Source organism: Limnohabitans sp. JirII-29 (assembly GCF_003063395.1).
GTDB lineage: Bacteria > Pseudomonadota > Gammaproteobacteria > Burkholderiales > Burkholderiaceae_C > Limnohabitans.
The window spans coordinates 1-54206 of sequence record NZ_NESB01000004.1 but is presented as its reverse complement, the minus strand read 5'-3'; the positions used below and the strand labels follow the sequence as shown (position 1 = coordinate 54206).

Below are 54206 nucleotides of genomic sequence, written 5' to 3'. Positions count from 1 at the left end.
CTGGTCAGTGGCTTCAACGTCTATCCCAATGAGGTGGAAGACGTGGTGGCCAGCTTGCCCGGCGTGTTGGAGTGTGCGGTCATCGGTGTGCCCGATGAACGCACGGGTGAGGCGGTGAAGTTGGTGGTGGTCAGAAGCGATCCTGATTTGACCGAGGCCGCGGTGCGTGACCACTGCAAACACAACCTTACCAACTACAAGCATCCTCGCTTGGTCGAGTTCCGTTCCGACCTGCCCAAAACGCCCGTGGGCAAAGTGCTGCGCCGCGAGCTGCGCGACCACCCATGAGCCGTGTGGCTCTGGTCAGCGCCATGCACGAAGAGCTGGCGGGCGTGCTGGCACGCATGCCCGACGAGCAAAAAATCGTGGTGGCTGGGCGCGAGTTCTGGGTTGGCCACTGGCATGGCCACGACGTGGTGGCGGTGCTCTCGCGCATTGGCAAGGTGGCCGCAGCGACCACGACGACGGTGTTGATTGAGCGCTTTGGCGTGACGCAAATCGTCTTTACCGGGGTTGCTGGCGGCTTGGCGCCTCAGGTGCGTGTGGGGGACGTGGTGGTTGCTGATGGCTTTGTTCAACACGACATGGATGCCTCGCCTTTGTTCCCCCGTCATGAAGTGCCATTGACAGGCATGACCCGTTTTGCGGCTGACCCAAACTTGCGTGATGCCTTGCGCATGGCGGCGCCTTTGGCTTTGCAGGATGTGATGCAAACCCTTCCGCGCGCTGATTGGCTCGATCTCGACTTTGAGCAGGCGCGTGTCCACCAGGGGTTGGTGGTCAGTGGCGATCGGTTTGTGTCACGCAGTGCAGAGAGCGCGGAGTTGCAGCAGCGTTTGCCAGAGGCACTGGCGGTCGAGATGGAGTGTGCGGCCATGGCCCAGGTGTGTCATGACTACGGCGTGCCCATGGCGGCGGTGCGCACCATCTCAGACCGTGCCGACGATGCTGCGCATGTGGACTTTCCCAACTTCATTCGCAACATCGCCAGCCGTTACAGCGTGGCGGTGTTGGACCGCTTGCTACGCCGCTGGCCTGTGCGGGCTGTTACTTGAGCCAACCGCGCTTGCGGAAGTACCACATGGGCACCAAGGCGCTGGCCACCATCAAGGCCAGGGCAAACGGATAGCCCCAGGTTTTGTTGAGCTCGGGCATGTACTGGAAGTTCATGCCGTAAATGCTCGCAATCAAGGTGGGCGGCAGCAGCGCCACACTGGCCACCGAGAAGATCTTGATGATCTTGTTCTGGTTGATGTTGATGAAACCCACCGTGGCGTCCATCAAGAAGTTGATCTTGTCGAACAAGAACGCGGTGTGGTTGTCCAGCGACTCGATGTCGCGCAAAATTTGCCGCGCCTCTTCAAATTGCTCGGCATTGAGCATGCGCGAACGCATCATGAAGCTCACCGCACGGCGGGTGTCCATCACGTTGCGACGGATACGACCATTCAAGTCTTCCTGGCGCGCAATCGCTCCCAGCACTTCGCCGGCCAACACGTCGGTCACGTCTTCTGCCAGCACCAGCTTGCCTGCTTTTTCGAGCTGGTCGTAAATGCCCTCTAGCGTATCGGCGGAGTACTCGGCATCGGCGTCAAACAATTTGAGCAACACCTCTTTGGCGTCTTCGATCAAACCGGGGGCGCGCCGTGCGCGCATGCGCAGCAGGCGAAACACGGGAACGTCTTCGTCGTGAATGGAAAACAGCACGCCACGGCTTTTCAAGGCGTTGTTGTTTTGGTTCAGGATGAACGCCACGCGCACCGTGCGTGGCTCGTCTTCGTCGGCGATCAGAAAGTCGCTGCGGATATGCAGCTCGCCGTTGTCTTCTTCGTAAAAACGGGCTGACTCTTCAATGTCCTCGTCCATCGCGTCTTCTGGAATGGACAGACCGTAGTACTGCTTGATCCAGCGCTTTTCTTCCAGCGTGGGTGCTTCAAGGTCCACCCAGATCGGTTGGAATTTAGAGAGTTCTTCCAGCGACTCGATCTCTTCCTGGAAGAGACGGCCGTTGGCCAGCGTGAAAATATTGAGCATGGCAGGCGTGGTGTGTGTGCACCGGAGTTCGAAGGTGTGAAATACAGCAGCTTTCGAATCTGGGCGGCACCAAAGGCCTTCAAAGACTCGAAAGCTACCAACTAGGGTAGGTTTCCAAGGAGATTGCTCCGCTGTTGAAGAGCTTCAATTATGGCATTGCTCACCAATGCCTAGGGTATTTACGGGGCATCTTTTCTTGCTTGGTTTGATCTAACCCCATTGCCTTTTTGCAGATGCAAGGGCATAGTGAAACTGCCAATTCACCAAAGGAGGCTCTTATGAATTTGACGATCAGCGGTCACCACCTTGAAATCACCCCTGCCTTGCGCAGTTACGTGACCGGCAAGCTCGATCGAATCACGCGACATTTCGACCAAGTCGTCGATGTGAAGGTGCTGTTGAGCATTGAGAACCAGAAAGAGAAAGAAGGCCGCCAGAAAGCCGAATGCAATATCCACGTCAAAGGCAACGACATGTTTGCCGAAAGCGCACACGAAGACCTCTATGCGGCCGTGGACGAATTGGTCGACAAGCTAGACCGGCAAGTCGTGCGCCACAAAGACCGCTTGCAGAGCCACCACCATGAGAGTCCTAAGCGCTTGATGTAAACGTTCTTAGGCTTAAAGCATTAAAAACCGCCACTTCATTGGCGGTTTTTTCATTTCCACCCAGGGTTTTCAGCAGGTGCATAATCTGCCGCTGAATCATGAATCGACTCGCCACCATCTTGCCTCCTGCACAAGTGCTTGTGAACATGGAGGTCACCAGCAAAAAGCGCGCTTTTGAAGAGGCCGGGCTTTTGTTTGAGGGTTTGCATGGCCTGAACCGCGCGTTGGTGGCGGACAGTCTGTTTGCCCGCGAGCGTTTGGGGTCGACCGGATTGGGCCACGGGGTGGCCATTCCGCATGGCCGTATCAAAGGCCTCAAATCTCCCATGGCGGCTGTGTTTCAGCTGGCTCAACCCATCGGTTTTGATGCACCCGATGAGCAGCCCGTGAGCTTGCTCATTTTTTTGTTGGTGCCCGAGGCGTCTACCCAAAAGCACCTGGAAATTTTGTCTGAGATCGCCGAGCTGCTGAGTGACACAGCCTTGCGCGAAACCATCAAATCCTGCAATGACGCGGTCGAATTGCACCGCATCATCTCTACCTGGAACGCGGTGTCGTTTTGAAACCAACCGTCATCAGTGCTGACGTTTTATTTGAAGAGTTTCGCGGCAAGTTGCGCTGGGAGTGGGTCGCTGGCCTGAGTGCTTCCGAGCGTCGGTTCGATGAAGTGGCGGTGCGTGCTGCCCGATCAGGCGCAGATCTGGTGGGGTATCTCAACTACATCCATCCCTACCGCGTGCAAATTCTGGGCGAGCGTGAAATCGCCTACATCACCAAAGGCTTGTCGGCTGATTGCGTGCGCCGAGTGTCACGCATCGTCACACTCGAACCGCCTTTTCTGGTGTTGGCCGATGGTCAGGCCGCCCCCGATGAGTTGGTGGCCATGTGCGAGCGGGCACAAATCCCCATGTTTTCTACCGGGGAGTCGGCGGCCTTTGTGATTGACGTGCTACGGGCCTATTTGTCCAAGCACTTCGCCGATCGCACGTCCATGCATGGCGTCTTCATGGACATCTTGGGCTTGGGCGTGATGATCACCGGAGAGTCTGGCCTGGGCAAAAGCGAACTCGGCTTGGAGCTGATTTCACGCGGCAATGGTCTGGTGGCCGATGACGCCGTGGATTTGTTTCGCATCAACCAAGCCACCATTGAAGGTCGTTGCCCCGAGTTGTTACAAAACTTGTTGGAAGTGCGTGGCATTGGCTTGCTCGACATCCGTGCCATTTTTGGTGAGACGGCGGTGCGTCGCAAAATGCGCCTCAAGCTCATCGTGCACTTGGTGCGCAAGGAAACCTTGGAGCGTGACTACGAGCGCTTACCTCACGAGCCCCTCACGCAGGATGTGCTCGGAGTGCCTGTGCGCAAAGTGGTGATTCAAGTGGTCGCTGGCCGCAACATCGCGGTGTTGGTCGAGGCAGCCGTGCGCAATTCGATTTTGCAATTGCGTGGCGTGGACACTTACCAGGAGTTCATTGCCCGCCACCGTCGTGCCATGGAGTCTTGAGCGATCAGCCCTTGATCGAATTTTTGTCAGCTGGGCGATGTGGACAGGCTTTTTTGCGGCAATGCGCGTACAAACTTAACGCGTGATCGGCAATCTCAAAACCTTGCTTCTTGGCCACTTTGACTTGCAAGGCCTCGATCTCGGGATCGTGAAACTCTTCCACCCGCCCACAGTCGAGGCACACCAAATGGTCATGGTGCTCGCCTTCGTTGAGCTCGTACACCGCACGCTCACTCTCAAAATGGCTGCGCTTGAGGATGCCGGCTTGTTCAAACTGCTGCAACACCCGGTAGACGGTGGCTAAACCAATGTCGATGTTTTGCGCCAGCATGTGGCGGTACACATCTTCGGCGGTCATGTGGCGTTGTGTGCCGCGTTGAAACAGTTCCAGAACTTTCAGTCGCGGTAGAGTGGCCTTGAGGCCAATGCTTTTGAGGTCGTCAGCGTGTGCCATGATGGGTTTCCAAGTCGTGTTCAATAGCTGCCCGCTACAATGAACTGATCATATCCTTACTGCCCATTTCGGCCTTTCACACCATGTTTGAGTCCTGTCGAAAAGCCCTCTCCCAGCGCATCAACTGCCGTGCAACATGGGCCGTTGTTGTTGTTCTCGTCGGCTTCGGGTTGTCTGCCTGTTCGAGTTGGGTCACGCCATACCGTCCAGAAGTGGTGCAGGGCAACTTTGTCTCGCGTGAACAAGTGCAAGCGCTGCGTATGGGCATGCCACGACAAGCCGTGCGCGACATCTTGGGAACGCCGTTGGTCTCCAGCCTCTTCCATGCCGACCGGTGGGACTACGCCTTCACCATCCGACGCCAAGGCGCCGAGTCACAACAACGCCGCCTCAGTGTGTTCTTCCGTGGTGATGTGCTCGACCGCATTGAAGGCGACCCTCTGCCTACCGAAGCAGAGTTTGCCGCCAAGGTAGACACCCGCCGACCGACGCCCAGGACGCCTGCTTTGATTGCCAGCGATGAAGCGTTGGCGAAATTCCCACCCAAGGCCGCCCCTGCGGCCGCCAATGCTGTGACACCCGCCAAAGGAATCGGCAGCTATCCCCCGCTTGAAAGTCAATAAACCATGGCTCATTCCAACCCATCCTTGAACATTGCCATTGCTGGAGCCAGTGGCCGCATGGGGCACATGTTGATCGAGGCCGTGCGTCAAGCCGACGACTTGCAGCTCAGTGGCGCCTTGGATGTGCCATCTAGCCCAGGCATTGGCAACGATGCCACGGGCTTTTTGGGTCAGGCCAGTGGCGTGACCATTCAAGCCGATGTGCGTGCAGGCTTGCAACACAGCCAGGTCTTGATCGACTTCACACGCCCAGAGGGCACTTTGGCGCACCTGGCCGTTTGCCGAGAATTAGGTGTGAAGTTGGTCATCGGCACCACAGGCTTCACCGACGCACAAAAAGCCGAAATCGCTGCCGCGGCACAAGACATTGCCATCGTGATGGCCCCCAACATGAGCGTGGGTGTGAACGTGACTTTGAAGCTGTTGCAAATGGCCGCACAGGCCATGCCCACTGGCTATGACATCGAGATCATCGAAGCGCACCATCGCCACAAAGTCGATGCACCTTCCGGCACCGCCCTGAAGATGGGCGAAGTCATTGCCGAGGCCTTGGGGCGTGATCTGAAAGACTGTGCTGTCTATGAGCGTTACGGCCACACCGGTGAACGTGATCCGTCCACCATTGGCTTTGCCACCATTCGCGGGGGTGACATCGTGGGCGACCACACCGTCTTGTTTGCCGGTACCGGCGAGCGCATCGAAGTGACACACAAGTCTTCGAGCCGCGCCACCTACGCCCAAGGCAGCCTGCGTGCCGCGCGCTTTTTGGCGAACCAAAGCAAAGGCCTCTTTGACATGTTCGACGTCTTGAACCTGCGGTGAGCGGCATGTCGTTGCCCTTGGACGGCGATGTCTTGAGTGTCACCTTGACGCTGCTGCTGCTGGCCATGTCGGTCGCGAGCTGGAGCGTCATTGTTTACAAAGCCTGGTTGTTGCGTTGTGTCAGCGTTGATGTGCCACTTGCCAAAGCCGCCTTTTGGCAAGCCCCCGATTTTTCACATGCTCTGGCGGCGCTCACGGCCTTAGATCGCCAGCGCGTGCTCCTGCCCCTGGCGCAAGCCCAGCAACAGCGCATGCCCGGCACCTTGGGCGCACAAGCCGAGGTGTCGGCACAACGCACCCGTGTGCTGCGCGATGCATTGCATCAGGTGCTGCACCGTCTGCAAACCGGCCAAGTGTTGCTGGCCAGTGTGGGGGCGACGGCACCCTTTGTGGGCTTGCTCGGGACTGTCTGGGGCATCTACCACGCCTTGGCTGGCATGGCGGTTGCCGCACAACTCACGATGGAAGGGGTGGCGGGCCCCGTGGGCGAAGCCCTCATCATGACGGCCGCTGGTTTGGCCGTTGCCTTGCCTGCGGTGTTGGCGTTCAACGTCATGGGTCGCGTGATCAACCGCGTGGAGCAAGAGCTGGAAGGCTTTGCCTACGACTTGCGGACGCTTTGAATGGCCTTCGGTCGCTTTGAACGCACACCCGGGCAAACGCCCATGAGTGAGATCAACGTCACCCCACTGGTCGATGTGATGATGGTGCTCTTGGTGATCTTCATCCTCACCGCGCCGCTGTTGGGGCGCGCCCTCAAGCTCGACTTGCCCCAAGCCGCTGGCGCATCGGCAGGCGCACCGGCACAGGTGGTGCGTTTGAGCATTGACGCACAGGCGCAGGTGTTTCTTGACGGTCAGCCAATCACGCTGGATGCGCTGGCCCAGGCCCTGACGGCCCGTGCATCGCAGTCCAGCGCAGCCGGTCAAGCGCAACTGCCCGAGGTGCAACTCCAGGCTGATGCCCAGGTGCCTTATGGCCGAGTGGTCGAGGTGATGGACCTGGCACAGCTGGCGGGCATGCATCGCATCGGCTTTGTTGCCGAGCGCAAGCCCGCCGCAGCCAAGCCCTAAAATCACACCATTCCCGCCTTTTCCCCAGGCGATGCGCCCCGTGCCCGTGCGGGGTTTTCAGACCGACTCCATGCAAGACAAATACAACCACACCGAGGTCGAACGCGCCGTTCAGACCGCTTGGACCCAACGTGATGCCTACCGCGTGACCGAAAACGCACGTGACGCACAAGGCCAGCTGAAAAAGAAGTTCTACGCCTGCTCCATGCTGCCCTACCCCAGCGGCAAGCTGCACATGGGCCATGTGCGCAACTACACCATCAACGACATGCTCACGCGCAGTCTGCGCATGAAGGGCTGGAACGTTTTGATGCCCATGGGCTGGGATGCGTTTGGCTTGCCCGCTGAAAACGCGGCTTTGAAAAACGGCGTGCCACCGGCCAAGTGGACTTACGAGAACATCGCCTACATGAAGCAGCAGATGCAGGCCATGGGCTTGGCCATCGATTGGTCGCGCGAGGTCGCCACCTGTGACCCGAGCTACTACAAGTGGAACCAGTGGCTGTTTTTGAAGATGCTGGAAAAAGGCATCGCCTACCGCAAGACCCAAGTGGTCAACTGGGACCCGGTAGACCAAACCGTGCTGGCCAACGAGCAGGTCATTGACGGCAAAGGCTGGCGTACCGGTGCGGTGGTCGAAAAGCGCGAAATCCCGGGCTACTACTTCAACATCACCCAGTACGCCCCCGAGCTGCTGGCGCATGTGCAAATTGGCAACGACAAAGCCACCCTCAACGGCTGGCCCGACAAAGTGCGCCTGATGCAGGAAAACTGGATTGGCAAATCCGAAGGCGTGCGCTTTGCATTCACCCACAGCATCCAAGGTGCGGATGGTGCCTTGATTGGCGATGGCCGCATGTACGTGTTCACCACCCGCGCCGACACCATCATGGGCGTGACGTTTTGTGCCGTGGCTGCCGAGCACCCGCTGGCGCTGCATGCGGCTGCATCTAACCCTGCCTTGGCCGCATTCCTTGAAGAATGCAAAACCGGTGGCACCACCGAAGCTGAACTGGCCACCCAAGAAAAGAAGGGCATGGCCACGGGCTTGTTCGTCACGCACCCCTTGACCGGCGCGCAAGTCGAAGTGTGGGTGGGCAACTATGTGCTCATGTCGTATGGCGACGGTGCCGTGATGGGCGTGCCCGCGCATGACGAGCGTGACTTTGCATTTGCCTTGAAATACGACTTGCCCATTCGGCAGGTGGTTGGCCTTGACGCGGCCGCACCCGCCGATGCCGCTTCCTTGGCGTTCGATGCCAAAACTTGGCAAGAGTGGTATGCCACCAAAGTCGGTGTGTGCGTGAACTCTGGCGAACTCGACGGCCTGCGATTCAAAGACGCGGTGACCAAAGTCGCCGAGTTGTTGGCCGCCATTGGCCTGGGCGAGAAAAAGACCACCTGGCGTTTGCGCGACTGGGGCGTGAGCCGCCAGCGCTACTGGGGCACCCCGATTCCCATCATCCACTGTGACGAACACGGTGCGGTGCCGGTGCCCGAAAAAGACCTGCCGGTGGTGTTGCCGCAAGACTGCATTCCTGACGGTTCTGGCAACCCCTTGCACACACACGAAGGCTTCCACGCAGGGGTGACTTGCCCCGTGTGCGGCAAGCCTGCGCGTCGCGAGACCGACACCATGGACACCTTCGTGGACTCGTCTTGGTACTTCATGCGCTATTGCGACCCGACCAATTCTGAGCAGATGGTGGCCGAAGGCACCCGATACTGGATGCGCGATGCCCACCAAGCCACCGGTGGCAGCGGCATGGACCAGTACATCGGCGGCATTGAGCATGCCATCTTGCACCTGCTCTATGCGCGCTTTTGGACCAAGGTCATGCGCGACATGGGGCTCGTCACGGTGGACGAACCCTTCACCAAGCTGCTCACGCAGGGCATGGTGCTCAACCACATCTACTCGCGCCGCACCGCCAAAGGCGGCAAAGACTACTTCTGGCCGCATGATGTGGAGCATGTGCTCGATGACGCAGGCAAAGTGGTGGGCGCCAAGCTCAAGAACGAGGCTGATAGCAGCGATGGCAAGCTGCCCGTGGGCACCCCCATCGACTACGAGGGCGTGGGCACCATGTCCAAGTCCAAGAACAACGGTGTGGACCCGCAAGACCTGATTGAAAAATACGGTGCCGACACCGCGCGCCTGTACACCATGTTCACCGCGCCACCCGAGGCCACCTTGGAGTGGAACGACGCGGCGGTGGAGGGCAGCTACCGCTTCTTGCGTCGTGTATGGCTCGCAGCCTCTGATGCGAGCGATAGCATCGCCTATGGCCTTGAAAAACCCGCGGATTTAAAGGACCTGGGTCGAAACTTGGCGGACTTTCGAAGAGACCTGCATTTGGTACTCAAGCAGGTGGCATACGACTATGAGCGGATGCAATACAACACTGTGGTTTCAGGTTGCATGAAGATGTTGAACCTCATCGAAGGGGCGAAGCTCGGTTTATTGGTGGAGGACGGCAAGGGCTATGAAATGCGCGATGAAAAAATCGCATCTGTAGCTGCCGAAGCTTTTGGTATTTTGTTGAGATGTCTCTATCCAGCTTGCCCGCATATCGCATGCCAGTTATGGGATGAACTTCATTACGACAAAAAATACGGTCCCTTAATTGACGCACCGTGGCCCGAGGTGGACGAGTCGGCTTTGTTGCGCGACGAGATCGAGTTGATGCTGCAAATCAACGGCAAGTTGCGCGGTGCGGTGCGCGTGAGCGCCAACGCCTCCAAAGAAGACATCGAGCAAGCCGCCTTGGCCACCGAAGCCTTCATCAAGCAAGCCAACGGTGCTGCGCCCAAGAAGGTCATCGTGGTGCCCGGCCGTTTGGTCAATGTGGTGGTCTAAGGAATGCACATGAAAGCCACCTCCCGTCGTTTTGCGTTGTTGCTGGCTCTTGGAGCTGCTGTGCTGCTGACTGGCTGTGGCTTTGAGTTGCGCCAGCCGCCCAACTACGCCTTTCGCACGGTCTTCAGTACCGTGCCTGTCAACTCGCCTTTGGGTGTCAAACTGCACCGCAGCTTGGCGTCATCGGGGCAAGTGGAAGTCATCACCGACCCTCGCCAGATTGAGCGTGCGCAAGTCATCTTCGATCAGTTGGCCGAAGTCCGCGAAAAAGTGGTGGTGGGCCGCACCTCCTCGGGCGCGATCCGTGAATACCAGTTGCGCTTGCGCTACCGCTTTCGCTTGCGCACCCAAGAGGGCAAAGAGTTGATTCCTGACACTGAAATTCAACTCAACCGCGACATCAACTTCAACGAGACCGGTGCCTTGTTCAAAGAGTCTGAAGAAGGCTTGCTCTACCGCGACATGGAAAACGACTTGGTGCAACAAATCCAACGTCGCTTGGCCACACTGCGTCAACTCTGAGCGACGCATGCAAGTCGCGGCCAACCAACTTTCGCAGCACTTGCAGGCACACGCCAGCAAAGGCCTGCGCAGCCTCTACACCTTGCATGGTGATGAGCCCTTGTTGCAGCAAGAGGCCATGGACAGCATCCGCACCATCGCACGCAGCCAGGGCTACACCGAGCGCAGCGTCTACACCGTGGCAGGCGCCCACTTCGACTGGGGTGAGGTGTTGGCGGCGGGCGGCTCGATGAGTTTGTTTGCCGACAAACAGATCATTGAAATCCGCGTTCCCTCAGGCAAGCCGGGTAAAGAGGGTAGCGTCGCCTTGCAGCAAATTGCCGAATCCGCACAGGGCAACGACACCACCTTGACCGTGGTGTTGTTGCCGCGCCTGGACAAGCAGACCAAGAGCACCGCTTGGTTTGCCGCGTTGGAGAACAACGGCGTCAGCGTGCAGATCGACCCAGTCGAGCGCCAAGCCCTGCCCATGTGGATTGCTCAACGCCTGGGGGCTCAGCAACAGCGCGTGGCCTCGGGTGAAGCGGGGCAACACACCTTGCAGTTTTTTGCTGATCGGGTGGAGGGCAATCTGCTGGCGGCGCACCAAGAAATTCAAAAACTTGGGCTGCTCTACCCTGAAGGTGAACTCAGCCTGGAACAAGTGGAACGTGCGGTGCTCAATGTGGCGCGTTACGACGTCTTCAAACTCTCCGAGGCCGTGCTCAGTGGCCAGCCCTTGCGCGTGCAACGCATGCTCGATGGCTTGAAAGCCGAGGGCGAGGCCGAGGTGCTGGTGCATTACACCCTGGCTGAAGAAATCCGGGCCCTCAAGCGCGTCAAAGACGCCGTGGCCGCAGGCAAGGCCCTGCCCATGGTGCTGCGCGAACAGCGCATTTGGGGCCCCCGTGAGCGCTTGTTCGAGCGCGTCTTGCCACGCTTGAGTGTGGGCATGCTGGACAAGCTCTTGCAGTCGGCTCATCAGGTGGACGGCATTGTCAAAGGCCTCAAAGTGCCAGAGTGGCCCACCGACAGTTGGCAAGCTTTGCATCGCTTGGCCATGCGCTTGTGCCGCGCCTGCATGGCACGCCCTGCTTGAGGGAAAATAGGGCCATGACTTCACACACCCTTGCCGAGCACATGCAATTGCTGGGTGCCCAGGCCAAAACCGCCTCGGCACAGATGGCCAAAGCTTCGGCGGCTTTGAAAAGCCAAGCCCTGCGCCACTTGGCCGCTTTGCTGCGTGCCAATGTCGACACCTTGCAGGTCGACAACGCCAAAGACATTGCGCGCGCCACCGCTGCCGGTTTAGAGGCCCCCATGGTGGATCGCCTCAAGCTCAGCCCCAAGGTGCTGGAGACCTGCGCACAGGGCTGCGAACAACTTGCCGCCATGCCCGATGTGATTGGCGAAATCATCGGCATGAAGCAACAACCCAGCGGCATCCGCGTGGGTCAAATGCGTGTGCCCATTGGCGTGTTCGGCATGATTTTCGAGAGTCGCCCCAACGTCACCATCGAGGCGGCCTCTTTGGCCATCAAGAGCGGTAATGCCTGCATCTTGCGTGGCGGTTCAGAAGCCATCGAATCCAACAAAGCCCTGGCCTTGCTGGTGCAACAAGCCTTGGTGAGCGCCGGCCTGCCCGCCGAAGCTGTGCAACTGGTGCCCACCACCGACCGCGAAGCCGTGGGGCATTTGATTGCCATGCCACAGTTTGTCGATGTGATCATTCCGCGCGGCGGCAAAGGCTTGATCGAGCGCATCAGCCGCGAGGCCAAAGTGCCCGTCATCAAACACTTGGATGGCAACTGCCATACCTATGTCGATGACCCTTGTGACATCGACATGGCCGTGACTGTTGCGGACAACGCCAAAACCCAAAAATACAGCCCCTGCAACGCCAGCGAAAGCTTGCTGGTGGCGCGTGGCGTGGCCGCAGCGTTCTTGCCCCGTATTGGCGCTATCTTTGCGGCCAAGGGGGTGGAAATGCGTTGCTGCCCAGAGGCCCGTGCCTTGTTGGCTGGGGTGCAGGGCGCGCAACTCAAAGACGCCACCGAGCAAGATTGGTTTGAGGAATACCTCGGCCCCATCGTCAGCATCAAGGTGGTGGACGGGCTGGATGCGGCCATCGCACACATCAACCATTACGGCAGCCACCACACCGAGGCCATCCTCACGCGTGACCACATGCACGCCCAGCGCTTCTTGCGCGAAGTGGATTCGTCCAGCGTCATGGTCAACGCCAGCACCCGATTTGCAGATGGTTTTGAATACGGTTTGGGTGCCGAAATAGGCATTTCCACTGACAAGTTCCATGCCCGTGGTCCCGTGGGCATTGAAGGTCTGACCTCGCTCAAGTACGTGGTGTTGGGGCAAGGCGAAATCCGCACCTGAGTCAGCGCGGCGACAGCGCCGTGCTTGAAGCTGCCGAGCTTGGCCCAACGTCCTAGAATTGCCTCCCATTAGAAGGACACCATGGTTCCCCACCTCATCACGGCCTTGACGGGCCCTATCAACGAGCTTGAGCAACGCATCCTCGATTCCATGCCCGCTATTGAGCGCTGGTTTCGCTTGGAATGGATGGAGCACACGCCCCCGTTTTACAGCTCGGTCGACATTCGCAACGCAGGCTTCAAGCTCGCGCCCGTTGACACCAACCTGTACCCCGGCGGCTGGAACAACCTGACGCCCGAGATGCTGCCTTTGGCGGTGCAAGCGGCGATGGCCGCGATTGAAAAGATCTGCCCCGAAGCACGCAACTTGCTGGTGATTCCTGAGAACCACACACGCAACACGTTTTATTTGTCGAACGTGGCGCAGCTGCAGCGCATCTTCCACATGGCGGGTTTGAATGTGCGTATCGGTTCGATCAATCCCGAGATCAAAGAAACCACCACCATTGACTTGCCCAACGGAGACAGCGTCACGCTAGAGCCCGTCATTCGCAGCAAACGTCGCTTGGGGCTCAAAGACTTTGACCCCTGCACCATCTTGCTCAACAACGACCTGAGCGCGGGCATTCCTGGCATCTTGGAAGACTTGCACGAGCAGTACCTGTTGCCACCGCTGCATGCCGGCTGGAGCGTGCGTCGCAAGAGCAAACACTTCGAGTGTTACGAAGAAGTGGCCAAGCGCTTTGGCAAATTGCTGGGCATCGATCCTTGGTTGATCAACCCCATGTTCAACCAGTGTGGCGAAGTCAACTTCGCCGAGGGCACGGGCATGGAGTGCCTGCAAACCAACGTGGATGCCTTGCTCACCAAGATCAAGCGCAAATACAAAGAGTACGGCATTCAAGAAAAACCATTCGTCATTGTCAAAGCCGACAACGGCACCTATGGCATGGGCATCATGACGGTGCGCGATGTCAAAGACCTTGATGCCTTGAACCGCAGAACACGCAACAAAATGAGCGTCGTCAAAGACGGTCAGGCGGTCAACCAGGTCATCATCCAAGAAGGTGTGCTGACCCACGAGCGTTTGAATGACGCCGTGGCCGAGCCCGTGGTCTACATGATGGACCGCTATGTGGTGGGCGGCTTCTATCGCGTGCATGCCGACCGCGGCATTGACGAAAACTTGAACGCCCCCGGCGCCAGTTTTATACCGTTGGCCTTTGAACAAAGTGCCCACACCCCGCAGCCCGGCGTCAAACCCGGTGCCAGCACCCCGAACCGTTTTTACATGTACGGTGTGATTGGCCGTTTGGCCATGCTGGCGGCAAGTTATGAACTCGAAGCGACCGATCCGGAAGCTGAAAACTACGATTGAGATTTCTGATGGAACAACATGCCAAGTCTTCCCTGGCAGCTTTAACGCTGGGCGCCATTGGCGTTGTGTATGGCGACATCGGCACCAGCGTGCTGTACGCCATGAAAGAGGTGTTTGGCTCCGGCCATGTGGAGTTCACGCCTGACAATGTCTACGGCATTTTGTCGATCTTCTTTTGGACATTGACCACCATCGTGTCGGTGAAATACGTGGCCTTGGTGCTGCGGGCTGACAACAACGGCGAAGGCGGTTTGGTGGCTATGTTGGCCCTGGCCTCCATGTCGGTCAAAGACAAACCCAAGCTGCGCAGCAAGATGTTGCTGGTGGGTATTTTTGGCACCTGCTTGTTTTACGGCGACGGTGTGATCACACCGGCCATTTCGGTGCTGTCGGCGGTCGAAGGTCTGGAAGTGGTGTCGCCCGCTTTCAAGAAATATGTGATCCCACTCACCCTCATCATCTTGTTCGGTTTGTTTGCCGTTCAAAAGCGTGGCACGGGCGGCATCGGCAAGTTTTTTGGCCCCATCACCGTGGTGTGGTTCATTGCCATTTCTGCGTTGGGTGTTTTTCACATCGCCTCGCATCCAGAAATTTTGTGGGCCATCAGCCCGTATTACGCACTGAACTTTATCTTCAGCGAGCCCAAAATCACCTTCCTGATTTTGGGTGCCGTGGTGCTGTGCGTCACCGGGGGTGAGGCGCTGTACGCCGACATGGGGCACTTTGGTAAAAAGCCCATCCGTGTGGCCTGGTTCATGGTGGTCATGCCCGCGTTGACGCTCAACTACTTTGGCCAAGGCGCTTTGTTGTTGAGCAACCCCGATGCGGTGTCTAACCCCTTCTTCTTGATGGCCCCAGACTGGTTGTTGGTGCCCTTGGTGGCCCTGGCCACGGCAGCCACGGTGATCGCGTCGCAGGCCTTGATCTCGGGCGCTTTCAGCGTCACCAAACAAGTGGTGCAGTTGGGCTTTTTGCCGCGTCTGCAAGTGCTGCACACCAGCGTCAAAGACACCGGGCAAATCTACATTCCGTTTGTCAACTGGGGCCTGTTTGCCACCATCGTGTTGGCGGTGATGATGTTCAAGTCATCCAGCAATTTGGCCGCTGCATACGGCATTGCGGTGTGTACCGACATGCTCATCACCACCGTGTTGACGTTCTTTGTGATTCGCTACAGCTGGAAATACCCGCTGTGGCTGTGTCTGCTGACCACCGGCTTTTTCTTTGTGGTGGACTTCGCCTTCTGGGCTTCGAACTTGCTCAAACTGTTCGAGGGCGGTTGGTTCCCGCTGCTCATTGGCGCTGCTATTTTGATGCTCATGCTCACTTGGCGTGATGGCCGCGACATCTTGAACGACAAGCGCCAAGAAGAAGCGCTCGACTTGCCCAGTTTTTTGGAAGCCGTGTTTGTGTCGCCCCCTGTCCGTGTGGATGGCACGGCCGTGTTCTTAACTTCAGGCAAAGGGTCGGTGCCCAACGCCATGCTGCACAACCTCAAACACAACAAGGTGCTGCACGCGCAAAACCTGTTTGTGAACGTGCAAAACCACGAGGTGCCTTGGGTCTCCGATGCCGAGCGTTTGGTGGTTAGCCCCCTGGGTCACGACTGCTGGCAGGTGGTCATCCATTACGGCTTTAAAGACAACCCCGACGTGCCAGGTGCCTTGGCCCAGTTGCGCGGCATGGGCTGCGAAGTCAGCCCCATGACCACCAGCTATTTCTTGTCGCGCGACAGCATCGTGCCCACCATTGGCACGGGCATGGCGCAGTGGCGTGAAAAACTGTTCGCACAAATGCACCTCAACGCCAGCTCTGCCGCTGACTTCTTGAATCTGCCCAGCAACTCGGTGGTCGAGTTGGGCAGCAAGATCGAGATTTAAACCATGCACATCCTCTTCGTGGCTGACCCTCTGGCGTCTTTCAAAATTTACAAAGACACCACCTTCGCCATGATGCGCGAAGCACAACAGCGCGGCCACCAGGTGTTGGCGTGCGAGCCACACGACATCGTGTGGCAAAGCGGGCAGAAGGTCACCACGCGGGCCCAGCGCATTCGCCTCACGGGGGACACCGACGCATGGTTTGAGGTGCAAGGTGTCGACGAGCACCTGGCCTTGCACAGCGTGGACGCGGTGGTCATGCGCAAAGACCCGCCGTTCGACAGCGAATACTTTTACGCCACCCACTTGTTGGAGCAAGCCGAGCGCGAAGGCGCCCGGGTGTTCAACAAGCCCGCCGCGTTGCGCGACCATCCTGAGAAATTGGCCATTCTGGAGTTTGCGCAATTCATCAGTCCCACGCTGGTGACACGCGATGCGCAAGCCATCAAAGACTTTCATGCGCAGCACCAAGACATCATCTTGAAGCCGCTCGACGGCATGGGCGGCATGGGCATTTTTCGTGTCAAAGCCGATGGTTTGAATCTGGGTGCCATCATTGAAACCCTCAACCGCGACGGTGCCCAAACCGTGATGGTGCAAAAGTTTTTACCGGCCATTGCGCAGGGCGACAAACGCGTGTTGGTGATTGGTGGCCAAGTGGTGCCTTATTGCTTGGCACGCATTCCTCAGGGCGGTGAAGTGCGTGGCAACTTGGCCGCAGGCGGCAAAGGCGTGGCACAAGCCATTTCACCGCGTGACCGTGAAATTGCCGAGGCGCTGGGCCCGGTGCTGGCGGCACGGGGTTTGTTGTTGGTCGGCTTAGACGTCATTGGTGACTGCCTGACCGAGGTGAACGTCACCAGCCCGACGTGCTTTCAAGAAATCTTTGACCAAACCGGCTGCAACGTGGCGGCTTTGTTTGTGGACGCGCTGGAGGCAGCGGTGCGTCACTGATCAGGTCAAGGTCGAGAAAGTTGGTTGTTCTCCACCCGGACCATGTCACCCACCCGGTATCCGGGATGGCTGGCATATTCAAAGTTTGACGTGTGACCGTTGGGCATTTTGACGGTGACAGTCCACACCTTGTGGGTGTTCACGCGTTTTTCGATTTCTTTGCCTGCATACGCCCCACCTGCAGCCCCGGCTGCCGTGGCCAAGTCCTTGCCAAAACCGCCCCCCAATTGATGGCCTAGCACCGCACCCACAACGCCTCCGGTGATCATGCCGACGGCGCTGCCCTCGCTGGCCTTTTCGGTCTGGCTGACTGCAACGACCTGTGCGCAATCTGGGCAATTGGCAACTGTCGTGGCGTTCGATGCATTAACGCCCATGCGCGCTTTGGCGCTGGCCATGGCGTTGTCGTACTCGGTCTTTGCATCGCGCTTGCACTGCATGCGGCTGGCGGCTGTCGGTTCACTGTTGCAAAGTCTCTGATCTTCCTTGTAACGCGTGGCAGCCAGCTTGCTGTCGGCGGTGTACTGGGTTTGGGATGAAGACGCGGTCTGTGCCTGCACCCATCCCGCCGTGAACATTGCCATGACGACGAGAGCCGCCTGGCGAGCGTTGGATCGTTGATGCATAACCCCTCCTTCAGTGAAGTAAGAAAAACCAAAGTGATGCTTATTTCATTATTGAGTAAGGCGTACTTTCATGCAATGAGGCGCTTTTTGAAATGTGGGCCAGCGATCAATGGCGGGTTTGCCGTGATAGCAAACAGACACAACGTCACACCGAAACAACCTCTCCATCCACAAACACCTTCAACTCACCCGGCGCAAACGGTGTCCACAGTTCGTTGGTGGTCAGCGGTTCGGTCACCACCACCGCCACCCGGTCATCGGGCGAGGCATGTTCTGCAAAGTTGATGCTGATGTCTTGGTCGCTCAAGGTGGCGGTGGCAAACGGATGCCGGCGCTCGATGTACCACAGGCGGGTGGATGCATGCGCCCACAGCGCCTGCCCGTTGGAGAGTAAAAAGTTGAAGGTGCCATGCTTGGCAATGCGGGGCACCAACTCGCGCAGTGTCAGCGTCAGCTCTGCCACCGATGGCACGTTGGCGTGCGACTTGGCCAGCTCTTGCATCAACCAGCAAAACGCTTGTTCGCTGTCGGTTTGCCCCACCGGTTTGAAGTTGCCGTGCAAGCGGGGTGCATAGTTTTCTAAATTGCCGTTGTGTGCAAACACCCAGTAGCGGCCCCACAGCTCGCGCACAAACGGGTGGCAGTTTTCCAGCGCTGTCTTGCCTTGCGTGGCCTTGCGGATGTGCGAAATCACGTTGCGGCTTTTGATGGGGTAGCGGCGAATCAGCTCGGCCACGGGCGAGGTGCTGGCAGGCAAATGGTCGATGAAGTGGCGCAGGCCCCGGTCATGTTCAGAGCCTTCAAAAAACGCAATGCCCCAGCCATCGGCATGGTGGTCGGTCACGCCAGCGCGTTGTGCGAACCCGGTGAAGCTGAAGGTCGCATCGGTGGGGTTTTTACAGTTCAGGCCGAGGAGTTGACACATGGTGGCTTATTTCGATTCAGCGAGTGCGGGGTGACGGACGTCACGAATTTTCCAGGCTGCCAGCATGGCCAGCGCACACACGGCAGCCAACAACAAGAACACTTCGTCAAACGCCGCCAAACGTGCCAGCGAGGTGGTGGTGTTGGTCAGCGTGTCGCCATGCGCGGCCAGTCGCCACTCCAGCAAGATGCCGCACAAGCTCACGCCTGCGGCACCACCGAGCATGCGCAAAAAGTTGATGGTGCTTGCACCTTGAGGAATCAGTTGTGTATTTAGGCTGCGCATGGCGCCAATGTTGAGTGATGGCAATACAAAGCCCAAGCCAATGCGGCCCAGCACAGCCAACACCACCAAGATCCAAAGTGCCGTGTGCAGGTTGACGATCAACATCAACGCAAACGACAGCGCGAGCAGCGCCAAGCCAAAGCTCACCAGCAAGTGCGTGGGGTGGGTGCTGGAGTAGCGACCCACGATGGCAATGGTCAACGCCAGCACCAAGCCGGCAGGCAACAGCAAGGTGCCCACGTGGCTGGCAGACAGGCCCAGGCCCAATTGCAGATAGACCGGAATCAAATAGGTCGAGCCAAACAGCGCAATGCCGTAGATGAAGGCCACCACCGTGCCCATGGCGAACGGGCGGTGCGCGAACAGCGCCAAGTTCATCAAAGGCAGACCGTCGCGTGCAATTTGCCAGCGCTGCCAAGCAATGAAGCCCACCAAGCAGGCCAGGGTGGCCAACAGCAAGCCCATCGACAGGCTGTACTGACCACGATGCAGCATCACCAAACCGTTGAGCAGACACAAGGTGCCCACAGTGGCCAGAGCCAAACCGCCAATATCCAGTGTGGGCTTGCCATGGTTGGCGCTCACGCCACCCGGTGCGGTGGTGGGCACATAGCGGTATGACAGCCACAGCGATGCCGCACAGAACGGCACCACCATGAAAAACAACGAGCGCCAGCCAAACATGTCCACCAGCAAGCCGCCAATGCTCGGGCCAATCGCGGGTGCCAGCACCACGCCCATGCCAAACCAGCTATTCGCACGGCCTTGTTCTGAGGTGTCGAACGCGCGCAAGATGATGATGGCCGGTATGGGTTGCACCACCCCTGCGGCCAAGCCCTCGGCCACACGGGCCACCAGCACCAAGTTGTAGTCGGTGGACAAGCCACCCGCAATGCCCGCACTGGCCAGCAGCAGCATGCAGCCGGTGTAGGTGCGGCGGTAGCCAAAGCGCACCAGCAGCCAAGGGGTGGTCAGCATCGACACGGTCATGGCCACCATGAAGCCCGAGCTCACCCACTGGGCTTGCTCTTGGCCGATGGCAAATTGCCGGCTCATGTCAGGAATGCCCACGTTCATGATGGTCGACGAAATGATGGCCGCCATCGAGCCAATCATCACCGTGGCCAACAGCAGCCAACGGTGACGCGTGCCGTAACGGCTTTGCAGTTCTGCCAGTGAGCCGCGTTCAGACATGAGGTGTACCTGGGGTCGACGCAGTTCCCAACGCACACCGATTGGGGCCACCGCACAAAGGGCAGGTGCGGGGGTCAACGGGGGCTGAGTGCAAGGCTGTCATGGCCAAAGTGTAGCGAGGCAGAGCAGGCAAAATGCATGTCTTGTGATGTACGAATTTCCTCCCACGCTCCAAGCTGCGCATGAACGCCTGAGCTTGGTCGACCCCAAGCACTACGCCTATTCGCGCAACGACTTGACGGGTGCAGTCAGCTATTTATCGCCGTATTTGACGCATGGTTTCTTAAGCGTGCCCGATGTAGCCACTGTCGTGTACCACCGCCACCGCTTAGGGCTGCAACATAAATTCATGATGGAGTTGGGCTGGCGCGAGTACTACCAGCACCTGCATCAGCATTGGGGTGAAGCCGGCATTGCGGCTTCGCTGCACGAAGGGGTCTTGCCTGAGTCGGCGTATCACACAGAGTTACCCGACGACGTGCGCCACGCTTGCACCCGCGTGCCCGTGATTGACCAAGCCGTGTCAACGCTCTACGCCAGTGGTTATTTGCACAACCACGCGCGCTTGTGGTTGGCCAGTTATTTGGTGCATCTGCGCAAGGTGTATTGGCGCGTGGCCGCCGACTGGTTGTATGGTCATCTGCTCGATGGTGACTTGGCCAGCAACTACCTCAGCTGGCAGTGGGTGGCGGGCACGGGCAGCAACAAACCGTATTTGTTCAACGCCGACAACGTCGAGAAATTTGCCCCTTCACCTTGGCACAGCAGAGGCACCTTGCCCGACACCAGCTACGAAACCTTGGACATCTTGGCGCACAACCCCGCCACCGTGACGCAAGCCGGTGACCGCAACGATGCTGGCGTGGATGAACCCCAGGTGTACAGCGCGCCCCCTGAACACCTGGAGTTCACCGCGCCGCGTGCCGATTGCGTGGCGGGTCGCCAGGTGTGGTTGGTACACCCTTGGGCGCTGGCAGATGTGCCTGCCGATGTGCCCAGCGATGCGGTGGTGGTTGCGGCCTCATGGGCTGAGCAAACCCAGGCGCATCCCTGGGACGCGCGACGCTGGCAGTTTGTGGGCGATCGCATGGCGGCCCTTAGCTCACACCGCTGGTGGGCCAGCGTGCCAGAGATGGAGGCTGTGTTGGCGCAGGCTCAAACCGTGCATACCGTGGCGCACCTGCGTCTGCCAGAAATGCCGAAGGTGCCTTGGCAGCAACGTGCAGCGCCGAGGTTGTTTCGTGACCTGGACAAGCCTTGTGACTCATTTTCAAAATGGTGGGTGCAGGTCAACAAAGGGGTGCGCCATTTGCAGCAGCTGGTCTACCCCACCGCGCCACGGGCCTGACGCGCAGCTGCGTTTCACTCGCCAGGTGCCGGGCGCACCGCCACCACAAAGTACTGGGTCTCGCCAAAGCACTCGGGCAAGCCTTTGTGTTGCGCGTACTCCATCACCACCTTCTGACCGATGTGGGCGTTGATCTGGTCGGCTATCGCGTTGTCACGCACAGTGAAGGCAAACTTTTCGGGAATGGCGGGCATGGTGGCCAACGCCCGCACTTGCTCGCCCTCCCATGTTTTACAGACCCAACCCTTGTAGGAGAGCTTTTGCACATAGCCCACGCTCTCGCCACGCGAGTAGGTGAAGTGGTAAGCAAATAGCAGGTACAGCCCAGCCAGCAGCACCACGGTCAACACCAAACCGATGAGGGTGCGCAGTGCGAAGCGCACCAGTGTTTGTGCGTATGAGTTGGACATGTGTATTCCTAAAGGAGATAGAGCTTGATCATAGTAACTTGATCAAAACAAACGGCACCCGTAGGTGCCGTTTGTTTGGGGCTAACGTTTGCCTCGTTTTAGGCTGTGCCCGCCTTCACCTTCAAGCGCCAAGCATGCAGCAGGGGCTCGGTGTAGCCGCTGGGTTGCTCTTTGCCTTTGAATACCAAGTCGATAGCCGCTTGGTAAGCCGCAGAGGTGGCAAAGTTGCCCGCCATGTTTTTGTACAGCGGATCGCCCTTGTTTTGCTTGTCCACCACCTTGGCCATGCGCTTGAAGGTGGCGTTCACCTGGGCCTTAGTCACCACGCCGTGGTGCAGCCAGTTGGCCATGTGTTGGCTGGAGATGCGCAGGGTGGCGCGGTCTTCCATCAACCCCACGTTGTGGATGTCGGGCACTTTGGAGCAACCCACGCCTTGGTCAATCCAGCGCACCACATAGCCCAAGATGCCTTGGGCGTTGTTGTCGAGCTCTTCTTGCTTCTCGGCGTCTTTCCATTTTGGCTTGGCCACCACGGGCACTTGCAGCAAGTCGTTGAGCAAGGCGTCACGTTGACCGTCAGCGTCGATCTTCTCCATGTCTTTTTGCACATCGACGACCTTGACCTGGTGGTAGTGCATGGCATGCAACACTGCCGCCGTGGGGCTGGGCACCCAGGCGGTGTTGGCACCGGCTTTGGGGTGGGCAATTTTTTGTTGCAGCATGGCGGCCATCAGGTCGGGCATGGCCCACATGCCTTTGCCGATTTGCGCCTTGCCGCGCAAGCCGCATGACAAGCCGACCAGCACGTTGTTCTTTTCGTAGGCCTGAATCCAAGGGGTGGTCTTCATGTCGCCTTTGCGCAGCATGGGGCCTGCCAACATGGCGGTGTGCATTTCGTCGCCCGTGCGATCCAAAAAGCCAGTGTTGATGAAGGCCACGCGGCTGGCCGCAGCGGCAATACACGCCTTCAGGTTCACGCTGGTGCGACGCTCTTCGTCCATGATGCCCAGCTTGACCGTGCTGTCGGCCAAGCCCAAGACCTTTTCCACGCGACCAAACAGTTCGGCAGCAAAGCCCACTTCTGCGGGGCCGTGCATTTTGGGTTTGACGATGTAGACCGAGCCGGTGCGCGAGTTGCGAATGCCGTTGGCGCCGTGGCCTTGCAAGTCGTGCAGTGCGATGGCGGTGGTGACCACGGCATCTAGGATGCCTTCAGGAATCTCGTGCACTTGGCCGTCTTGGCCGGTGTACAGGATGGCGGGGTTGGTCATGAGGTGACCCACGTTGCGCAAGAACAGCAGCGAGCGGCCATGCAACGTGATGGGCTGACCTTTGGTGCCGGTGTACACGCGGTCAGCGTTCAAGCCACGGGTGAAGGTTTTGCCGTTTTTCTCCACAGCCTCGGTCAGCGTGCCTTTGACAATGCCCAACCAGTTGCCGTAGGCCAGCACTTTGTCGTCCGCGTCCACCACGGCCACCGAGTCTTCCAGGTCGAGGATGGTGGACAAAGCGGCTTCCACCACCAAGTCGCTCACGCCGGCGGCGTCGCTGGCGCCAATGGCGGTGTTGCGGTTGATTTGCAAGTCCAGGTGCAAGCCGTTGTGTTGCAACAGCACCGACGACGGCGCGGCGGCATCACCTTGGTAGCCAATCAGTTGTGCGGCTTTGGCCAGCGAGGTGGTCTTGCCGTTTTTCAACGTCACTGCCAACGCGCCATTCACCACGGCGTAGCCAGTGGAGTCGATGTGCGAACCGCTCTTCAAGGGGGCGGTGCGGTCCAGCACATAGCGTGCGTACTCAATCACTTTGGCGCCACGCACGGGGTTGTAGCCCTTGCCTTTTTCAGCGCCGTTGGCTTCAGAGATGGCGTCGGTGCCATACAGGGCGTCGTACAGCGAGCCCCAACGCGCGTTGGCCGCGTTCAGCGCGTAGCGCGCATTGAGCACCGGCACCACCAACTGGGGGCCAGCTTGCAAGGCCAGTTCGGCGTCGACATTTTTTGTCGTGGCTTTCACTTTGGCGGGCACGGGCACCAGGTAGCCAATTTTTTCCAGGAAGGCGCGGTAAGACTTCATGTTTTTGATCGGCCCAGGATGTTTGCTGTGCCAGGCATCGAGCTCGGTTTGCAGGCGGTCACGTTCGGCCAGCAAGGCGATGTTTTTGGGGGCCAGGTCTTGCACGATGGCATCAAAGCCGCGCCAAAAATCTTCGACGCTCACGCCAGTGCCGGGCAGCACTTGGCTGTTGATGAACTCGTGCAGGTTGCTGGCAACTTGCAGGCTATGCACCTGGGTGCGTGGGGTGACGTGTTGGCTCATGGGACGTTCTCTCTGGATGAATCAAAGGGGGAAATTTTGGATCAAAGACATCGGTGCAAATATCAGTGCGAATCTTAGGGGATGGCGCCAGCCGAATTGCACGCGCAAAGGGTGGGGTTGCCCTGACAAATACGCCGCTAATCAGACACCTCAGTCTTCACGCGTCGGCCAGCAGCAAGCTGCCGTTGCGCAAGCCGCGCCAAGTGCCCAGGGTCAGGCCCAAGATCACCAGCGACGTCAGGGCCAGCATGCCCAGTGCGGGCAGTTGCAACCAAGCCCCCTCAGGGGTGCTGGCCAAGCGCAGGGTCAAGGCACTGAAGGCGGCCAATGGAAAGCTCATGCCCCAAAACGACATGCCAAAAGGCTGGGCGCGCATGGCTTCCAGCTGGGTCAAGGTCAAGACCAGGAAGAACAAAGCCATGCCCCAAACGGCCCACACGGCCAAGGCCGGTGCCTGCATTTGCAGCAAGCTCAAGCCCACGGCAGAAGGTGGGGCCACGCTGATGAACAAGGTGGGGCTGAGCTTGGCGGGCAAGGGCCCGGCTTGGCCCCAACGCACAAACAGCAGGGTTTGCAAAATGGGCCACAGCAACAAGCCAATGCCAAACTGAGCCGTGGCCCAAGACTCAAAGCCCAGCGGCACGCCGCCCAAGGGAGCCAACACATTGCCCACCACCGGGATGAACAGCGCAGGCGTCAGGGTAGGCCACTGCAAGCCACCTTCGGCTGGTGGTCGCAGCCAGCGGCTGATCACCCACACGGTGGCTACAAACTCCAGCACCGAGCCCGCACACCAAAACCAAGCCAAGGCCAGATCGAGCATGGCGTGGGTGTGTTGAAACAAAGCGGCCCCGAGGGCCGCCAACAAAATCACCGACACCGGAAACGTGGCCATGAAGGCATGACGAATGGGGTGTTGCAAGTCTTTGCGCACCGCGTGGGCGTGCAGCTTGAGTCGCCACACACTGGCCAGACACAGCAGGCAAAAAATCAGTGCGGCAAAACCACCCGCCACCAAGGCCAGGCCCAGCGCCATGTCGCCCAGCAAATCCGAGCCGCGTAGCCAGGCCTGGGCCAAGCCTGTCCAGCCCATCACCAGGGCAAACCAGGCGGGGAAAAGATGTTCAAGCGGAGCGCCGATGCGGGCCATCCAAGGGGTGGCGCTGGGGACGGAGGTGTGTTGCATGGCCTGAGTTTAGGTGACGCACCCCCCGTGGATAATTGCCCGATGGACAAACTCAAAGCCTTTGAGTCCTTTGTGTCGGTGGCGCAAAAGGGCAGCCTGACTGCGGCAGCCAATGCCGAGGGCGTTGCACCTGCCATCATCGGACGGCGGCTGGATGGGCTCGAGTCGCATTTGGGCGTCAAGCTCTTGGTGCGCACCACCCGCCGCATCACGCTGACCCACGAAGGCAGTGCCTTCTTGGAAGACTGCCAGCGTTTGTTGGCCGATGTGGCCAATGCCGAAGCCAGCGTCAGCGCGGGCGGTTTGAAAGCCAGTGGGCACTTGCGCATCACCGCGCCGGCTGGCTTTGGCCGACGCCATGTGGCACCGCTGGTGCCGCAGTTTTGTGCGGCGCACCCGGATGTGACGGTATCGCTCAACCTCAGCGACCGGGTGGTTGACTTGGCCGCCGAAGGCTTTGACTGCGCGGTGCGCGTGGGCGACTTGCCCGACTCGTCCCTGGTCAGCGTGCGCATGGCCGACAACCGCCGCCTGTGTGTGGCCACGCCAGAATTTTTGGCCCGCCACGGCACGCCCCAAACCCCCAACGACCTCATGCGCCTGCGCTGCCTCACACTCTCCAGCGATGCCTCACAAACCAAAGGCTGGGCCTTTCGTGTGCCCACCGCCACCGGCGCGCATGAGGTGATTCACCTGCGTCCCGCCGGGCGCATGGACTGCTCGGACGGGCAGGTCTTGCACGACTGGTGCTTGGGCGGTCATGGCATTGCTTGGCGCAGCACCTGGGAGGTGGCCACGCAAATCAAGAGCGGGCAACTGGTGTCGGTGTTGGACGACTTTGCGGCCGCGCCCAATGGCATTTACGCCGTGTTCTCGCAGCGCAAACACTTGCCCCTGCGCCTGCGTTTGTGGATTGACTTTCTCAAATACCGCTATGCCCAGCAAGACTACTGGGGGAGTCCGGTATGAGTGAGTCAACCTTGATCAAATCCGTGGTGGTGTGTGCCGACGACTATGCGATCAACGCGCCCACTTCGCAGGGCATTGTGGCCTTGTGTGTGCTGGGGCGTTTGAGCGCCACCAGCGTGATGGTGCATGCGCCGCGCTGGCCCGAAGATGCCGCCGCTTTGCGCGAGATGCGCGCGCAGCTTGATGTGGGCCTGCACCTGGACTGGACCAGCAGCTTTGCGCAGCAAGCAGGCTTTGGCCGCAGCTTGCGCTCGGTGATGTGGCGCTCTTGCTGGGGCGGTTTTCGTGGCCTTGCGGTGCGCGATGAAATTGAGCGTCAGCTCGATGCCTTCGAAGCCCACTGGCAAGCCCCCCCAGACCATGTGGATGGCCATCAACACGTGCAGCAATTTGCCGGCTTGCGTGAGGCCTTGTGTGAGGTGCTGCTGCGCCGCTACGGCACACATCCCACCCGCCCCTGGCTGCGTGTGTCGCGTGTGTCGCAAGTGGGCTTGAAGGCGCAAGTCATCTCCACCATGGGCGCGCGTGCGTTGCAGGCTTGGGCGCAACAACACAATTGGCCCTGCGTGGCACCGCTGTTGGGTGCTTATGGCTTTGATGGCAGCTTGAACGACTACCGCCAGCACATGCAGCGCTGGTTGCTGGATGCCCCAGCGGGCGACCAGCCTGCGCTGATCATGTGCCATCCGGCGGCTTCGGCCCATGCCGAAGACGACATTGGCCCTGCGCGTGCACGCGAGTTTGCGTATCTGGCCAGCCACGACTTTGTGCAAGACCTGCGTGACGCAGGTGTGCGCTTGGTGCGTGGCAGCGGACAACCGACCCACATTTCATGACCTCTGTTGATTCTTCTGTTCCCCCAAATGCGCCTGTGCCCGTACACACGGGGATGCGCCGCTGGGCTTGGTTGCTGCTGCCTGCGCTTTTGCTGGTGCTGGCCGCGTGGCGGCCCTTGGCGTTGCCTGACGAGGGACGTTATGCCGAAGTGGGCCGCTGGATGCTCGCCAGCGGCGACTGGTTGACCCCGCGCCTGGACGGCGTGCCCTTCTTTCACAAACCGCCGCTGCTGTATTGGTTGGAGGCGGTGGCCATGCAACTGTTGGGCGTCACACCGTGGGCGGCACGCTTGGTGGTGGCCTTGCATGCCTGTTTGATGTGGGGCGTGATGTGTGCGTGTGTACGCCACTTCGCCGGCGCCGCCACCGCGCGCCGCGCGGCATGGATGCTGGGCAGCAGCCTGGCCTTTTTGGTGGGCGGTCAGTATGTGAACCACGACATGGTGGTGGCCACCTGGATGAGCGTGGCCATTTGGTGCTTTGCGCGCGCCATGCTGCACCCCGGTGGCGTGCACGCCCATTGGGCACGTGCAGGCTTTGTGGCCTGTGCGTTGGGGGTGTTGAGCAAGGGCCTGATCGGTTTGCTGTTGCCCGGGTTTGTGCTCACCTTGTGGGTGCTGTGGACCTGGCAATGGCGCAAGGTGTGGGCGCTGCCTTGGGTCAGTGGCGTGCTGTTGTTGGTGGCCGTGGCGCTGCCTTGGTTTGTGTTGGCCGCGCGCGAGCACCCCGACATGCTGGCCTACATGTTTGGCAAGCACCAGTTTGGCCGCTACACCGCCACCACGTTCAACAACGCGCGCCCTTGGTGGTTCTATGGCGTGGCCGTGGTGGTGTTGCTGTTTCCTTGGGTGTTCTTTGCCTTGGCGGACGGCTGGCAACGTGTGCGTGCCGCTGTGCAGCAGCGCTGGCCGAGTCAGCCGATGGCTGCGTCACCTGCGGCTTCAGATGCTTCGGTGCCAAGCCCCTGGGTGACGCTGTGCTGGATTTGGGTGTTGGCCATTTTGGGTTTCTTCTCAATCCCCAATTCCAAGCTCATTGGGTATGCCTTGCCTGTCATCCCGTCACTTGCCGTGTTGGCAGCCGTGTGGTGGCAGCAACACCTGGCACCTCGTGCCTGGGGCGGGCGCTTGTTTGCCGGGTTGGTGGGGTTGGCGTTGGTGCTGGCCTTGACGGCCAACATCGTGGCGGGGCGCTACACCTTGCGCCACAGCAGCGCCGACGTGGCCGCTGTGCTGGGCTGTGAGATCGTGGCGGGCGATGTGGTGGCTGTGTTGGACGAGTACCCGTACGACTTGCCGTTTTATGCCCAACTCCAGCAGCCGATCGAAGTGCTGCAAGACTGGGACACCGAACGTCGCACTGCCGGGGACAACTGGCGTCGCGAGTTGTTTGAAGGGGCCGACTTTGACGCCCAAGCCGCGCGCGCCTTGCAGCCACTGAGCCGCTTGGACACCTTGCAACAACAAGCCGGTGCCTGGGTGCTGGCGCCCAATGGGTCAGCCAGTTTGAATTTGCAGCGACACAGTGGTTTTGAGCGGGTGCTGGGTGGGCAGGCGTGGTCGCTGTACCGCAGCACGGCGGGGGCTTCAGCTGCGGCGTCGGAACGCCCACAGGCGACTGAGCACAAAGGTTTGGGCCGATGCCAACACCAGCGCCAAGAACAGCGCTAAGAACGACGGCAGCCCCAAGCCGCGCAGCAACACCACAAAGATCACTTCGTTGGCAGCAAACCCTGCCAGTGCAGTGATGGCAAAACGGCGCAAGCTTTGCCACAGCGAGGTGCCCGCGTCTTGAAAACTCAGCCAGCGGTGCCCGGCAAAGCTCACGCCGAACGCCACCACAAACCCCACGGCATTGGCCACCTCGGGCCACAACGATGGCTCGACCAGTGCAAACACGGCCATGTGTGTGAAGGCCGCACCGGCACCCACCACCACAAACCAAAAGCCCGTGCGCAAGCTGCTCATGACGGGCTCAAACGGCCACTTCTTCGTCGACGGGTAAGTCAGGCGCTGCTGGCGCTTTGGCCGGGGTCAGTGCCAAACCGGCCCCCCAGCGCTGCTGCACCAAGTACATGGGGCGTTGCTTCACCTCTTCGTAGATGCGGCCCACATACTCTGCCAAGATGCCAATGGACAGCAACTGAATGCCGCTGAAGAACATCAGCCCCACCACCAAGGTGGCATAGCCGGGCACGTTGATGCCCCACCAGAAATACTCGGCCACCACCCAAGCGCCATAACCCATCGCAATGGTGGCGAGCAGCAAGCCCAGCATGGTCAAGGCGCGCAGCGGCGCGATCGAAAACGCCAGCACACCGGTGAGCGCCAACGCAAACGAGCCTCTCAAACCAAAGCTGCTTTCGCCGGCTGCGCGCGGCAGCGGTTCATAGTCGATGGCGGTGCTGGCAAATCCCACCCAGGCGTACAAGCCCTTCATGAACCGGTTGCGTTCGGGCAGGGCCTTGAGCGCGTCCACCACCTGGCGGTCCATCAACCGAAAGTCGCCAGCGTGGGGCGGAATCTTCACCCGATTGCCCATGTTGATGAGCTTGTAAAACATGCCCGTCAGACCGGCGTGCAGGGCCGACTGGTCGTCGCGCGTGCGGCGAATGGCGTACACCACGTCTGAGCCTTCGCGCCAGCGTTGCAGCATGTCGGCCACCAGCGACACCGGGTGCTGACCGTCGGAGTCCATCAACACCACCACCTCACCGCGTGCGGCGTCGATGCCCGCAGTGAGCGCGGCTTCTTTGCCGAAGTTGCGCGACAGGTTGATGCCCACCACCTCGTGGTGTTGGGCGCACAAGGCTTCGATCACCTGGGCGGTGTTGTCACGGCTGCCGTCGTTGATTAACACGATCTCCACCTGTGAACTCAGCGCTTGCAGCGCCGACAGCACTTGCGGCACCAAGGTGCCGAGGTTTTGGCCTTCGTTGTAGGCCGGCATCACGCATGTGAGGGTGGGGGTGTATTGAAAACGGTCAGAGGGGTGGGGGGCTTGGGGCTGGCGCATGGGTACACATCATGCCAAAAATAAATACAGAAATCTTGACTCAAAGCACACACGCGTCCCTTATTGCTAGCTTTCACTTAAATGAGAAGTTGACCAGGAGTGCCGAGTGAAGTTGGCCTTGATGGCGACGACAGAAAACTGGATTCCATTCGACTCCACGTATGAGAAGGAGGTGATTGACGCGATGACTCAATCTCAGCGAAGATTTGTCAAGGGGTTGCGCTACAACCTGCCAAGCACGCGTCCTTTGGCTTGCTTGGTGGCCAATGACACGCTCCCTGTGCCCACCGCCTTGTACATCATTCATCCAAACGCAACCGATGAATTTCAGGTAGCCCTTCAACAAATGGTTGAAGCGAGTGAGCTGCCTGCCTGGATTTGGAATGCAGGTGAAGGCGTGATGCCTGCCTTGCCCTGCCCTCTTGATATTTAAACCACCAACTCACCGAAGGAGAAGTTATGAAAGTCATCGTCGTTGCACTGTTTGTGTTGCTCATGTCCGCATGCTCCAAGGACCCCTTGGATGGGGCTATTCCTGAATGCCCCGAGCTGCTTTCCAAGGAAAGGCAGGCCTATGTCGACGAGGGTAGGAAGCGCTGTGAGCAAGCGCGAACCATAGAAGAAAAAATGAAGAGCGTTGGGTGTGGCATACGTGAAAAATTCAATCGTTGCGAAACCTCAAGAATGTTGAGTGGCAACAAATCGGCCTTTGATAAAAAAACGGATAAGTGATATGGGCTGCCATGCCCCTGGTAGATGCCTTGCAGGCCTACCTGGTGCACCGGATCGAGCGGGAGATTGGTACGGACATGGACAGCGGCCAATACCGAGGACTTCTGCCCCACCAGCCATTGATTTTCAGCGGGCGCGGTACAGGCATGAGCCAGAACACCAAACGACGCGTCCTTGAGACTGGTGAGCACCGGGATTACAAGGCCTGCGACAGCCTGCAAAGCCATGTGACCAGGTTGTACCGGCGGGCAGGCCTGGCCGGGGGCTCCAGTCACTCCGGGCGGCGCACCTTTGCGGGCAAGGTGCTGGCCAGCACCGCCGACATTGATGCCGTGGCCCAGCTGCTCGGCCATTCCAGCATCGAGTGCAGCCAGCGGTATGTTGACCTTGCGCCTGCCGTCCTCAGTCAGATGTTCGCGGATGCACTGTGACTTACATGGAGTCTGCTCAAGTCATTGCAAACCACGACCCCGCGACATTACAATTATGAAAAAGTAAGGTGATACCATGACAGAATCAACGATCACAGCAAAAGGCCAGACGACTGTTCCGGCTGACATCCGGCAGAGTATCGGCGGCGTGCCGGGCACACGCCTGGTTTGGCACGTACTGGCAGACGGAAGGCTGTTTGTTCGGGTCAAAAACAAGTCTGTCCGGGACTTGAAGGGCCTGCTCACTCCGGCCAAGAGTAAGCGGGTTGCAGTTGAGGATATGCGCCCGTGAGCGTTGCTGCTTCGCTCGATACCAACATTCTGGTGCGGTACATCGTCAAGGACGATGAGCGCCAGTCGATGGCGGTCGCAAAAGTCTTTGAGCACCACATCCGTAAGTCTGAAAGTTTGTGGGTGCCGGTGACGGTGATGCTCGAACTCGAATGGGTTTTGCGCTCCAGGTACAAATTCTCTAAAGCCACTGTCATCCGCGCCTTCTCGGCGTTGCTAGACACCTACGAGCTGCAGTTTGAATCGGAGGGAGCGATAGAGCAGGCGCTTTCCAGTTTCGAGGACGGTGCCGCCGATTTTGCGGAGTATTTGCACCTGTCCCTGGCCCGCAAGGGCGATGCGCTTCCGTTCCTGACCTTTGACGAAAAGGCTTCAAAAGCATCGGGTGCAAGGCTACTTGTATGACACAAATGCACAAGCCGCCTCACCCTGGCGCAGTCCTCAAGGAGTATTTGGGTGGCATCACCCCATCACCGAGGCGGCGGTGAAGCTGGGGGTCAGCCGCGTCACGCTCTCGCGTGTGGTGACGGGCGCGTCTGGCATTTCTGCCGACATGGCTTACCGGCTCGCCCAGGCCTTCCGCACCAGTGTGCAAATGTGGGTCGTTTGCGGTGGGCCCAGTCTGGTCGGCCAAGGCGCGTGGCTACATCGTCCGGTGTTGCTGCGAACACTGCCCCGCACTTTCGCAAAGCAGAACCATAACGAGACTTTTGGCCTTTGCGTCACCGAGCTCCAAAAGCTTGAGCCGGACTACGCACGCCTAGCAAGAGAGCTTGAGAAGCGAACAGTTACCGAGTCAATCGACTGGTTAACCATTGATGTTTTTACTCGTGATCATGCTCCGAATTCGCGGCGAGAGATTGCCGATGCGTTTAGCCGATACATCAATACCCTAGACAAATGTGTTGAAACGATTGAGGGAGAGCGCGGCATCGTTTTTTATGGTGGTTTGCGGAATTGCATTCCAAGTCCAATACTTGCCCAGTTCCTGCGTCCAGGTGACTCCGGTTTTGGGCGTCCCTCGCTCAACTCTCAAGAGCTGCGTGAAAAAACTATGTTTGCAGTAATGGGGCTCCAGAAGCGATATGCAGATTTTTGCTCACAGGTAGACGTGCACCTACTCGTATTGAGGAGAATATGCCTTGTCTAAGTCACGCAATTCTTTTTGAAGGAAACCATCACCTTTTGCCGATGTGGATATTTTGATTGCATGGAATTGGGTTGAAAGTTGATGTTCGTTTGAGTATGAATTTGTTAAGCTCATACTACGAATTGAAAACAAAATAATTTAAAATGAGGTCAACCAAAATTCAACTTGCACGTTGTGATTGAAGGAGATGCATCATGGCCACTTTGACTCGAAAATTAAACCTTATTGCGTTGGGTGCAGTGCTTGGTCTCCTTTCTTTTTTGACGGGTTGCGCATCTTCCCAGGCGAAGTTGGAGGCGTATCAGAAAGCACGCGGAGACACAGGATTTATCTATGCCCAGGTTAATTCCGTGCATCCGGGTATCTCAAATAAAGAAACCTGCGACAAAAATTTGGGGGGTGATAAATACAAGGATACGAGAGAGAAGATTTGCGGTCGACTTGATGAATTGAATGTTGTTTACGTGAGTCATGTCGTAAATAAGGAAGTCATCACAAGTAATGAGATCGTTCCTGTCGCTTTGGAAATCAAACGTGGAGCTATCATTAAACTTGATTTGGAGAAGCAGAGCCCCTTTCGATTCGTTGAAGTTTCGGCTCTCGAGCCCACAGAAAACTGCAAGTGGGTTGGTAGCGACAACCAGTCAGCTTATGACCCAATTACTAAAGCAGGAGGTGTCGCGTTGGCAACTGTCGCTGGTTTGATGTTTTGGCCTGGATTGGTGCACATGTCTCTCGAACAAAAAGGTGGTGTGGAATGCAACGGATGGTCCTACAAAACTGCATACAAGGATTTTTTGAGCAAGTATTGATTGCCAGGGACTTCTTGGATCACGGCCTTCTAATTGGCGGCGAAATGCATTGACGCAGCGCCTTGTCTGTGAGTCCTTGAGCCTTGCATTCAATGGCCCGCATCTTCATCGAATACACAGTCTTTGCTTCCACATAGCTGTCTGGCCGGTATAGAGCCGTACCCGGATTAAGGCCAGCTGCTCTGCAAGCAGCTACTGTCCATGTGATGTCGCAGTTTCCTTGAATAATTAAGTTCGTTGCTGATAAATTGCCACTACTGGACGAATCTAGCACGTCTGTGTTGACATGCTTTTGAAGTATCGCTGCATACAGTCCAGCACAATGCTGGTTTGTACAGGTAGCCCCAGTTGAAGAGCCATTGCCAACGCCGGAGGGGTCCCAGCCAACACTTCCCATCCAGCCGGATTGAGGAGATACGAGTGACCCTCCTTGAGTAAGTTGGGTGCTACCTGCGTAGAACACGGCGGCTTGCTGCGCTGCAGACATCGCGGCTCCGGTAACTTCAGCGCTCGCAAGTGCTCCTCCTGCGGCGGCAGTACCACTCGCAGCGGCCGCATACATACCTACTGCCCCATAGGTGAGTGCGGCGGTCATCAGGGCAAATGCAAAAGTCGTCCAGCTGCTCGTTGAGGAGACGTTGTAGTACAGCTGTTGCTCAATGGACGGGATGTTGCCGCCTTTGAGTGGTTCAAGCGCGATCATGCCTGTGACCACGTGCGCTTCATCGTCGCAACTGGAAGCCCCGGTGACACAAATCACACCGAAGGCGCCAGGATTGATGTTGTTGCGTGATGGGCTCATGTTCAAGGGCATGGCCAGGTAGAAGGATGGGCTTGCGTAACCGGTGGTGGTGGTGGTCACCGTTTTACGCAAGAAATTGCCGCTGGTGCTCTGGGTTTGGGTGAAGCGGTTGGTGGTTTCGATGAACAGTGCAAAGACAGAGTCGTGGTACTGCATGGCATGGCTGAGTGCCACCTGCGTGGCCCCCAGCTGATGTCTATAGGTTTGGGGGAATGCCAGTGACAGGATCTTTTAAAGTACGTAAAATCGTACGACAGTGATTCAAAGGAGTTCAGCATGTCCACCCTCACCGCCAGCGAGGCTCGCGCCAATCTTTACCGCTTGATGGATCAAGCAGCCGAGTCGCATCAGCCCATCCACATCGCTGGCAAGCGTTGCAATGCGGTGTTGTTGTCCAGCGAAGACTGGCAGGCCATTCAAGAAACGCTGTTCTTGCTGTCGGTGCCCGGCATGCGCGAGTCGATCAAAGAAGGCATGGCCGAGCCGTTGAAGAAAAGTGCCAAGGAGTTGGATTGGTGAAACCTTGGCAGCTTGTCTTTGCCAAGCACGCGCTCAAAGACGCCAAGAAGTTGGCCGCCGCTGGGTTGAAGCCGAGGACTCAAGAGCTGTTGGCATTGCTGGCGGTTGACCCATTTCAAAATCCGCACGGCTATGAAAAATTGGTGGGTGATTTGGCTGGTGCGTATTCACGGCGCATCAACATCCAGCGCCGCCTGGTGTACCAGGTGTTCACCCAAGAGCGCACTGTGCGTGTATTGCGTATGTGGTCGCATTACGAATAGATGCATGATGAATAGACCCGCCACGTAAAATCTCCGCATGCTCCTCGTCAAACAAGAATTGCTGGCCGCTTTGAGCCAAGCCCTCGATGGTTTGTTGCCCGGCTCCGGCAACAAGGCCGCTTTTGAATCGCCCAAAGTGGCAGCCCATGGCGACTTCGCCATCACTGCCGCCATGCAACTGGCCAAGCCCCTCAAGCTCAACCCCCGTCAGTTGGGGGAGCAGCTGCGCGAGGCCTTGTTGGCTGCACCCGCTTACCAGCAGTGGGTGCAAGACATTGAGATTGCCGGCCCTGGCTTCATCAACATCCGCCTCAAGCCTGCTGCCAAGCAGCAGGTGGTGCGCGAAGTGTTGGCAGCCCAAGAGCGTTTTGGCTTTCAACCCAGCAACGGCCAGCGCGTGTTGGTGGAGTTTGTCTCGGCCAACCCCACCGGGCCCCTGCATGTGGGTCATGGTCGTCAGGCCGCTTTGGGTGACGCCATTTGCAATCTGTTTGCCACCCAGGGCTTCAACGTTTACCGCGAGTTCTATTACAACGACGCAGGTGTGCAGATCAACACCTTGGCCACCAGCACCCAGCTGCGTGCGCAGGGCTTCAAGCCCGGGGACGCGCAGTGGCCCAGCGGCGAGAACGCCCCGGCCTACAACGGGGACTACATCGCCGACATCGCGGCTGACTTTTTGGCCAAGAAAACGGTCACCTCAGACGACCGCGAATTCACGGGCAGCGGTGATGTGAACGACCTCGATGGCATGCGTCAATTTGCGGTGGCCTATTTGCGCCACGAGCAAGACCTGGACTTGAAGGCCTTTGAAGTTAAGTTCGACAACTATTACTTGGAGAGCAGCCTCTACACCAGTGGCCGCGTGGACAACGCGGTGCAAAAACTGCAAGCCGCTGGCAAAACCTACGAGCAAGACGGCGCGCTGTGGCTCAAGAGCACCGACTACGGCGACGACAAAGACCGTGTGATGCGCAAGACCGACGGCACCTACACCTACTTTGTGCCCGATGTGGCCTACCACTTGGCCAAGTGGGAGCGCGGTTTCACCAAGGTGGTCAACATCCAAGGCACCGACCACCACGGCACCATTGCCCGCGTGCGTGCGGGCTTGCAAGCTGCTTCGTCGGTGGATGGCCTGGGCATTCCCGAGGGCTACCCTGACTACGTGTTGCACACCATGGTGCGGGTGATGCGTGGCGGTGAAGAGGTCAAAATTTCCAAGCGCGCTGGCAGCTATGTGACGCTGCGCGACTTGATCGAGTGGACCAGCACAGACGCGGTGCGTTTCTTCTTGCTGTCGCGCAAGCCAGACACCGAGTACACCTTTGACGTGGACTTGGCCGTGACCAAAAACAACGACAACCCGGTGTACTACGTGCAGTACGCCCACGCGCGCATCTGCTCGGTGCTGCGCACCTGGGCCGACAAAGATGGCGGCGAGGTGGCCAATTTGAAAGACGTGGACTTGTTCGCATTGGACAGTCCACAAGCCCAAGCCCTCATGTTGTTGCTGGCCAAGTACCCCGACATGCTGAGCGCCGCTGCGCACGACTTTGCGCCGCATGATGTGACCTTCTACCTGCGCGATCTGGCCGCCAGCTACCACAGCTACTACGACGCCGAGCGCATTTTGGTGGACGACGAGGCGGTTAAAAAAGCACGCTTAGCGCTGGTCGCCGCCACCGCGCAGGTACTGCACAATGGCTTGAAGGTGTTGGGTGTGTCTGCACCCAGCAGCATGTAAATCGGCTGCATGAGTTCGGAGATGACAAACATGAAACAGCAACGCGGCGGAACCCTGGTGGGCTTCATCATCGGTTTGGTGGTGGGCTTGGCCGTGGCCCTGGGGGTGGCGGTGTACGTCACCAAGGTGCCGATTCCGTTCATGAACAAAGGCCAAAACCGCAGCGCCGACCAAGACGCTGCGGAAGAGAAGAAGAACAAAGACTGGGACCCCAACGCCCCGCTGTATGGCAAGAACCCGGCCAAGCCTGCCGACAAAGGCGATGGTGTGGATGCCAAGCCCGAGGCTTCTGTGCCTGCGCCGACATCTGCCCCCAACAAGCCCGATGTTGCCACCAAGGTCGACCCCAAGAGTGCTGACCCGCTGGGTGACTTGGCCAAGGCCAAGACTGCAGATGCCAAGCCCGTTGAAGCCAAGCCTGGCGAGAGCAAAACCGCAGAATTCAAACCCGCCGTGGTGGGTGGGGACCCCTTTATTTACTTTGTGCAAGCGGGCGCATTTCGCACCAACGAGGAAGCTGACGCACAGCGTGCCAAGCTGGGCTTGCTGGGACTCGACGCCAAAGTGAGCGAACGCGACCAGGGCGGGCGCACCGTCTACCGTGTGCGCGTGGGTCCGATGGACACCAAGGCCGACGCTGAGCGCGTGCGCAACAAGCTGGAAGCTGCACATTTGGATTCCGCGATGGTGCGGGTACAACGTTGATTTTTTTGATCTGAGGTACGTATGAAACGTCGTGATTTTTCTTTGGCTGCTTTGACCGCGGCTTCTTCTGGCTTACCGTTTGTGGCCCATGCCCAGGGTAAAAAGCCTGAAGAGGGCATCGAGTACTTGACCTTGGACAAGCGCGTGCCCACCGAGGCAGGCGAAGGCAAGATCGAAGTGATCGAGTTCTTTTGGTACAGCTGCCCCCACTGCAACGCGTTTGAACCGCGCTTTGCGTCGTGGCTCAAAGCGGTGCCTAAAGACGTGGTGGTCAAGCGTGTGCCGGTGCGTTTTCGCGACGACTTTGAAGCACAGCAACGTGCCTTCTATGTGTTTGAAGCCTTGAACATGGTCGATGCCATGCATGGCAAGCTCTTCCATGCCATCCACACCGAGCGTCAAAACCTCAACACCCTGGCCACTTTATCGGCTTGGGCCGACAAAAACGGCATTCCTGCGGCCAAGTTCACCGAGACCTTCAACAGCTTTGGCGTGGCCACCAAAGCCCGCCGTGCCACGCAGTTGCAAGAAGCCTTCAAAGTACAAGGTGTGCCAGCCTTGGGCATTGCGGGACGCTTCTACACCGATGGCTCTTTGACGGGCACCATGGAGCGTGCGTTGCAGGTCACCGAGTACCTGATCGCTGAAGCACGCCGCAGCCGCTGAACGGCATCAAGGCCGGGTGTTGTGGGTGGTTAGAATCCCACGTTAAATAACAGCAATATTCGTGCCTTGACTTCATTCGCTTCTTTTTCGTTGGTTTTGCTCTTGGCCGTCTTGCCGGCGGCAGCGCACGCGGAAAAAGCCGACAAAGACAAACCGCTCAACATCGAGGCTGACAGCCTGGTGCACGACGAGCTCAAGCAAATCAGCGTCTTCAAAGGCCGTGCGGTCTTGACCAAGGGCACCATGGTCATGCGCGGTGAGCGCATTGAGATTCGTCAGGATGCGGATGGTTACCAATTTGGTCTGATCTTGCCCGAGCCCAACAAGCGCGCTTTTTTCCGTCAAAAGCGTGAAGGCCTGGATGAGTACATGGAAGGCGAAGGCCTGCGCATTGACTACGACGGACGCGCCGACCAAGTCATCATGAGCGACCAAGCCGAAGTGCGCCGCTACCGTGGCGCTGTGCTGGCCGACCAAATGACGGGCAAGCGCATCGTCTACAACAACCTCACGGACGTGTTCACCATCGACGGCCAAAAGGCCGGTGAGACGGGTAAGTCCACCGGAGGTCGGGTCCGTGCCACCTTGGCGCCGCGCAGCACAACGACGGACAACAAGTGACCGAGACACTTTCCACCACGCCTTTTACGGATACTTCGGTGAGTTGCCTGGAGGCCTTGCATTTGCAAAAAGCCTACGGCAGCCGCAAGGTGGTGCACGATGTGTCCATCTCCGTGAAAAAAGGCGAAGTGGTGGGCTTGTTGGGCCCCAATGGCGCGGGCAAAACGACCTCGTTTTACATGATCGTGGGCCTGGTGCGGGCCGATGCGGGCAGCATCACCATCGACGGCCAGCCCATCACCCATTTGCCGATTCACAGTCGTTCGCGTTTGGGCTTGAGCTATTTGCCGCAAGAGGCCTCGATTTTTCGCAAGCTCAATGTGCAAGACAACGTGCGCGCGGTGCTGGAGTTGCAACGCGATGACCACGGTGCCCCGCTGACCGAGGGTGAGATCGACCGTCGCCTGACCGCCTTGCTGCAAGAGTTGCGAGTCGAGCATTTGCGCATGTCGCCCTCCGTGGCCTTGTCGGGTGGCGAGCGTCGCCGGGTCGAAATTGCCCGTGCCTTGGCCACTCAGCCGCGTTTTATCTTGCTCGATGAGCCATTTGCCGGCATCGATCCGATTGCCGTGATTGAAATTCAACGCATCATTGGTTTTTTGAAAGCACGTGGCATGGGGGTGTTGATCACCGACCACAACGTGCGCGAGACGCTGGGCATTTGCGACCACGCCTGCATCATCAGCGAAGGCCGTGTGCTGGCCCAAGGCACGCCCACCGAGATTGTCGAGAACGCCGATGTGCGTCGCGTCTATCTTGGCGAACACTTCCGCATGTAGCCATGGCCCTCGCACCTACCCTATGAAGCAAGGCCTCTCCCTACGCGTCTCCCAGCATCTGGCCCTGACGCCGCAGCTGCAGCAGTCGATCCGTCTGTTGCAGCTGTCCACGCTGGAGTTGAGCCAAGAGATTGAGCAGATGCTCGACGAGAACCCGTTTCTCGACAAAGAATTTGAAGAGGCACCACGCGAAGAATTTGGCGTGGCCCAGGCCGACACGCCCGCACATGCGGACGATGCAGAGCCAGCGCGCGAGATGGCCGCGATGGACAACACCGTGTCTGAAATTTCGGTCGACAACACCGCCAGCGACACAGAACCCAGCGTGGACGGCGTGGCTGAGAGCTGGGAGGGGGACGGCAGCGTGGAGTTCTCCGCCGATGACTCCGAGTGGGGCGGCGACGCCCCCGCGCACAACAACACCGGCGGCGACGATGCGGCAGATGCCACCGAGTTGGCCCGCAGCCAAGAATCGTTGACCGCGCATTTGCATCGCCAGGCCTTGTCCTTGCGCCTGAGCGAGACCGACCGCTCGGCCCTGCGTTACCTGATTGAAAACCTCAACGACGATGGCTACCTGGAAGACTCGCTGCGCAGCCTGGCCGAGGGCCTGGCAGGCGACGACGAAGAGCAGTTGGAAGAGTTGGAACACCGCTTTCAAGTGGCCTTGCATTTGCTGCAAAGCCTGGAGCCTGTGGGCGTGGGCGCCCGCGATTTGGCCGAATGCCTGTGCTTGCAAATCAAGGCTTTGAAACCCAAGGGCGAAGAAGCGCAAATGGTGTGCGATGTGGCTCTGCGCATGTGCCAGCAGCCGCTGGAGTTGCTCGCCAAGCGCGACATCAAGCGTTTGATGCTGGCGCTGGGCGACAGCGAGGCGCACATCAAGGCCGCTATTCCGCTGATTGCCCGACTCGAACCCAAACCAGGCCGACGTTTTGCCGACGTGGAACGCCATGTGGTGGTGCCCGATGTGCTGGTCACGCGCATTGGCAAATCGGTCACGCCCAAGTTTCGCGTCATGCTCAACCCCGATGTGATGCCACGTCTGCGGGTGCACGACATTTATGCCAACGCCTTGAAGGGCGGCAAGGGCGAGGCGCACCAGGGCTTGCAGCAACGCCTGCAAGAGGCGCGCTGGTTCATCAAAAACATCCAACAGCGCTTTGACACCATCTTGCGGGTGAGCAACGCCATTGCCGAGCGACAGAAAAACTTTTTCATCCACGGCGAACTCGCCATGCGCCCGATGGTGCTGCGTGAGATTGCCGAAGAGCTGGGGCTGCACGAGTCCACCATCAGCCGCGTCACCACCAACAAGTACATGAGCACGCCGTTTGGCACCTTTGAGCTGAAGTACTTCTTTGGCTCAGGACTCGAAACAGACAGCGGCAACAACGCGTCCAGCACGGCGGTGCGCGCGCTCATCAAACAATTCGTGGCCAGCGAAAACCCCAAAAAACCCTTGTCAGACAACCAGCTGTCTGAGATGCTCAAAGAGCAAGGCATTGAGTGCGCACGTCGCACCGTGGCCAAGTACCGCGAGGCGCTGCGGATTGCGCCGACCACGTTGCGCAAAGCGCTGTAAACACTAGCTCGGCTGACCGGTCAGGCTTGTGCTGGCGGATTGGCTTTGAACGGATCACCATGAATCAACTCCATCTCTTTTTACCGTGCGCCGCAGGCGTTGAAACTTATCTGGCCACCGAGGTGCAACGCATCACCGGCATCGGGTCAGACGACTTGCGTGCTTTTCGCGCCGGCGTGATGGTGCGCGGCTCGTGGCGTGACGCCATGCTGCTCAACCTGCACAGCCGTTTGGCCCAGCGTGTGTTGGTGGAGCTGTCGTACACCCAATACCGCTCGGAACAAGACTTGTACAACGCGGCCTCCAGCGTGGCGTGGGAGCTGTGGTTCACGCCCAAACAGAGCTTCAAGATCGAAATCACCGCGCAGCACAGCCCCCTCAAGAGCCTGAACTTTGCCGCGCTCAAAATCAAAGACGCGGTGGCCGACCGCTTCCGCAACAAAAGCGGTGTCCGCCCCGATGTGGACACCCGTTGGCCCGATTCACGCATCTACGCCCACCTGACCACCGACGAGCTCACCCTCTACATCGACACCTCGGGCGAGCCCTTGTTCAAACGCGGCTGGCGCGCCGACAAAGGCGACGCACCTTTGAAAGAAACCTTGGCCGCAGCCATGTTGGCGGCCAGTGGCTGGAGCCAGGGCGATGGCACACCCGCCAACCCCGACGGCTGGTGCGCGCAGGGCGTGCCTTTGTATGACCCGTGCTGCGGCAGCGGCACCATCGCCATCGAGGCGGCGCAAATTGCGTGCAACATTGCGCCGGGCTCGATGCGTCGCTTTGGTTTTGAAAAGCTGGTACCGTTTCAGCCACACGTCTGGCAAGGCCTGTTGGAAAACGCGCGAGGCCAGCAGTGCGCACCGCGTGCGCCCGTGTTTGGCAGCGATGTGGCGTTTCGCATGGTCGACTTTGCACAGCGCAATGCCGAGCGTGCCGGTGTGGCCCATGCGGTGGAGTTGCGCGGCGGTGATGCGCTGCAACGCATGCCGCCGTCGGACCTGCCCGGCGTGATGTTGGTCAACCCACCGTACGGCGAACGCATTGAGGCGGCGGGTATTGCGGGTGCCGCACGTCGTGCCCGTTATGCGCCGCCCACCGAGTACGTGTCGCCCTATGAAGATGTGATGGACGACGAAGCGCCCGACGGTGCGCGCCTAGACACCCCCCGCTTTGGCGCGCGTGAGATCACACAAACCGAAGACGGGGGCGATTTTTTCAGCCAGCTTGCCAGCCATTGGAAAAAGAACTACCCCGGTTGGACCGCCTGGATGTTGACCCCCGACCTCAAATTGCCTGGGCGCATGCGCTTCAAAGAATCGCGCCGCGTGCCCATGTGGAACGGCCCCATCGAGTGCCGCATGTTCCGCTTCGATTTGCGCGCCGGCTCGATGCGCAACAAGCCTGCTGAGGGCAGCGAGCCGCCCCAGACATGAGTGCGCAGGCGCAAGACGTCGAGCCCGTGCACGTGGTGCTCGACACCAACATCGTGCTGGACTTGTGGCTCTACCAAGACCCGGCCACGCCTGCGTTGCAGGCGGCGCTTGGCGACAAAACGGTGCGTTGGCTGGCCACGCAGGTCATGCGCGATGAGTTGGAGCGCGTGTTGGCCTACACCCACATCGTGGCGCGCATGACCGCCAATGGCATCACCGCCGAGCACATCTTGAACCGCTTCGACGCGCATGCCCTGCTGATGCCGATTGCGGCCAAGGCACAGTTTGTCTGCAAAGACCCAGACGACCAAAAGTTCATTGACCTGGCCGCTGCACACGCCGCACAGCTCATCAGCAAAGACAAGGCGGTGCTCACCATGCGCAACCGCATGGCGCGCTTGGGCGTGGCGGTGGCGCGCAGCTTTCCGGCGCTGCTGCCGTAAAGCTTGCGTGGGTCAGTGTTGGCGCAGCCAATGCAGCAAGGTGGCCAGGGCGTGTTGCAGCGTGGCCTCGCGCACGGCGGCACGGTCGCCCTTGAAATGCACGCATTCGGTTTTCACCCAGGCGGTGTCGGCACCCAGCGTGGGTCCACTGTCGCTGGGCAGGGCCCAAGCCAACCACACGGTGCCCACGGGCTTGTCTGCCGACCCACCAGTGGGTCCGGCAACACCTGTCACCGCCAACGACACCTGGGCTTGCGAGTGGCGCAGCGCGCCCAAGGCCATGGCCTGCGCCACCTCTGCGCTGACGGCACCGTGCTGGGCAATCAGGGCTGGGTCGACGCCCAGCATCTCGTGCTTGGCCTCGTTGGAGTAACTCACAAAGCCGCGCTCCAGCCATTGGCTAGACCCCGATAAGTCGGTGCAGCGTGCGGCAATCATGCCGCCCGTACAGCTCTCGGCGGTGGCCAGCATCCAGCCGTGGTGCAGCAGGGCATCGGCGAGTTGTTCGACCAGGTGTGATGTGTTGTCGTGTGCCATCAAAACCTCCACAAAGCGATCACCAACAGCGTGCAAAACGCGGCCACCAAGTCGTCAAACAGGATGCCCCATCCGCCACGCCAACCAAAGCCTTTGAACAGTCTGTCGGCCCACTTCACAGGGCCGGGTTTGGCCGCATCGAAATACCGAAACAGCACAAAAGCGCCGAACTGACCCCAAAAGGTGGTTGGGGTGACCAGCCACAAAATCAGCCAGAAAGCCACCACCTCGTCCCACACAATCGCGCCCGGATCGGCCACGCCCATATGACGTGCGCACACCGTGCAAGCCCACCAACCGACCAGCAAAGAAACCGCGATCAACACGCCCATTTCTAGTGGCGTCAACCAAATTTGCAAGATCAAAAAGGCTGCCCAGGCCCACAAGGTGCCCACGGTACCTGGTGCCAAACGGCTCAGGCCTGCGCCAAAGCCCAGTGCAATCAGGTGGGCGGGATGATCAAGTAAAAAGCGGCGGTTCAGCATGTGGGGGATGTCGTTTGTAACCACTGAGCCCAGTGGTCAATACAGGCACGAAGTTTAGGCAGTCGGTGGCGGCCTGCGAGCATGAAGGCGCTGACCGTGCTGGGCGTGTCGTTGATTTGGTCGATCAAAACGCTTTGCAGCTTGCCTTGCACAACCAAAGGGTCTGCCACCAAAGATGGCATGCGTGCAATGCCCAATCCCGCAATCGCCATCGAAGTCATTGTGGCGGCATTGTCTGAACCGAATGGACCATTGGCTCGAAAGGGTGTGCCGCTTTGTGTGGGCCACACATTCAGGTAGTCATGCTTGCTGTGGGTGATCAAGTCGTGGAGACGCAAATCTTCCACGCTGTGGGGTATGCCGTGTTTTTTCAAATAGGCCGGGCTGGCGTACAACCGCCGGTGCAATACGCCCAGTCGGCGCATCACCAAAGTGTCGGTTTGTGGCTCTCCCGTGCGTATGGCGATGTCAATGCCCTCGCGTGCCATGTCCACCAGTGCATCGTCTACCCGAAAGTCAAAACGCAGCTCTGGGTAGGTGGCATGGAGTGTTGGCAGGCTGTCGACCATCAAGTGCTGTGCAATCACCGTGCTCATGCTGACCCGCACCAAGCCTGTGACACGCGCCCGTGTGTGGTCGAACTCGGCATCCAAAGCATCCACTTCGTTCAAGATGCGTTGCGCATAGGTTTGCAACACTTCACCCTCGGGCGTGAGCGACAAACCATGCGTGGTGCGCAAGATCAGTTGTGCGTTGTACGAGGCTTCGATGCGCTGCAAACCGCGTGAAATTTGACTCACCGGCACGTTGCGCTCGCGTGCCACCGCCGAGAGCGTCCCCAGTGCCGCCACGCGTGCAAAAAGTCGTAGTTCATCAAAGCTGAGATTGGCCATGGCTGCATGGTAATAGACGCCTCCCGTGATGTGCCGTTGCAGCCGCTGCAACACCTATTTGCACACGGCGGTGTTTCGCGCTTGGCAGCTAAAAAATAAAGTCATCACACCCCAACAACTTTTGGAGATCTCTGATGCGTCACCCACCAGCAGGCTATGAGCCCCTACCCAATGCCGTGTTGATAGAGCAAGCCAAGCAACACGCACGTACCTTGCGCCGCGAAGCGGTACCCGCTTTGTGGGACGGTTTGGATGCCAGGCGCCTCCAAGCTGCGCGGTCTTTGATGCGTTTCTTGCATCGTTTGGCGCGGCACAGCCAGTTGCGTGCCCAAGCGCATCAAGCCCTTCACCCCACCAAAGAAATTTGACATGCCCATATTGACTTTGAAACTCTCGGCCCATGCGCAGCTCAAAGATGCACAGGCCTTGAGCCTTGCCCTGACACAACTCAGTGCCCAAGTGCTGCACAAACGCGCGGACGTGACCTCTGTGGTGTTTGAGCGCATCGCTGCGAACGATTGGTGGGTTGGCGGGGACACGCACGAGCACATACGTGTGCAACTCGACATCCGCATCACGCAAGGGACCAACACCGAGGCAGAAAAAGCGGCGTTCATCACCCAAGCGTTTGCGTTATTGCCCGAGCATTTGGCAGCAGGACAAACAATGCACGCGACCAGCTACATCAGCGTGCAAGAGCTACCCGCAACTGACTGGGGCTATGGCGGCTTGACGCAGCAGCAACGCCGAGTGGCCACTGTGGGGCTTTAAGCGAAGTGGTCGAACGACGCAAAGCGGCGCGTGATGGGCTGGCCTTGGGGGTCGAGCAGCACCAGGCCAGTAGCTTCGGTGATACGACCAATGCGGGTGACGGGCGTGTCGCTCTCCCACGCGGCGGCGTGCACCATCTCGCGTTGGTTCACCGGGGCGGTGAAGCACAGCTCGTAGTCGTCGCCGCCCGCCAAGGCAAACTCCAGGCGCTTGTTCCAGGGCAAGGCCGCCAGCAAGGGCGTGATGCCCGCTGCTTGACCGTTGCCAAAGCTGGAAGCGCTTTGCAGCCAGTGGGTGTCGATCTGTGCGCCCACGCCTGAGCGTTTGAGGATGTGGCCCAGGTCGCCCAGCAGTCCATCGCTGATGTCGATGGCGGCGTTAGCCACGGCGCGCAAGGCCAACCCCAAGGCCACGCGTGGTGTGGGTTGCTCCATGCGCAATCGTGCCTGCTCCAGACTCGCTGCATCCAGCGACTGTGTGCCGCGAAACACCTCAAGCGCCAAGCGCGCATCGCCCACGGTGCCACTGATGTAAATGTCGTCACCCACTTGGGCGTTGTGACGCAGCAGGGCGTCACCGGGGGGCACTTCGCCCATCACGGTGATGCATATGTTCAAGGGGCCCTGGGTGGTGTCGCCCCCCACCAGCTCACAGCCGTGTGCGTCAGCCAGACGCAACAAGCCGCTGGAGAAACCCGCCAGCCACGTTTCGTCTACCCGCGGCAACGACAAAGCCAAGGTGAAGGCCATGGGCTCGGCACCGCAGGCGGCCAGATCGCTCAGGTTGACGGCCAGTGCTTTGTGACCCAGACGCGCAGGGTCGACCGTGGACACAAAGTGGCGACCTTCGACCAGCATGTCGCTCGACACGGCGAGCTGCATGCCAGGTGACGGCATCAGCAGTGCGCAGTCGTCGCCCACACCCAACACGGCTTTGTGTGCCGGGCGTTTGAAGTAGCGTTCAATCAGGTCGAATTCACCCATGGGCTCAGTGCATGCGGCGTTGGCTGGGGTCGTCGCTCAATGCGTCGAGCACGAACATGGGAATGTCCACATCAAACTTCTCGCCATCTTCGGCCACGCAGAAGTAGCTGCCGTGCATGGTGCCCGTGGGCGTGCGCAAGTGGCTGCCACTGGTGTACTCAAACGACTCGCCGGGTTTGAGCAGGGGCTGGTGACCCACCACGCCCAAGCCGCGCACTTTTTCATGCACGCCGTTGGCGTCGTTGATGTTCCAAGTGCGCGAGATCAGTTGCGCAGCCATGCTGCCTGTGTTGGTGATCGTGATGGTGTAAGCGAACACAAACACACCGGCTTCGGGGTCGGACTGTTCGGGCAGATATTGCGGATGGACATCCACTTTGAATTGGTAGCTGGGCATGGCGGTGATTTTGGATGAAATAATCCCCCCATGAACAGCACACGCCCCACTTTTCGCATTGCCCCCTCCATCTTGTCGGCCGACTTTGCGCGGCTGGGCGAAGAAGTGAAGAACGTCATCGCCGCAGGAGCCGACTGGATTCACTTTGATGTGATGGACAACCACTACGTGCCCAACCTGACGTTTGGGCCCATGATTTGCCAAGCCTTGAAGCCGCATGCCAAAACCGCTGCCGGTGTGGCGGTGCCGATCGATGTGCACCTGATGATTTCACCGGTCGATGCACTGGCCGCGTCCTTTGCTGACGCAGGGGCCGATTTGATCAGTTTTCACCCCGATGCCAGCGCGCACGTGCACCGCAGTGTGCAGGCCATCAAGGCCCGTGGCGTGAAGGCCGGTTTGGTGTTCAACCCCGCCGAACCTCTGGACGTGCTGGACTGGACGATCGATGAGATTGATTTGATTCTGATCATGAGCGTCAACCCGGGCTTTGGTGGCCAGAGCTTCATCGACTCGGCTTTGCGCAAGGTCGAACAAGCGCGCAAGCTCATCGATGCCAGTGGCCGTGACATTCGTCTAGAAGTCGATGGTGGCATCAAGGCCGACAACATCCGCCGCGTGGCCGATGCGGGCGCCGACACCTTTGTGGCGGGCAGTGCGATTTTTGGCAAGCCTGACTACAAGCAGGTGATTGATGACATGCGTGTGGCGTTGGGGTGATGCGCATGTCTGCGTCGGGCTTGCACGCCGCCATCGTCGACCTCGACGGCACAATGGTCGACACCTTGGGGGACTTTGAGCAGGCGCTCAACCGCTGTTTGGCCGATCTCGATTTGCCGCCGGTCACGCGTGCGCTGGTCGAGCGCACGGTGGGCAAAGGATCGGAGCATTTGATTCGTTCCGTGCTGGCGCACCAACTCGCTTTGCCCGAGGTCACGGGGCTTTCCAATGTGTGCGCTGGACGCAGTGTGGACGTGTTGTACGAACCTGCGTGGCTGCGTTACCAGCACCATTACCAACGCATCAATGGTCAATACGCCGAGGTGTACCCAGGCGTGGTGCAAGGTTTGCAGAAGATGCAAGACGCAGGGTGGGCCTTAGCGTGCTTGACCAACAAGCCCTTGGCATTTGCCCAAAACCTGTTGGCAGTCAAAGGCTTGGACGGGTTTCTCACGCAGGTGTTTGGTGGCGACAGCTTTGCTGCCAAGAAGCCCGACCCCTTACCGTTGCTCAAGACCTGTGAGGCACTGGGCAGCTTGCCCAAACGCACCTTGATGGTGGGTGACTCCAGCAACGATGCCCAAGCTGCCCGTGCGGCGGGGTGTCCAGTCGTGTTGGTGCGCTATGGCTACAACCACGGCGAGCCCGTCGAGGCGGTGGACGCCGATGGCTACCTGGACCAGATCGCGCAGGTGGGCGATTGGCTGACCCGTGCCTAAGCGCTCCGATGCATCGTCTGGTGGCGTATATCGTTTGTTAAACTGAGTCACATGTTCATTCACCGCAGCACTGTCACAGGTTGTCACGACCGGGGAGCCTGGCCCTGGCGTACGCCGAGTTCTGCGCGCATCTAACTCGCACGCCTTGCGCCGTGCGTCGCGCTTCTCGGCAGTTTTGCCAGCAAGCACTTTTTGAATGAACGGCCCCACCTCTGCGGGGCTGAGCTGTGGAGGCTCAAGCTGTGATCACTGAAAACGAATTCAACCAATTGGCCCAGCAGGGCTACAACCGTATTCCGCTGATGGCGCAAGCGTTTGCGGATCTTGAAACACCTTTGTCGCTGTACCTCAAGCTGGCCCATGTGCAGCAGCAGGGTGAGCGCAGCTTTTTGCTGGAGTCAGTGGTGGGGGGCGAGCGCTTTGGGCGCTTTAGCTTCATTGGCTTGCCGGCACGTACCTTGTTGCGTGCCAGTGGCTTTGGCGCTGAGGCCAAGACCGAGGTGGTCACCGATGGCGTGGTGGTGGAAACCGACCACGGCAACCCGCTCGACTTTGTGTCGGCCTACCAGCAGCGTTTCAAGGTGGCTTTGCTTGAGGGCTTGCCGCGCTTTTGCGGCGGTTTGGCAGGTTACTTTGGCTACGACACGGTGCGCCACATCGAAAAGAAGCTGGCCCAATCGTGCCCGCCGGATGATTTGGGCATGCCCGACATCTTGCTGCTGCAAACCGAAGAGCTGGCGGTCATCGACAACTTGTCGGGCAAGCTCTCGCTGATTGTGTATGCCGACCCGGCGCAGCCGGGTGCCTATGCCCAGGCCCAAGCGCGCTTGGCTGAGTTAAAGCAACGCTTGAAAGCGCCTGCTGTTGCACCGTCGATCGCTCCGTGCGACAGCCATCCGGCGCAGCGCAGTTTTGCCAAAGACGATTACCTGGCTGCCGTGGTGCGCGCCAAAGAGTTGATTGCAGCGGGCGACTTCATGCAGGTGCAGGTGGGGCAGCGCATTCACAAACAGTTCACCGCCAGCCCGCTGTCCCTGTACCGTGCTTTGCGCTCCCTCAACCCCAGCCCCTACATGTATTACTACAACCTGGGCGATGCCTATGTGGTGGGCGCGTCGCCTGAGATTTTGGTGCGCCAAGAGTCCACCCCCGAAGGGCAAAAAATCACCATTCGCCCCTTGGCAGGCACCCGTCCTCGTGGCGCCACGCCTGAGGCCGACAAGGCGGCTGAGGTCGAGTTGATCAACGACCCGAAAGAGCGTGCCGAGCACGTGATGTTGATCGACCTCGCACGCAATGACATTGGCCGTATTGCCAAGGTGGGCAGTGTGAAGGTGACCGAAGCCTTTGTGGTGGAGCGCTACAGCCACGTGATGCACATCGTGAGCAATGTGGAGGGCTTGTTGAGTGAGGGGCCGGATGGCAAACCCTTGACCAGCATGGACGTGTTGCGCGCGACCTTCCCAGCAGGCACGTTGACGGGTGCGCCCAAAGTGCATGCGATGGAGTTGATCGACCAGTTGGAGCCTGTCAAACGCGGGCTCTACGGTGGTGCTTGCGGTTACTTGAGCTTTGCCGGGGACATGGATGTGGCGATTGCCATTCGCACGGGCATTGTGAAAAACGACACCTTGTATGTGCAAGCTGCTGCGGGTGTGGTGGCCGATTCGGTGCCCGAGTTGGAGTGGCGAGAGACCGAACACAAAGCGCGCGCCTTGTTGCGCGCCAGTGAGTTGGTGGAAGAAGGCTTGGAGTGATCACCATGAAAAAAATCAAACTTCTCATGGTGGACAACTACGACAGCTTCACCTTCAACATCGTTCAATATTTTGGTGAGTTGGGTGCTGACGTGGAGGTGTTTCGCAACGACGACATCACACTCGAAGGCATTGCGGCACGCCAGCCTGATCGCTTGGTGATTTCACCCGGCCCATGCTCACCCGCTGAGGCAGGAATTTCGGTAGCGGCCATTCAACACTTTGCCGGCAAGCTGCCCATTTTGGGCGTGTGCTTGGGACATCAAAGCATTGGTGCGGCCTTTGGCGGCAAGATCGTGCGCGCGCAGACCTTGATGCACGGCAAGACCAGTGTCATCACCACCACACAAGAGGGTGTGTTTGATGGTTTGCCTGCGCAATTCACGGTCAATCGTTACCACTCGCTGGCCATTGAGCGCGCCTCGTGCCCGCCTTGCTTGAAAGTCACGGCGTGGACCGACGATGGTGAAATCATGGGCGTGCGCCACACCGAGTTGGACATCCAAGGGGTGCAGTTTCACCCCGAGTCCATCCTCACCGAACATGGTCATGCCATGTTGAAAAATTTTCTGTAAGGAGTCGCGATGACCACCGTTATTCATCCCATCACGCCGCAAGAGGCGTTGCAGCGCGTGATCGAGCACCGCGAAATTTTTCACGACGAGATGCTGCACATCATGCGGCTCATCATGGGTGGCGAGATGTCACCCGTGATGATGGCCGCGTTTGTGAGCGCCCTGCGCGTGAAGAAGGAAACCATTGGCGAAATCACGGCGGCGGCGCAGGTGATGCGCGAGTTCTCTACCAAAGTGGAGGTGGCCGATACGCAGCACCTGGTAGACATTGTGGGCACCGGCGGCGATGGCTCGCACACCTTCAATATTTCGACGTGCTCTATGTTCGTGGCTGCCGCAGCCGGTGCCAAGGTCAGCAAGCACGGCGGACGCAGTGTGAGCAGCAAGAGCGGCAGTGCCGATGTGTTGGAGAGCTTGGGGGTGAACATCAACCTCAAGCCGTTGCAAATTGCACAGTGCTTGGCGCAGGTGGGTATTGGTTTCATGTTTGCACCGAACCACCATCCCGCGATGAAGAACGTAGCACCCGTGCGCAAAGAGTTGGGCGTGCGCACCATCTTTAACATCTTGGGGCCACTGACCAACCCGGCTGGCGCCCCCAATATTTTGATGGGCGTGTTCCATCCCGATCTGGTGGGTATCCAAGTGCGCGCGCTGGAGCGCTTGGGTGCTGAGCATGCCTTGGTGGTCTACGGCCGAGACGGTTTGGACGAGGTGTCTTTGGGGGCCGCCACCTTGGTGGGCGAGCTCAAGAACGGCCACATCCATGAATACGAAATTCACCCGGAAGACTTTGGTTTTGCCATGAGCAGCACCCGGGCCTTGCGTGTGGACACGCCTGAGCAATCGCGTGCGTTGTTGTTGTCGGTGCTGGACAACCAAGCTGGGCCTGCGCGTGACATTGTGGTGCTCAACAGTGCCGTGGCTTTGTATGCGGCCAATGTGGTCGATAGCATCGAAGTCGGCATTGCACGCGCCAACGACGCGTTGAATTCTGGCGCGGCCAAGGCCAAGCTCGACCAGCTGGTGACAGCTGTGCATCAATTGGCTGCGGCCTGAAGAAAGAAAAAAAGATGTCTGACATTCTGAACAAAATTGTTGAAGTCAAACGCCAAGAAGTTGCGGCGGGCTTGAAGCGCAAGTCGTTCGAGGCCATGCGTGCCGATGCCGAAAGCCGTGTGCTCACCCGTGATTTTGTGGGTGCTTTACGTGCCAAGATCACAGCAGGTTTGCCTGCGGTGATTGCCGAGATCAAAAAGGCCAGCCCTTCCAAAGGCGTGTTGCGTGAAGATTTCATTGCCGCCGACATCGCGCAAAGTTATGCCGAGCACGGTGCGGCTTGCCTGTCGGTGTTGACCGATCAGCAATTTTTTCAAGGCAGTGTGGATTATTTGAAGCAAGCCCGTGCATCGTGTGATTTACCGGTGTTGCGCAAAGATTTCATGATCGATCCCTACCAGGTGTACGAAGCACGGGTGATGGGAGCCGACTGCATTTTGCTGATTGCTGCGTGTTTGGACGACGGGCAAATGGCCGAGTTGGAAGCCATTGCCCGCAGCCTGGACATGGCGGTGTTGGTCGAGGTGCATGATGCCCCAGAGCTGCAACGCGCCTTGAAGCTCAAGACGCCGTTGATTGGCATCAACAACCGTAATTTGCGTACCTTTGAGGTCACGCTCGACACCACCTTGTCGCTCATGAAGGATGTGCCTGCGGACCGTTTGCTGGTGACCGAGAGCGGCATCTTGCAGCGTAGCGATGTGCAAACCATGCGCGCGGCGCATGTGAATGCATTTTTGGTTGGCGAGGCCTTCATTCGCGCGGCCGATCCCGGCAAGGCCCTGGCCGAGTTGTTTGCGGCCTGATCTAGGTTGACGCTGTGGCTGATTTGTTCTCTGACGCATCACCGCCTGACGCGCCTTGTTTGACCGCATGGGCGCCGCAGGATTGGACGGTTCATCCTGATTGGCAGCCGGTGTTGCAGAGTTTTTGGCGTAGCCCTGTGGGCCTGGGCTTGGCAGACTTTGTCCGTGGGCGACTTGCGTCTGGCGCTGTGGTCTATCCCGCGCATCCTTTGTGGGCTTTGTTGCTCACGCCTTTGTCGCAGGTGCGGGTGGTCATCTTGGGGCAAGACCCTTATCACGGGCCTTATCAGGCGCAAGGTTTGTCGTTTTCGGTCGCGTCTGGCGTCAAGCCACCGCCGTCATTGCGCAACATCTTCAAAGAGTTGCAGCGTGATGTGAATCAACCCATGCCTGCCAGCGGCTCGTTGGAGGCGTGGGCGCGGCGAGGCGTGTTGCTGCTCAACACCAGCTTGACGGTAGAAGATGGATTGCCCGCCAGTCATGCCAAACGTGGCTGGGAGGCGTTGACCGATGCCTTGTTGGCAGAGGTGGCGCGCACAGTGCCTGCTTGTGTGTATTTGTTGTGGGGCGCTCACGCGCAGGCCAAGGCCGATATGTTGGTGCAGCAAACACGTCAGACGGCCCCGAGTTTTTTGGGGCTGAGCGACGCTGTTGCCCCGTCGCGTGAGGCTTTGGTGCTCAAAGCCAACCACCCGTCGCCACTGTCTGCCTTGCGCCCGCCTCAGCCCTTCATAGGGTGTGGGCATTTTTCGCAGGCACAGACCTGGTTGGCGGCGCGTGGGCAGGCGCTGGACTGGTCGTTGTGAGTAAATTGATAGGGCTGGGTCGTTAAATGCCCAAAACTCTGCTATAGTTTGCGGTTCGCCGGAGGGGTGCCCGAGTGGCTAAAGGGGGCAGACTGTAAATCTGTTGGCTTACGCCTACACTGGTTCGAATCCAGTCTCCTCCACCAGCGAAACCAACAAGTGTTGCCCAGGTAGGCCTGCAACTGTGACGGTCAGATTTTCTGATTCTGATGCGGGAGTAGTTCAATGGTAGAACCCTAGCCTTCCAAGCTAATGACGCGGGTTCGATTCCCGTCTCCCGCTCCACCTGTTTGTTTCAATGGATTGATTTGGCGGTCAAAAATTGCCCTTGTGGCTCAGTGGTAGAGCACTCCCTTGGTAAGGGAGAGGTCGCGGGTCCGATTCCCGCCAAGGGCACCAGAATTTTTGTGATTGAGTTATTTTTTTCGGAGTCGAGAAATGGCAAAAGGAAAATTTGAACGTACCAAGCCGCACGTCAACGTGGGCACGATTGGCCACGTGGACCACGGCAAGACGACGCTGA

At 58.9% G+C, this 54206-nt stretch carries 63 protein-coding genes and 3 tRNA genes (1 of these 66 running past the window's edge); 50 read left to right on the top strand and 16 right to left on the bottom strand.

What is annotated here, in order from left to right; genetic code table 11:
• Both B9Z39_RS07775 and B9Z39_RS07770 read left to right on the top strand, forming a co-directional pair.
• A protein-coding gene (locus tag B9Z39_RS07775) for a long-chain-fatty-acid--CoA ligase (protein WP_108301280.1) crosses the window boundary here: on the top strand, positions 1 to 288 show its end. Its footprint begins 1389 nt before the window's first position; only the last 288 of its 1677 coding nucleotides appear in the window; its start codon lies beyond the left edge, outside the window; the stop codon is at positions 286 to 288.
• On the top strand, positions 285 to 1055 hold the full coding sequence (locus B9Z39_RS07770; RefSeq protein WP_100147341.1) for a 5'-methylthioadenosine/adenosylhomocysteine nucleosidase: 771 nt from the start codon (positions 285 to 287) through the stop codon (positions 1053 to 1055). The genes B9Z39_RS07775 and B9Z39_RS07770 overlap by 4 nt, the downstream gene beginning before the upstream one ends.
• Here the strand turns inward: B9Z39_RS07770 and corA are convergent.
• Complete coding sequence (gene corA, locus B9Z39_RS07765) at positions 1048 to 2034, bottom strand: magnesium/cobalt transporter CorA (RefSeq protein WP_100147342.1); 987 nt, start codon at positions 2032 to 2034, stop codon at positions 1048 to 1050. The two genes, B9Z39_RS07770 and corA, sit on opposite strands and share 8 nt — an antisense overlap.
• A 278-nt stretch (positions 2035 to 2312) precedes the next feature.
• On the opposite strand from corA, the gene hpf reads away from it, so the two are divergent.
• The 3 genes from hpf (at position 2313) to hprK (ending at position 4146) form a co-directional block, all read left to right on the top strand.
• Positions 2313 to 2642 (top strand): ribosome hibernation-promoting factor, HPF/YfiA family, encoded by a 330-nt coding sequence (gene hpf / locus B9Z39_RS07760; RefSeq protein WP_100147343.1) that lies wholly within the window; start codon positions 2313 to 2315, stop codon positions 2640 to 2642.
• 98 nt (positions 2643 to 2740) lie between these two features.
• The gene (locus tag B9Z39_RS07755; protein WP_100147344.1) at positions 2741 to 3205 is read left to right on the top strand and encodes a PTS sugar transporter subunit IIA; all 465 of its coding nucleotides are present in this window, start codon (positions 2741 to 2743) and stop codon (positions 3203 to 3205) included.
• Positions 3202 to 4146 (top strand): HPr(Ser) kinase/phosphatase, encoded by a 945-nt coding sequence (gene hprK, locus B9Z39_RS07750; RefSeq protein WP_100147345.1) that lies wholly within the window; start codon positions 3202 to 3204, stop codon positions 4144 to 4146. The genes B9Z39_RS07755 and hprK overlap by 4 nt, the downstream gene beginning before the upstream one ends.
• A 4-nt stretch (positions 4147 to 4150) precedes the next feature.
• Here hprK and fur read toward each other — a convergent pair whose 3' ends face one another.
• Positions 4151 to 4600: a ferric iron uptake transcriptional regulator gene (gene fur, locus B9Z39_RS07745; RefSeq protein ID WP_100147346.1), complete on the bottom strand. Its 450-nt coding sequence runs from the start codon at positions 4598 to 4600 to the stop codon at positions 4151 to 4153.
• A gap of 83 nt (positions 4601 to 4683) precedes the next feature.
• Here fur and B9Z39_RS07740 point away from each other — a divergent pair, with 83 nt between their 5' ends.
• From B9Z39_RS07740 to gshB, 11 genes are all read left to right on the top strand, one after another.
• Positions 4684 to 5223, top strand: a complete 540-nt coding sequence (locus B9Z39_RS07740; protein ID WP_100147347.1) for an outer membrane protein assembly factor BamE — start codon at positions 4684 to 4686, stop codon at positions 5221 to 5223.
• 3 nt (positions 5224 to 5226) lie between these two features.
• Positions 5227 to 6045, top strand: coding sequence for a 4-hydroxy-tetrahydrodipicolinate reductase (dapB, locus tag B9Z39_RS07735; RefSeq protein WP_100147348.1), 819 nt, complete (start codon positions 5227 to 5229; stop codon positions 6043 to 6045).
• Between the two features lie 5 nt (positions 6046 to 6050).
• Positions 6051 to 6668, top strand: coding sequence for a MotA/TolQ/ExbB proton channel family protein (locus B9Z39_RS07730; RefSeq protein WP_108301490.1), 618 nt, complete (start codon positions 6051 to 6053; stop codon positions 6666 to 6668).
• Positions 6669 to 7118, top strand: a complete 450-nt coding sequence (locus B9Z39_RS07725; protein WP_108301279.1) for a biopolymer transporter ExbD — start codon at positions 6669 to 6671, stop codon at positions 7116 to 7118.
• 70 nt (positions 7119 to 7188) lie between these two features.
• The gene (gene leuS / locus B9Z39_RS07720) at positions 7189 to 9978 is read left to right on the top strand and encodes a leucine--tRNA ligase (RefSeq protein ID WP_108301489.1); all 2790 of its coding nucleotides are present in this window, start codon (positions 7189 to 7191) and stop codon (positions 9976 to 9978) included.
• 9 nt (positions 9979 to 9987) lie between these two features.
• Entirely contained in the window at positions 9988 to 10500 is a 513-nt protein-coding gene (gene lptE / locus B9Z39_RS07715) for an LPS assembly lipoprotein LptE (protein WP_100147400.1), read from the top strand.
• A 7-nt stretch (positions 10501 to 10507) separates the two neighbouring features.
• Positions 10508 to 11578 carry a DNA polymerase III subunit delta gene (holA, locus tag B9Z39_RS07710; RefSeq protein WP_100147350.1) on the top strand — a complete coding sequence of 357 codons (1071 nt, stop codon included), beginning with the start codon at positions 10508 to 10510 and terminating at the stop codon, positions 11576 to 11578.
• Between the two features lie 14 nt (positions 11579 to 11592).
• The gene (locus B9Z39_RS07705) at positions 11593 to 12873 is read left to right on the top strand and encodes a glutamate-5-semialdehyde dehydrogenase (protein WP_108301278.1); all 1281 of its coding nucleotides are present in this window, start codon (positions 11593 to 11595) and stop codon (positions 12871 to 12873) included.
• A gap of 81 nt (positions 12874 to 12954) precedes the next feature.
• The gene (gene gshA / locus B9Z39_RS07700; protein ID WP_100147355.1) at positions 12955 to 14250 is read left to right on the top strand and encodes a glutamate--cysteine ligase; all 1296 of its coding nucleotides are present in this window, start codon (positions 12955 to 12957) and stop codon (positions 14248 to 14250) included.
• Between the two features lie 8 nt (positions 14251 to 14258).
• The gene (locus tag B9Z39_RS07695) at positions 14259 to 16130 is read left to right on the top strand and encodes a potassium transporter Kup (protein WP_108301277.1); all 1872 of its coding nucleotides are present in this window, start codon (positions 14259 to 14261) and stop codon (positions 16128 to 16130) included.
• 3 nt (positions 16131 to 16133) lie between these two features.
• A complete protein-coding gene (gene gshB / locus B9Z39_RS07690; RefSeq protein WP_108301276.1) occupies positions 16134 to 17084 on the top strand; it encodes a glutathione synthase in 951 nt (316 codons plus the stop codon).
• Positions 17085 to 17089: 5 nt separating this feature from the next.
• On the opposite strand, the gene B9Z39_RS07685 is transcribed toward gshB, so the two are convergent.
• The 3 genes from B9Z39_RS07685 to B9Z39_RS07675 all read right to left on the bottom strand — a co-directional run bounded on the left by B9Z39_RS07685 (position 17090) and on the right by B9Z39_RS07675 (position 20114).
• Positions 17090 to 17710: a glycine zipper 2TM domain-containing protein gene (locus tag B9Z39_RS07685; RefSeq protein ID WP_233202665.1), complete on the bottom strand. Its 621-nt coding sequence runs from the start codon at positions 17708 to 17710 to the stop codon at positions 17090 to 17092.
• 145 nt (positions 17711 to 17855) lie between these two features.
• The gene (locus B9Z39_RS07680) at positions 17856 to 18635 is read right to left on the bottom strand and encodes a class II glutamine amidotransferase (RefSeq protein ID WP_100147358.1); all 780 of its coding nucleotides are present in this window, start codon (positions 18633 to 18635) and stop codon (positions 17856 to 17858) included.
• Between the two features lie 6 nt (positions 18636 to 18641).
• Positions 18642 to 20114, bottom strand: a complete 1473-nt coding sequence (locus tag B9Z39_RS07675) for an MFS transporter (protein ID WP_108301275.1) — start codon at positions 20112 to 20114, stop codon at positions 18642 to 18644.
• A 148-nt stretch (positions 20115 to 20262) separates the two neighbouring features.
• Here B9Z39_RS07675 and B9Z39_RS07670 point away from each other — a divergent pair, with 148 nt between their 5' ends.
• On the top strand, positions 20263 to 21462 hold the full coding sequence (locus B9Z39_RS07670) for an FAD-binding domain-containing protein (protein ID WP_108301274.1): 1200 nt from the start codon (positions 20263 to 20265) through the stop codon (positions 21460 to 21462).
• Positions 21463 to 21476: 14 nt separating this feature from the next.
• Here B9Z39_RS07670 and B9Z39_RS07665 read toward each other — a convergent pair whose 3' ends face one another.
• From B9Z39_RS07665 to B9Z39_RS07655, 3 genes are all read right to left on the bottom strand, one after another.
• Positions 21477 to 21872 carry a hypothetical protein gene (locus tag B9Z39_RS07665; RefSeq protein WP_100147360.1) on the bottom strand — a complete coding sequence of 132 codons (396 nt, stop codon included), beginning with the start codon at positions 21870 to 21872 and terminating at the stop codon, positions 21477 to 21479.
• Between the two features lie 98 nt (positions 21873 to 21970).
• Entirely contained in the window at positions 21971 to 24190 is a 2220-nt protein-coding gene (locus tag B9Z39_RS07660) for a malate synthase G (protein ID WP_108301273.1), read from the bottom strand.
• A gap of 157 nt (positions 24191 to 24347) precedes the next feature.
• Entirely contained in the window at positions 24348 to 25376 is a 1029-nt protein-coding gene (locus B9Z39_RS07655) for an SLAC1 anion channel family protein (RefSeq protein ID WP_233248949.1), read from the bottom strand.
• A 42-nt stretch (positions 25377 to 25418) separates the two neighbouring features.
• Here B9Z39_RS07655 and B9Z39_RS07650 point away from each other — a divergent pair, with 42 nt between their 5' ends.
• From B9Z39_RS07650 to B9Z39_RS07640, 3 genes are read left to right on the top strand one after another with little or no spacing between them, the layout of a single operon-like run.
• Positions 25419 to 26345, top strand: a complete 927-nt coding sequence (locus tag B9Z39_RS07650) for a LysR family transcriptional regulator (RefSeq protein WP_108301272.1) — start codon at positions 25419 to 25421, stop codon at positions 26343 to 26345.
• The gene (locus B9Z39_RS07645; protein ID WP_233202667.1) at positions 26342 to 27181 is read left to right on the top strand and encodes a ChbG/HpnK family deacetylase; all 840 of its coding nucleotides are present in this window, start codon (positions 26342 to 26344) and stop codon (positions 27179 to 27181) included. Before B9Z39_RS07650 ends, B9Z39_RS07645 begins: the two co-directional genes overlap by 4 nt.
• On the top strand, positions 27178 to 28851 hold the full coding sequence (locus B9Z39_RS07640; RefSeq protein WP_233248948.1) for a glycosyltransferase family 39 protein: 1674 nt from the start codon (positions 27178 to 27180) through the stop codon (positions 28849 to 28851). The genes B9Z39_RS07645 and B9Z39_RS07640 overlap by 4 nt, the downstream gene beginning before the upstream one ends.
• Here the strand turns inward: B9Z39_RS07640 and B9Z39_RS07635 are convergent.
• Positions 28768 to 29148 (bottom strand): GtrA family protein, encoded by a 381-nt coding sequence (locus tag B9Z39_RS07635; RefSeq protein ID WP_100147364.1) that lies wholly within the window; start codon positions 29146 to 29148, stop codon positions 28768 to 28770. The genes B9Z39_RS07640 and B9Z39_RS07635 overlap by 84 nt on opposite strands.
• Before the next feature lie 7 nt (positions 29149 to 29155).
• Positions 29156 to 30196, bottom strand: coding sequence for a glycosyltransferase family 2 protein (locus B9Z39_RS07630; protein ID WP_108301270.1), 1041 nt, complete (start codon positions 30194 to 30196; stop codon positions 29156 to 29158).
• 106 nt (positions 30197 to 30302) lie between these two features.
• Here B9Z39_RS07630 and B9Z39_RS07625 point away from each other — a divergent pair, with 106 nt between their 5' ends.
• From B9Z39_RS07625 to B9Z39_RS07595, 7 genes are all read left to right on the top strand, one after another.
• Entirely contained in the window at positions 30303 to 30629 is a 327-nt protein-coding gene (locus B9Z39_RS07625; RefSeq protein ID WP_108301269.1) for a DUF1173 family protein, read from the top strand.
• Between the two features lie 26 nt (positions 30630 to 30655).
• Complete coding sequence (locus tag B9Z39_RS07620) at positions 30656 to 30928, top strand: hypothetical protein (protein ID WP_108301268.1); 273 nt, start codon at positions 30656 to 30658, stop codon at positions 30926 to 30928.
• Between the two features lie 11 nt (positions 30929 to 30939).
• Positions 30940 to 31359 carry a tyrosine-type recombinase/integrase gene (locus B9Z39_RS07615; RefSeq protein WP_108301487.1) on the top strand — a complete coding sequence of 140 codons (420 nt, stop codon included), beginning with the start codon at positions 30940 to 30942 and terminating at the stop codon, positions 31357 to 31359.
• A gap of 76 nt (positions 31360 to 31435) precedes the next feature.
• Positions 31436 to 31651 (top strand): AbrB family transcriptional regulator, encoded by a 216-nt coding sequence (locus B9Z39_RS07610; protein ID WP_108301267.1) that lies wholly within the window; start codon positions 31436 to 31438, stop codon positions 31649 to 31651.
• On the top strand, positions 31648 to 32055 hold the full coding sequence (locus B9Z39_RS07605) for a type II toxin-antitoxin system VapC family toxin (RefSeq protein ID WP_108301266.1): 408 nt from the start codon (positions 31648 to 31650) through the stop codon (positions 32053 to 32055). Before B9Z39_RS07610 ends, B9Z39_RS07605 begins: the two co-directional genes overlap by 4 nt.
• A gap of 115 nt (positions 32056 to 32170) precedes the next feature.
• On the top strand, positions 32171 to 32800 hold the full coding sequence (locus B9Z39_RS17265) for a hypothetical protein (RefSeq protein ID WP_369908124.1): 630 nt from the start codon (positions 32171 to 32173) through the stop codon (positions 32798 to 32800).
• Positions 32801 to 32994: 194 nt separating this feature from the next.
• Entirely contained in the window at positions 32995 to 33612 is a 618-nt protein-coding gene (locus B9Z39_RS07595) for a hypothetical protein (RefSeq protein ID WP_108301265.1), read from the top strand.
• Between the two features lie 19 nt (positions 33613 to 33631).
• Here B9Z39_RS07595 and B9Z39_RS16885 read toward each other — a convergent pair whose 3' ends face one another.
• Complete coding sequence (locus B9Z39_RS16885; RefSeq protein ID WP_146183295.1) at positions 33632 to 34570, bottom strand: hypothetical protein; 939 nt, start codon at positions 34568 to 34570, stop codon at positions 33632 to 33634.
• Positions 34571 to 34690: 120 nt separating this feature from the next.
• Here B9Z39_RS16885 and B9Z39_RS07590 point away from each other — a divergent pair, with 120 nt between their 5' ends.
• From B9Z39_RS07590 to B9Z39_RS07545, 10 genes are all read left to right on the top strand, one after another.
• Entirely contained in the window at positions 34691 to 34933 is a 243-nt protein-coding gene (locus B9Z39_RS07590) for a type II toxin-antitoxin system Phd/YefM family antitoxin (RefSeq protein ID WP_108301264.1), read from the top strand.
• The gene (locus tag B9Z39_RS07585) at positions 34930 to 35196 is read left to right on the top strand and encodes a Txe/YoeB family addiction module toxin (protein ID WP_108301486.1); all 267 of its coding nucleotides are present in this window, start codon (positions 34930 to 34932) and stop codon (positions 35194 to 35196) included. Before B9Z39_RS07590 ends, B9Z39_RS07585 begins: the two co-directional genes overlap by 4 nt.
• 37 nt (positions 35197 to 35233) lie before the next feature.
• Positions 35234 to 36943 carry an arginine--tRNA ligase gene (argS, locus tag B9Z39_RS07580; protein WP_108301263.1) on the top strand — a complete coding sequence of 570 codons (1710 nt, stop codon included), beginning with the start codon at positions 35234 to 35236 and terminating at the stop codon, positions 36941 to 36943.
• Positions 36944 to 36973: 30 nt separating this feature from the next.
• The gene (locus B9Z39_RS07575) at positions 36974 to 37648 is read left to right on the top strand and encodes an SPOR domain-containing protein (RefSeq protein WP_369908121.1); all 675 of its coding nucleotides are present in this window, start codon (positions 36974 to 36976) and stop codon (positions 37646 to 37648) included.
• Between the two features lie 21 nt (positions 37649 to 37669).
• Positions 37670 to 38314, top strand: a complete 645-nt coding sequence (locus B9Z39_RS07570) for a thiol:disulfide interchange protein DsbA/DsbL (RefSeq protein ID WP_108301261.1) — start codon at positions 37670 to 37672, stop codon at positions 38312 to 38314.
• A gap of 102 nt (positions 38315 to 38416) precedes the next feature.
• A complete protein-coding gene (gene lptA / locus B9Z39_RS07565; RefSeq protein WP_233248947.1) occupies positions 38417 to 38935 on the top strand; it encodes a lipopolysaccharide transport periplasmic protein LptA in 519 nt (172 codons plus the stop codon).
• Positions 38932 to 39714, top strand: coding sequence for an LPS export ABC transporter ATP-binding protein (gene lptB, locus B9Z39_RS07560; protein WP_108301260.1), 783 nt, complete (start codon positions 38932 to 38934; stop codon positions 39712 to 39714). Before lptA ends, lptB begins: the two co-directional genes overlap by 4 nt.
• 22 nt (positions 39715 to 39736) lie before the next feature.
• Positions 39737 to 41299 (top strand): RNA polymerase factor sigma-54, encoded by a 1563-nt coding sequence (locus tag B9Z39_RS07555; protein ID WP_108301259.1) that lies wholly within the window; start codon positions 39737 to 39739, stop codon positions 41297 to 41299.
• A 59-nt stretch (positions 41300 to 41358) separates the two neighbouring features.
• Positions 41359 to 42732 (top strand): class I SAM-dependent RNA methyltransferase, encoded by a 1374-nt coding sequence (locus B9Z39_RS07550; protein WP_108301258.1) that lies wholly within the window; start codon positions 41359 to 41361, stop codon positions 42730 to 42732.
• Positions 42729 to 43175: a putative toxin-antitoxin system toxin component, PIN family gene (locus B9Z39_RS07545; RefSeq protein WP_108301257.1), complete on the top strand. Its 447-nt coding sequence runs from the start codon at positions 42729 to 42731 to the stop codon at positions 43173 to 43175. The genes B9Z39_RS07550 and B9Z39_RS07545 overlap by 4 nt, the downstream gene beginning before the upstream one ends.
• A 12-nt stretch (positions 43176 to 43187) precedes the next feature.
• On the opposite strand, the gene B9Z39_RS07540 is transcribed toward B9Z39_RS07545, so the two are convergent.
• The 3 genes from B9Z39_RS07540 to B9Z39_RS07530 are packed head-to-tail and all read right to left on the bottom strand — an operon-like array spanning position 43188 to position 45090.
• The gene (locus B9Z39_RS07540; protein WP_108301256.1) at positions 43188 to 43712 is read right to left on the bottom strand and encodes a CinA family protein; all 525 of its coding nucleotides are present in this window, start codon (positions 43710 to 43712) and stop codon (positions 43188 to 43190) included.
• Positions 43712 to 44197 carry a phosphatidylglycerophosphatase A gene (locus tag B9Z39_RS07535; RefSeq protein WP_108301255.1) on the bottom strand — a complete coding sequence of 162 codons (486 nt, stop codon included), beginning with the start codon at positions 44195 to 44197 and terminating at the stop codon, positions 43712 to 43714. Before B9Z39_RS07535 ends, B9Z39_RS07540 begins: the two co-directional genes overlap by 1 nt.
• The gene (locus B9Z39_RS07530) at positions 44191 to 45090 is read right to left on the bottom strand and encodes a LysR family transcriptional regulator (protein ID WP_108301254.1); all 900 of its coding nucleotides are present in this window, start codon (positions 45088 to 45090) and stop codon (positions 44191 to 44193) included. The genes B9Z39_RS07535 and B9Z39_RS07530 overlap by 7 nt, the downstream gene beginning before the upstream one ends.
• A 134-nt stretch (positions 45091 to 45224) precedes the next feature.
• Here B9Z39_RS07530 and B9Z39_RS16880 point away from each other — a divergent pair, with 134 nt between their 5' ends.
• Together B9Z39_RS16880 and B9Z39_RS07520 are read left to right on the top strand one after the other, a co-directional pair.
• A complete protein-coding gene (locus B9Z39_RS16880; protein WP_146183294.1) occupies positions 45225 to 45458 on the top strand; it encodes a hypothetical protein in 234 nt (77 codons plus the stop codon).
• A gap of 1 nt (position 45459) precedes the next feature.
• Positions 45460 to 45861 carry a 4-oxalocrotonate tautomerase gene (locus tag B9Z39_RS07520; protein ID WP_108301252.1) on the top strand — a complete coding sequence of 134 codons (402 nt, stop codon included), beginning with the start codon at positions 45460 to 45462 and terminating at the stop codon, positions 45859 to 45861.
• Here B9Z39_RS07520 and thiL read toward each other — a convergent pair.
• On the bottom strand, positions 45858 to 46844 hold the full coding sequence (gene thiL / locus B9Z39_RS07515) for a thiamine-phosphate kinase (RefSeq protein ID WP_108301251.1): 987 nt from the start codon (positions 46842 to 46844) through the stop codon (positions 45858 to 45860). The genes B9Z39_RS07520 and thiL overlap by 4 nt on opposite strands.
• 4 nt (positions 46845 to 46848) lie before the next feature.
• Positions 46849 to 47241: a Co2+/Mg2+ efflux protein ApaG gene (gene apaG / locus B9Z39_RS07510; RefSeq protein WP_100147378.1), complete on the bottom strand. Its 393-nt coding sequence runs from the start codon at positions 47239 to 47241 to the stop codon at positions 46849 to 46851.
• A 30-nt stretch (positions 47242 to 47271) separates the two neighbouring features.
• Here apaG and rpe point away from each other — a divergent pair, with 30 nt between their 5' ends.
• From rpe to B9Z39_RS07455, 11 genes are all read left to right on the top strand, one after another.
• Complete coding sequence (rpe, locus tag B9Z39_RS07505) at positions 47272 to 47961, top strand: ribulose-phosphate 3-epimerase (RefSeq protein ID WP_108301250.1); 690 nt, start codon at positions 47272 to 47274, stop codon at positions 47959 to 47961.
• Positions 47961 to 48680, top strand: a complete 720-nt coding sequence (gene gph, locus B9Z39_RS07500) for a phosphoglycolate phosphatase (RefSeq protein ID WP_108301249.1) — start codon at positions 47961 to 47963, stop codon at positions 48678 to 48680. Before rpe ends, gph begins: the two co-directional genes overlap by 1 nt.
• Positions 48681 to 48922: 242 nt before the next feature.
• Positions 48923 to 50437, top strand: coding sequence for an anthranilate synthase component I (trpE, locus tag B9Z39_RS07495; RefSeq protein WP_100147407.1), 1515 nt, complete (start codon positions 48923 to 48925; stop codon positions 50435 to 50437).
• A gap of 5 nt (positions 50438 to 50442) precedes the next feature.
• Entirely contained in the window at positions 50443 to 51012 is a 570-nt protein-coding gene (locus B9Z39_RS07490) for an aminodeoxychorismate/anthranilate synthase component II (protein WP_199172988.1), read from the top strand.
• Positions 51013 to 51021: 9 nt separating this feature from the next.
• A complete protein-coding gene (gene trpD / locus B9Z39_RS07485; RefSeq protein ID WP_100147382.1) occupies positions 51022 to 52071 on the top strand; it encodes an anthranilate phosphoribosyltransferase in 1050 nt (349 codons plus the stop codon).
• Positions 52072 to 52085: 14 nt separating this feature from the next.
• Positions 52086 to 52877, top strand: coding sequence for an indole-3-glycerol phosphate synthase TrpC (gene trpC / locus B9Z39_RS07480; protein WP_108301248.1), 792 nt, complete (start codon positions 52086 to 52088; stop codon positions 52875 to 52877).
• Positions 52878 to 52891: 14 nt separating this feature from the next.
• Positions 52892 to 53683 carry a uracil-DNA glycosylase gene (locus B9Z39_RS07475; protein WP_108301247.1) on the top strand — a complete coding sequence of 264 codons (792 nt, stop codon included), beginning with the start codon at positions 52892 to 52894 and terminating at the stop codon, positions 53681 to 53683.
• A 60-nt stretch (positions 53684 to 53743) separates the two neighbouring features.
• Positions 53744 to 53829: transfer RNA gene (locus tag B9Z39_RS07470), tRNA-Tyr, on the top strand.
• A gap of 65 nt (positions 53830 to 53894) precedes the next feature.
• Positions 53895 to 53968: transfer RNA gene (locus B9Z39_RS07465), tRNA-Gly, on the top strand.
• Positions 53969 to 54007: 39 nt separating this feature from the next.
• Positions 54008 to 54082 (top strand) — tRNA-Thr (locus B9Z39_RS07460).
• Positions 54083 to 54121: 39 nt separating this feature from the next.
• Positions 54122 to 54206: GTP-binding protein (locus B9Z39_RS07455; RefSeq protein ID WP_042615313.1), on the top strand; the 85-nt coding region annotated here is incomplete at its 3' end.

Excerpts from the sequence above, each read along its gene's own strand:
- B9Z39_RS07740 (WP_100147347.1), top strand. The coding sequence starts at position 4,684 with ATGTTTGAGTCCTGTCGAAAAGCCCTCTCCCAGCGCATCAACTGCCGT.
- leuS (WP_108301489.1), top strand. The coding sequence starts at position 7,189 with ATGCAAGACAAATACAACCACACCGAGGTCGAACGCGCCGTTCAGACC.
- B9Z39_RS07770 (WP_100147341.1), top strand. The coding sequence starts at position 285 with ATGAGCCGTGTGGCTCTGGTCAGCGCCATGCACGAAGAGCTGGCGGGC.
- B9Z39_RS07685 (WP_233202665.1), bottom strand. The coding sequence starts at position 17,710 with ATGCATCAACGATCCAACGCTCGCCAGGCGGCTCTCGTCGTCATGGCA.
- B9Z39_RS07630 (WP_108301270.1), bottom strand. The coding sequence starts at position 30,196 with ATGCGCCAGCCCCAAGCCCCCCACCCCTCTGACCGTTTTCAATACACC.
- B9Z39_RS07550 (WP_108301258.1), top strand. The coding sequence starts at position 41,359 with ATGAATCAACTCCATCTCTTTTTACCGTGCGCCGCAGGCGTTGAAACT.
- B9Z39_RS07530 (WP_108301254.1), bottom strand. The coding sequence starts at position 45,090 with ATGGCCAATCTCAGCTTTGATGAACTACGACTTTTTGCACGCGTGGCG.
- B9Z39_RS07595 (WP_108301265.1), top strand. The coding sequence starts at position 32,995 with ATGGCCACTTTGACTCGAAAATTAAACCTTATTGCGTTGGGTGCAGTG.
- B9Z39_RS07620 (WP_108301268.1), top strand. The coding sequence starts at position 30,656 with ATGAAAGTCATCGTCGTTGCACTGTTTGTGTTGCTCATGTCCGCATGC.
- B9Z39_RS16880 (WP_146183294.1), top strand. The coding sequence starts at position 45,225 with ATGCGTCACCCACCAGCAGGCTATGAGCCCCTACCCAATGCCGTGTTG.
- gshB (WP_108301276.1), top strand. The coding sequence starts at position 16,134 with ATGCACATCCTCTTCGTGGCTGACCCTCTGGCGTCTTTCAAAATTTAC.
- B9Z39_RS07640 (WP_233248948.1), top strand. The coding sequence starts at position 27,178 with ATGACCTCTGTTGATTCTTCTGTTCCCCCAAATGCGCCTGTGCCCGTA.
- B9Z39_RS07545 (WP_108301257.1), top strand. The coding sequence starts at position 42,729 with ATGAGTGCGCAGGCGCAAGACGTCGAGCCCGTGCACGTGGTGCTCGAC.
- B9Z39_RS07490 (WP_199172988.1), top strand. The coding sequence starts at position 50,443 with ATGAAAAAAATCAAACTTCTCATGGTGGACAACTACGACAGCTTCACC.
- B9Z39_RS07675 (WP_108301275.1), bottom strand. The coding sequence starts at position 20,114 with ATGTCTGAACGCGGCTCACTGGCAGAACTGCAAAGCCGTTACGGCACG.
- B9Z39_RS07705 (WP_108301278.1), top strand. The coding sequence starts at position 11,593 with ATGACTTCACACACCCTTGCCGAGCACATGCAATTGCTGGGTGCCCAG.
- B9Z39_RS07725 (WP_108301279.1), top strand. The coding sequence starts at position 6,669 with ATGGCCTTCGGTCGCTTTGAACGCACACCCGGGCAAACGCCCATGAGT.
- B9Z39_RS07520 (WP_108301252.1), top strand. The coding sequence starts at position 45,460 with ATGCCCATATTGACTTTGAAACTCTCGGCCCATGCGCAGCTCAAAGAT.
- B9Z39_RS07650 (WP_108301272.1), top strand. The coding sequence starts at position 25,419 with ATGGACAAACTCAAAGCCTTTGAGTCCTTTGTGTCGGTGGCGCAAAAG.
- lptE (WP_100147400.1), top strand. The coding sequence starts at position 9,988 with ATGAAAGCCACCTCCCGTCGTTTTGCGTTGTTGCTGGCTCTTGGAGCT.
- thiL (WP_108301251.1), bottom strand. The coding sequence starts at position 46,844 with ATGGGTGAATTCGACCTGATTGAACGCTACTTCAAACGCCCGGCACAC.
- trpC (WP_108301248.1), top strand. The coding sequence starts at position 52,086 with ATGTCTGACATTCTGAACAAAATTGTTGAAGTCAAACGCCAAGAAGTT.
- B9Z39_RS07610 (WP_108301267.1), top strand. The coding sequence starts at position 31,436 with ATGACAGAATCAACGATCACAGCAAAAGGCCAGACGACTGTTCCGGCT.
- apaG (WP_100147378.1), bottom strand. The coding sequence starts at position 47,241 with ATGCCCAGCTACCAATTCAAAGTGGATGTCCATCCGCAATATCTGCCC.
- B9Z39_RS07755 (WP_100147344.1), top strand. The coding sequence starts at position 2,741 with ATGAATCGACTCGCCACCATCTTGCCTCCTGCACAAGTGCTTGTGAAC.
- B9Z39_RS07615 (WP_108301487.1), top strand. The coding sequence starts at position 30,940 with ATGCCCCTGGTAGATGCCTTGCAGGCCTACCTGGTGCACCGGATCGAG.
- trpD (WP_100147382.1), top strand. The coding sequence starts at position 51,022 with ATGACCACCGTTATTCATCCCATCACGCCGCAAGAGGCGTTGCAGCGC.
- B9Z39_RS07680 (WP_100147358.1), bottom strand. The coding sequence starts at position 18,635 with ATGTGTCAACTCCTCGGCCTGAACTGTAAAAACCCCACCGATGCGACC.
- holA (WP_100147350.1), top strand. The coding sequence starts at position 10,508 with ATGCAAGTCGCGGCCAACCAACTTTCGCAGCACTTGCAGGCACACGCC.
- B9Z39_RS07575 (WP_369908121.1), top strand. The coding sequence starts at position 36,974 with ATGAAACAGCAACGCGGCGGAACCCTGGTGGGCTTCATCATCGGTTTG.
- B9Z39_RS07645 (WP_233202667.1), top strand. The coding sequence starts at position 26,342 with ATGAGTGAGTCAACCTTGATCAAATCCGTGGTGGTGTGTGCCGACGAC.
- B9Z39_RS07535 (WP_108301255.1), bottom strand. The coding sequence starts at position 44,197 with ATGCTGAACCGCCGCTTTTTACTTGATCATCCCGCCCACCTGATTGCA.
- fur (WP_100147346.1), bottom strand. The coding sequence starts at position 4,600 with ATGGCACACGCTGACGACCTCAAAAGCATTGGCCTCAAGGCCACTCTA.
- argS (WP_108301263.1), top strand. The coding sequence starts at position 35,234 with ATGCTCCTCGTCAAACAAGAATTGCTGGCCGCTTTGAGCCAAGCCCTC.
- B9Z39_RS07665 (WP_100147360.1), bottom strand. The coding sequence starts at position 21,872 with ATGTCCAACTCATACGCACAAACACTGGTGCGCTTCGCACTGCGCACC.
- B9Z39_RS07570 (WP_108301261.1), top strand. The coding sequence starts at position 37,670 with ATGAAACGTCGTGATTTTTCTTTGGCTGCTTTGACCGCGGCTTCTTCT.
- B9Z39_RS07540 (WP_108301256.1), bottom strand. The coding sequence starts at position 43,712 with ATGGCACACGACAACACATCACACCTGGTCGAACAACTCGCCGATGCC.
- B9Z39_RS07655 (WP_233248949.1), bottom strand. The coding sequence starts at position 25,376 with ATGCAACACACCTCCGTCCCCAGCGCCACCCCTTGGATGGCCCGCATC.
- hpf (WP_100147343.1), top strand. The coding sequence starts at position 2,313 with ATGAATTTGACGATCAGCGGTCACCACCTTGAAATCACCCCTGCCTTG.
- B9Z39_RS07695 (WP_108301277.1), top strand. The coding sequence starts at position 14,259 with ATGGAACAACATGCCAAGTCTTCCCTGGCAGCTTTAACGCTGGGCGCC.
- B9Z39_RS07635 (WP_100147364.1), bottom strand. The coding sequence starts at position 29,148 with ATGAGCAGCTTGCGCACGGGCTTTTGGTTTGTGGTGGTGGGTGCCGGT.
- gph (WP_108301249.1), top strand. The coding sequence starts at position 47,961 with ATGCGCATGTCTGCGTCGGGCTTGCACGCCGCCATCGTCGACCTCGAC.
- B9Z39_RS16885 (WP_146183295.1), bottom strand. The coding sequence starts at position 34,570 with ATGCAGTACCACGACTCTGTCTTTGCACTGTTCATCGAAACCACCAAC.
- B9Z39_RS07555 (WP_108301259.1), top strand. The coding sequence starts at position 39,737 with ATGAAGCAAGGCCTCTCCCTACGCGTCTCCCAGCATCTGGCCCTGACG.
- B9Z39_RS07670 (WP_108301274.1), top strand. The coding sequence starts at position 20,263 with ATGTACGAATTTCCTCCCACGCTCCAAGCTGCGCATGAACGCCTGAGC.
- corA (WP_100147342.1), bottom strand. The coding sequence starts at position 2,034 with ATGCTCAATATTTTCACGCTGGCCAACGGCCGTCTCTTCCAGGAAGAG.
- B9Z39_RS07660 (WP_108301273.1), bottom strand. The coding sequence starts at position 24,190 with ATGAGCCAACACGTCACCCCACGCACCCAGGTGCATAGCCTGCAAGTT.
- B9Z39_RS07730 (WP_108301490.1), top strand. The coding sequence starts at position 6,051 with ATGTCGTTGCCCTTGGACGGCGATGTCTTGAGTGTCACCTTGACGCTG.
- rpe (WP_108301250.1), top strand. The coding sequence starts at position 47,272 with ATGAACAGCACACGCCCCACTTTTCGCATTGCCCCCTCCATCTTGTCG.
- dapB (WP_100147348.1), top strand. The coding sequence starts at position 5,227 with ATGGCTCATTCCAACCCATCCTTGAACATTGCCATTGCTGGAGCCAGT.
- B9Z39_RS07590 (WP_108301264.1), top strand. The coding sequence starts at position 34,691 with ATGTCCACCCTCACCGCCAGCGAGGCTCGCGCCAATCTTTACCGCTTG.
- gshA (WP_100147355.1), top strand. The coding sequence starts at position 12,955 with ATGGTTCCCCACCTCATCACGGCCTTGACGGGCCCTATCAACGAGCTT.